Here is a 46,541-nt window from a genome sequence, read left to right as displayed (position 1 = left end):
GCCTGGCGCAGCACGCCCATGATCTGGGCTTCGGTGAAACGGCTCTTCTTCATCGGAATCTCCTCGTTCATCCTGCCGAGAAAATTCTACTTCCGCATCCCCTTAACCATGGGGAGGATTACCCCCTGAAGGTAGATCGCCGCCGGATGTCTCGGCTTATGCAAAAACTGGGATTGATGCCGCAAGGTGCGACAGATGCCGAAAGTGGCCGCCTCGTCTTTCCTGTCAAGGATGTGGAGCAACTGGTAACAGATTACGAAGTCGCCGTCCCGTTGGCGCAAGTCTCGCACTACATCGGCGGCACGCCGAACCAAAGCCTGACCCTTTACAACACCGGCATTCTTCCGACCGTCATCCCGGCTGATGCCCCCGGCGCCGTGCGGGGCGTCATTTTCGCAAAAAGGGTTCTGGACGATTTCCTTGCCACAATCGGTGCCATGCCACTTCTGGATGATGCGCAGCGCAATCAGTCACTTTCGATTGCTGAAGCCTGCCAACGCTATGGCGGGACAACGGATGAACTGATCGCTGCGGTGTTGTCAGGAAAGATTGCAGCTTTCAGGTCGCGCGAGGACTCAAGGTTCTGGTGCCAGAAGTTTTGGCTTTGCGAAAAAGGGTGTCCGGCGAAGGGGGCCATGTGTAGCCCACTTCCATCGCTGAACGTTTCGACTGCCGCACAGGGCCCGCATTCGCGGGCCCTTTTCATATTCTCAGGCACCCGTCAAACCTTTGCCCCGAATAGTGAAAACCTTTGCACCCATGATAAGTTCAGGCATTGATTTTACTGGATAATCTTGCGTCTTGGCAGCAACTATGCCCCGATTTACACTCCGTAGCGCACGTCAGTTGCGCGCGGCGGCCTGTGCCTCTTGGGTGATCGTGGCACCGGCGACCTGCAGGTCGCGGCCCGCGCCGGCAACGGTGCCGCAGGCGCTGAGGGTGACGGCGGCGAGCAGGGCGAGAAGGGCGGGGCGCAGGGACATTGGCTTTTCCTTTCAATGTGTTTGATCGGCAAAGGCTAACGTCTTGCGGGCGCGCAGGTTCCCTCCGGTGCAAAGCGCCGCCGCGAGGGGCGGGGCATCTTTACCAAGTTTTAACCATCTCACTGCCAAGATCGGCGGATGCGTATGCTGGTGCCGTTCCTTCTTTTCCTTGCCGCCTGCGGGGCACAGCCCGCGCCGCAGTTCTTCGGGGCAGAGCGCCATGATGTGCTGCGGGAGGGGCGGCAGTATACGCTCTACCGGAAGGGCGATGCGGTGGAGGTGATCCGCCTTGGCTATGCGCGGCGGGGGGAGCATCAGGCCATCCGCGCCACCATGATCGCCCTGATCCCCGAGGTGACGGGCTGCCGTCTGGTGGAGTCGAGCCTGCGGGGGGACAGCGGCGAAATGCGGGGCCGCCTGCGCTGTTAGGCCGCGCAAAGCATTGATCGGGCGGCAAGTCTGGCCCTATACAGACGGGCACCCAAGCCGAGGATACAAGATGATTGCCGATCCCGCCCTGCTGCTGCGCAGCCTGTTCGACCGTGCGGTTGAAGTGGCCGACCCGATGCGCTCTCTGGCGGGGCACCTGCCGCCGCGCCCCTCGGGCCGCGTGGTGGTGGTGGGCGCGGGCAAGGCGAGCGCCCGCATGGCCGAAGCCGTGGAGGCGGAGTGGGGCCCCTGCGAGGGCTTGGTCCTGACCCGTTACGGCTATGGCCGCCCCTGCCGGGGGATCGAGATTGTGGAGGCCGCCCATCCGGTGCCGGATGCGGCGGGACTGGCGGCCACGGCGCGGATGCTGACCCTGCTCGAAGGGCTGGGCGAGGGGGATTTCGTGCTCGCGCTGATTTCGGGCGGGGCATCGGCGCTGCTGGTGGCCCCGCGCGAGGGGGTGACGCTCGCCGAAAAGCAGGCGGTGAATGCGGCACTTCTGGCCTCGGGCGCGCCGATTGACCGGATGAACACGGTGCGCAAGCACCTGAGCCGCGTCAAGGGCGGCCAACTCGCCGCTGCGGCCCATCCGGCGCAGATGCTGGTGCTGATGATTTCCGACGTGCCGGGGGATGATCCGGCCTTCATCGGTTCCGGCCCCACGGTGGGGGATGCCAGCACCCCGGCGGATGCGCTGGCGGTGCTGGATCAATGGCAGATTCCGGTGCCGGATTCTGTGCTGGCCAGCCTGCGGGCGGGGTCGGGCGTGGTGCCGCCGGACGATGCGCGATTGGCGCGGGTGGCCAACCGGATCTATGCGGCGCCGGTCCAGTCGCTGAACGCCGCCGCAGAGATCGCGCGCGCGGCGGGATGCGAGGTGCAGATGCTGGGCGATGCGCTGGAAGGCGAGGCGCGCGAGGTGGCGGAAGCGCAGGCGCAAAAGGCGCTGCGCATCGGCGCTGGCCTGCGCGCGGGGGATGCGCCGGTGCTGCTGCTGTCGGGCGGGGAGTTGACGGTGACACGGCGCGGAGACGGGATCGGCGGGCCGAATGCCGAATTCTCCCTGGCGCTGGCCCTGGCCTTGCGGGGCGCGTCCGGCATCCATGCGATTGCCTGCGATACCGACGGGGTGGATGGCGCGGCCGAGGTTGCGGGCGCGCTGATCGGGCCTGATATCCTTGCCCGCGCCACGGCGGCGGGGGTAGATGCGGAGGCGGCCCTTGCCCGCAACGACGCGCACAGCTTTTTCGCGGCAGTGAACGGCCAGGTGGTGACGGGGCCGACGCTGACCAATGTCAACGATTTCCGTGCCATCCTGATCCTGCCCCCCGCGTGAGCGGCGGTTCGCGCGGCGCGGCTGATTGACGTACCTCAGATTTTGGCGCTATGCCTGAGAAATGGGCAGGCCAACAGTCACAGATATTGCGCGCGAAGCCGGGGTCAGCCTTGCCACGGTGGACAGGGTATTGAATGCGCGCCCCGGTGTGCGGGCCAAGACCATCGCGGCGGTGACAGAGGCGGTGGCGCGTCTGGGCTATGTGCGCGACATGGCGGCGGCCAATCTGGCGCGCGGGCGCACGACGCGGGTGGCGATTCTGCTTCCCGATACCGAAAGCCAGTTCGTGCAGACCTTGCAGGATGCGCTGGAAGAGGCGGCGGCGCTGGCGACCTCGGCGCGGATGCGGGTCGATCTGCACCGCTATCCGGCGTCGGACATGCATGCGCTGGCCGCGCTGCTGGCCGATCTGGCGGCGGGGGGCATTTCGGGCGTGGCGCTGATGGCGCCGGAAACGCCGGTGCTGCGCGACGCGCTGCGCGCCTTGCAGGCGGCGGGCGTGCCGGTGGTGGCGATGGTGTCGGATCTGCCCAATTCGGCGCCTGCGCATTTCGTCGGCATCGACAGCCACGCGGCGGGGCGCACCGCCGCCATGCTGATGGGGCGGTTTCTGGGGGCAAAAACCCCCCGTGTGATGGTGATTGCGCAATCCATGCTGCTGCGTGACAGCATCGAGCGGCGGCGCGGCTTTGATGCGGTGATGCTGCGCGATTTTCCCGGCATCGAGGTCGGGCAGACGCTGGAAACCCACGGCGCGCCGGAAACGCTGCGGCAGGTGATGCGGCTTTCGCTGGAAAGCAGCGGGCCGGTGGGGGGCATCTACCTTCTGGGCAGCGGGCATCGCGCGTTGGCGCAGGTCCTGTCGGAACTGGGGCTGCTGGGCCGCGTCGTCACCATCGGGCACGAGCTGACTCCCCATACCACCGCCGCCTTGCGGGCGGGGTGGATGGATGCGGTGATTGCGCAAAACGTGGGCCATATCGCACGGAGCACGCTGCGGGTTTTGCAGGCCAAGGCCGACCAGCAACCGATAAACGAATCGCAGGAACGGCTGCGGCTGGAAATCATCTTGCGCGAAAATCTGCCTCCGAGCCCCTGAAACCACCGCTTTACGTTGCGTCAAAGCGGTTTGGGATCGCGCAAAAGCAGCAATGATGTGCGTACCTCAAAAGTGATGGACAGGTCCGATTTCCGGCCCTATCGTCAGGCCAGCAATCACAATGGCGGCCAGAGGAGGGGCGCCCTTGCGCGTTTGCACTCAGGGAGGAAACACCAATGAAGGCAAGACTTTTGACCGCGACCGCGGTCGGCGCTGTGTTGTCCGCAAGCGTCGCCTCGGCCCAATCCAATGAACTGACCTTGTGCTGGGCCGCATGGGACCCGGCCAACGCGCTTGTCGAACTGTCCAAGGATTTCGAGGCGCAGTCCGGCATCAAGATGAAGTTCGAGTTCATCCCGTGGCCCAACTTCGCGGACCGGATGCTGAACGAACTCAACTCGGGCGGGCAGTTGTGCGACCTGCTGATCGGCGACAGCCAATGGATCGGCGGCGGCGCGGAGAACGAGCATTACATCAAGCTGAACGATTTCTTCGCCGCTGAATCGATCAGCATGGATGATTTCGCCCCCGCCACGGTCTACGCCTATTCGACCTGGCCGAAGGGAGAGCCGAACTATTACGCGCTGCCCGCGATGGGGGACGCGAACGGCTGGTTCTACCGCAAGGACTGGTTCGAGCGTGACGACATCAAGGCCGCCTACAAGGAAGCCACCGGCGCCGACCTGCGCGAGCCGCAAAGCCAGAAGGAACTGCTGCAGATCGCGCAATTCTTCCAGGGCCGCGAGATCGACGGGCAGACCGTCTACGGTGCCTCGATCTTCACCGAGCGCGGGTCCGAAGGCATCACGATGGGGGCCACCGGCGCGCTCTATGCCTGGGGCTTCAAGTATGAAAACACCCCCGGCAGCTATGACATGGAAGGCGCGGTGAACTCGCCCCAAGCGGTCGAGGCGCTGGAGTTCTACAAGGAACTCTACAAGACCGCGACGCCGCCCGGCTATGACAACGCCTATATGGAACAGTCGCTGGATGCGTTCAAATCCGGTCAGGTGGCGATGGCGATGAACTGGTTCGCCTTCTTCCCCGGCCTTGCCGCCGATCCGAATGTCGGCGGGGACAAGATCGACTTCTTCGTGAACCCGGGGCAGAACCAGCCCGCATCGACCCTTGGCGGGCAGGGGATTTCGGTGGTCAGCTATTCCGACAACATCGACGGCGCGCTGCAATACATCAAATGGTTCGCCCAGCCCGATGTGCAGAAGAAATGGTGGTCGATGGGCGGCTATTCCTGCCATCTTGCCGTGCTGAACGACCCCGGCTTCAAGGACAGCGCCCCCTTCGCCGCCGATTTCCTTGCCGCGATGGAGAATGTCTACGACTTCTGGCAGGAGCCGGCCTATGCCTCGCTGTTGCTGGCGATGCAGGACCGGCTGCACAATTACGTCGTGGCCGATCAGGGCACCGCGCAAGAGGCGCTTGATGGCCTGATCGCCGACTGGACCGAAGTGTTCGAGGACGAAGGCAAGCTGTAGGCTGCCCTTCGGGTGCGCCGGGGTTCCGGCGCACCCACCCCCCTTGTCCTTGCAGGACCGTTCCCATGACCGTTACGCCGATCGACCGAATGGCCCGTGCCACGCCGCCAAAGCTGGCACGCCGTGTGCGCGGATTGTCTGACCGCGCCATCGCATGGCTGTTCGTGACGCCGACCCTGTTTCTCTTGCTGGCGATCAACATCTTTCCGCTGATCTGGACGGTGCGGCTGTCCTTCACCAATTACGCTGCCAACCGTCCGGCGCGCGAGGTGGAATGGGTGGGCCTGCGCAATTACGAGCGCATCCTGACCAGCGAGGGCATCTGGTCCAACATGCAGACCACGGCGCATTTCCTGATCTGGACCATCACCTTGCAGGTCCTGCTCGGCTTTACGCTGGCCTGGCTCATCAACCGCAAGTTCAAGGGCAATGACCTGCTTACCACGCTGATCGTGCTGCCGATGATGCTGTCTCCGGCGGTGGTGGGCAACTTCTGGACCTTCCTCTACCAGCCGCAGATCGGCCTGTTCAACTATGTGGTGGAACTGGTCACTGGCACGCCTGCCAGCTCGTTTTCCATGCTGGGGCCGGGGGGGCTGGCGAAATGGTCGATCATCATCGTCGACACATGGATGTGGACGCCCTTCGTGATGCTGATCTGCCTCGCCGGTCTGCGCTCGATCCCCGATTACATTTATGAGGCGGCAGAGGTGGACCGCGCCAGCAAATGGCGGCAGTTCTGGACCCTGACGGTGCCGATGGTGCTGCCCTTCCTGATGCTGGCCGTGCTGTTCCGCGGCATCGAGAATTTCAAGATGTTCGACATGGTGGTGCTGCTGACAGGCGGCGGGCCGGGGAACGAGACGCTGCTGGCCTCGATCGACCTCAAGCGCGAGGCGTTTGAAAAGTGGCGCACCGGCTATTCCAGCGCCTATGCGATCATTCTCTTCGTCACCGTCTTCGGCCTTGCGTCGATCTATGTCAAAGCCCTGAACAAGGTGAAGGAAAGATGAGCGCCTATTCCGTCACCGAACCGTCGCGCCTGTCAAAATCGGTCGCCGCCCTGCTGGTGGTGGGCTATGCGGTCATCACCCTGCTGCCGCTGCTGTGGATCCTCTCCACCGGCTTCAAATCCGGGCCCGACAGCATCAGCTATCCGCCCAAGGTGCTGTTCGAGCCCAGCCTCGAAGGCTATGTGAACCTGTTCACCACCCGCACCCGCATCGGGGCCGAGCAATTCGCGGCCCTGCCGCCGCCCGAGACATGGTATGACAAGATCGTGCGGCAAAGCGGCACCGTGATCGCCGGACCCTCGCGCTTTGGCGAGCGCTTCATGAACTCGGTCATCATCGGCTTTGGCTCGACCTTCCTGTCGATCTTCCTCGGCACGCTCGCGGCCTATGCCTTCTCGCGCTTCCGGGTGCCGCTCAAGGATGACCTTCTGTTCTTCATCCTCTCCACCCGCATGATGCCCCCCATCGCCGTGGCGATCCCGATCTACCTGATGTATCGTGAGCTTGGCCTCTCGGACACGCATCTGGGCATGATCCTGCTCTATACGGCGGTGAACATCAGCCTTGCGGTCTGGCTCCTGAAGGGCTTCATCGACGAGATCCCGCGCGAATATGAAGAAGCGGCGCTGATCGACGGTTACACGCGCTTTCAGGCCTTCCGCAAGGTGGTGCTGCCACAGGCGGCGACGGGCATCGCCAGCACCGCGATCTTCTGCCTGATCTTTGCGTGGAACGAATATGCCTTCGCCGTGCTGCTGACCAGCGGCAACGCCCAGACCGCGCCACCCTTCATCCCCACCATCATCGGCGTGGGCGGACAGGACTGGCCCGCCGTCGCAGCCGGCGCCACGCTGTTCCTGCTGCCGGTGATGATCTTCACCATCCTTCTGCGCAAACACCTCTTGCGCGGCATCACCTTCGGCGCGGTGCGCAAATGACCCGAGCTTCCTGCGAAACCTGCCCGTCGGCACCCGTCGCGCCGCTGCGTATTTTGAGACAGAAAATGAGGCATCGGCATGAGTAACTTTTTCAGGGGACTCGCCCGCTTTCGTCGCGCGCCGTGGGAGAACCTTTCCACCGTGCTGATCGGGCTGGGGGTGGTGATGCTGATGCAGCCCTTTTTCCTGTGGGCCTTCAGCTACAGTTTCATCGTGACGCTGGTCGGCACCGTGATGTTCATCATCGTCAGCCATTTCCCGGAGTAGAGCCTTGGCCGAGATCGTGATCCGCAATCTGCGCAAGGAATTCGGGGCCTTCACGGCGGTGGAGGGATCGTCCTTCACCATTCGGGATGGCGAGTTCTTCATGCTGCTGGGGCCGTCGGGCTGCGGCAAGACCACGACGCTGCGCATGATTGCCGGGCTGGAACTGCCCAGCGGCGGCGAGATCCTGATCGACGGCGAGGACGTGTCGCAACTGCCCGCCTCGCGGCGCGACATCGCGATGGTGTTCCAGATGTTCGCGCTTTACCCGCATATGAACGTGCGGCGCAACATCAGCTATCCCCTGGTGAGCCAGGGGGTTGCTCGCGCCGAGGTGCAGGCCAAGGTGGCCGAGGTGGCGCGCATTCTGGGCATCACCGACATTCTGGACAAGCCGGTGGGCGGCCTGTCGGGCGGGGATCGCCAGCGGGTGGCGCTTGCACGCGCCATCGTGCGCCGCCCCAAGGCCTTCATGATGGACGAACCCTTGGGCGCGCTTGATGCCGAGTTTCGCGAGCATATGGCCGAGGAATTGCGCGCCCTGCATGACCGGATGGGGGCGACCACGGTTTATGTCACGCATGACCAGCTGGAGGCGATGCAGATGGGGGACAAGATCGTGGTGATGAATCACGGTGTGGTCGAGCAGTTCGGCACGCCGCAGGATATCTATGACCATCCGGCAACGCTTTTTGTGGCAGATTTCATCGGCAGCCCGTCCATGAACTTCCTGCGCTTTCAGGGGGCGCTGGCGGCGGGAGACAGCGCGGTGCGTCTGGGCGAGGTCAGCATCGCAACGCCCGAGGTGCAGGTGGCGACGGGGCCGCGCGATCTGGTGCTGGGGGTGCGGCCCGAACATGTGACGCTGTCGGACGCCGCCCCCTATCGCGGGCGCATTCTGGCCAGCGAATACCTCGGGACTTCGCAGATCATCACGCTGGATTGTCCGCATGGCACGGTCAAGGCGCGGGTGCCATCAGGGCAGGGGGTGCGCAGCGGCGAGACGGTGGGGCTGTCCTTCCGGTCCGGCACGCTGTCGCTCTTCGATGCGGCGACGGGGCGGGCGCTGCGCACGGCGGCAAATGCGGCGGTGCATCATGGCTGAGGTGGGGCTGCACGGGGTCGGCATGTCTTACGGGGCCACGCAGGCGTTGCAGGATGTGTCGATGACCATTCCGGACGGGGCATTCGTGGTTTTGCTGGGGCCGACCGGCGCGGGCAAGACCACCACCTTGCGCCTGATCGCGGGGCTGGAACGGCCCGAGCACGGGGATATCACCATCGACGGGCAATCGGTGCTGCGCGACACGCCCGCGCAGCGCGATGTGGCGATGGTGTTCCAGCAATATTCGCTCTATCCGCATCTTTCGGTGCGCGACAATCTGGCCTTTCCGCTGCGCAGCCCGATGCTGCGTCTGCCCGAGGCCGAGATTGCGGCGCGGGTGCAGGCAGTGGCCCGGTCACTGCGCATCGAGCATAAGCTGAACAACAAGGCCACGGCGCTTTCGGGCGGCGAGATGCAGCGGGTTTCGATCGGCCGCGCATTGGTGCGCCAGCCGCGGATTTACCTGATGGATGAGCCGCTCAGCAGTCTCGATGCCAAGCTGCGGGCCGATCTGCGGGTGGAGTTGAAGCGCATCCATGCCGATCTGGGCGCGACCTTCCTTTATGTGACGCATGACCAGATCGAGGCGATGACGATGGCCACGCATGTGGGGGTGCTGGATCAGGGGCGGCTGGTGCAGTTCGGCACCCCGCGTGAGATCTACGAGGACCCGGTCAGCACCTATGTGGCCAGCCGGCTGGGCCAGCCGCGCATCACGCTGTTGCCGGCAGGAAGTTTCGGCCCCGGCGCGCCCGCAGCAGCGGCGCAGATGGGGCTGCGCCCCGAGCACATCGTGATCGGCGAGGGGCAATCCGCCACGGTGCGGCGGGTGGAGCGGCTGGGCGACCAGACCCGTCTGCATCTGGCCTTTGGCCCGCACGAGATCGTGACCCTGACAGACCCCCACACGCCGCTTGCGGCGGGGGAGAGCATTGCCATCCGTCCGCAGAACCCGCTGTGGTTCGATGCGCACGGCAACCGGATCTGAGGAGCAGCCCCATGAAACAGTTCATGAATTCCAAAGATAGCCTGATCACCGAGGCGATTGACGGGGCGGTGCGCGCCTCGGGCGGGGCCTTGGCGCGGCTGGACGGCTTTCCGCACATCAAGGTGGTGGTGCGGGCCGATTGGGACCGCTCCAAGGTGGCACTGGTTTCGGGAGGCGGATCGGGCCACGAACCCAGCCATGCCGGCTTTGTCGGGCAGGGGATGCTGGCGGCGGCGGTCTGCGGCGATGTGTTCGCCAGCCCGTCGGTGGATGCGGTGCTGGCAGGCATTCTGGCGGTGACGGGCAAGGCGGGGTGCCTGTTGATCGTCAAGAATTACACGGGCGACCGGCTCAACTTCGGTCTTGCGGCAGAGCGCGCCCGCGCCTTCGGGCTGAAGGTGGAAATGGTGATCGTGGATGATGACATCGCCTTGCCCGATCTGCCGCAGGCGCGCGGGGTGGCTGGCACCTTGTTCGTGCACAAGATTGCCGGCGCGATGGCCGAGGCGGGGGCCGATCTGGCCAGCGTCGCGGCGGCGGCGCAGGCGGTGATCCGCGGGGCGGTGTCGATCGGCATGTCGCTTGACACCTGCACCGTGCCGGGGAATCCGCGCGAGGACCGGATCGGCATCGGGCAGGCCGAACTCGGGCTGGGCATCCACGGCGAGGCCGGGGTGGAGCAGGTGGATTTCACCGGCGCGCGGGCGGCGATGGGCATGGTGGTGGACCGGCTGCTGCCGCATATCGGGTCAAGCGACCATGTCGCCTTGCTCAACAATCTGGGCGGCACCACTCCGCTCGAGATGAGTGTGCTGGCCGAAGAACTGGGCCGCTCGGCGCTGGGCGCGCGGGTGAAGTGGATCATCGGTCCGGCGCCCTTGATGACCTCGCTCGATATGCACGGGTTTTCGGTATCGCTCCTGCCGGTGACGCCAGAGCAGGAACAGGCGCTGGCCGCCCCCGCCGCCCCTGCGGCATGGCCGGGGCTGCGGCGCTTTGGCGAGGTGGGGCTGCGCCCCTTGCCGGACGGGCTGACGCCGATCCGCCCCGAACCTTCGGCGCATCCGGCGCGGGCGGCGCTGATCGCGCGCTGCTGTGCCGCGCTGGTCGCCGCCGAGGATGATCTGAACGCGCTGGATGCCAAATCGGGCGACGGCGACACCGGAACGACGCTGGCGGGTGCGGCGCGGGCGCTGGCCGCAGGGCTCGACCGGATGCCGCTGGCCGATACGACGCAGCTTTTCCGTGCCATCGGCGCAGAGTTGAGCCAGACGATGGGCGGATCGTCGGGCGTTCTGCTGGCGATCTTCTTCACGGCGGCAGGGGATGCGGCGGCGGGGGGGCGCAACTGGGTGGGGGCGCTGGCCGCCGGACTGGAGCGCGTGCAGCAGGTGGGCGGGGCCAGACCGGGCGACCGCACCATGATCGATGCGCTGGCTCCGGCGCTGGCCGCCTTGCCGCAGGGCGTGGCGGCGGCGGCTCTGGCAGCGCGGCAGGGGGCCGACGGCACGGCCGCGATGACGCGGGCCAAGGCGGGCCGGTCCAGCTATCTGTCTGCCGACAAGCTGAGCGGCCATAACGATCCGGGGGCCGAGGCCGTGGCCCGTTTGCTGGAAGATCTGGCCCGCGCGGGCTGAGATTTGCCGCAGGTGGCCTGCAAATCGGCGCATGGCACAGATGGCGTATTGATTGTGCTGGAAAATTCGGTCTCTGTAGGCGGTGTTACAGAACCGAGTGTCCCCATGATCCCCACCATCGCGCTGGAATCGCCGCTTGGCCCAGACCTTTCGCTGCTGATGCAGCGTCACACCGCCGACATGCATGCCGATACCCCGCCCGAAAGCATCCATATGATGGATGCGAGCCAGCTTGCCGGGGCGGGGATCTGGTTTTTCGTGATGCGCGAAGAGGGAGAGCCGATTGGCATGGGGGCCTTCAAGCGCATCGATGACAGCCATGCCGAGATCAAGTCGATGCATGTGCTGGCCGAGATGCGGGGCAGGGGCCTGTCGCGCCGGATGCTGGAACATCTTGTCGATGCCGCCCGTGCCGAAGGGTTCACGCGCCTGTCGCTCGAAACCGGGGTGCAGCCCACCTTTGTGGCGGCGCGCGCGCTTTACGCCAATGCGGGCTTTGTCGAATGTCCACCCTTTGAAGGCTATGTCGAGGACCCCAATTCGGTCTTCATGACCCGCAGCCTGCTCTGATTCCCTTTGCGGCGGGGGCCGGCCCACTGGCATCTTGTCTAATCCGCGCATTTCGCGCACATAGAAGACAACGGTCGCGTAGCTCAGCTGGATAGAGCAGCTGCCTTCTAAGCAGCGGGTCGAGGGTTCGAGTCCTTCCGCGATCGCCATTTCCTTGCGTGTTGCCAAAGAAGCATAAGAGTGCACGAAATGGCACTTTTGAATAGCACACCCCCTTATCCTGCCTGTCCGTTGAGTATCAAGTAATTGAAATTATTATGTATTTTATTCAGGCCCATTCGGGGCGGGATTCAGCCGTTTTTCCCCGGTTTTGGCCCTGAAATGAGGGCGGCCGACGAAAACTGCGGCACTTTGGCGAGGTCAGACCGCAGGAAGACCGCCCCGAAGTCCTTTCCGTTCGGCGCAAACGGTTCGACTCGGGCAGCGTCCAGCATGCTCTAGATCGTGTTTCGGTGCAATCCTGTCTCTGCAATCAACATGGATGGCGTGGCAAAGCGGGCGGTGAAGGCGGCAATGTCGGCCTCGTCCATCCAGTATTGCATCCGCTTGGTGCCGGGGTGGAGGCGCGCTTTCGCCGGGACATGACCCGCATCCATCAGCGCCGCAAAGCTGCGGTTATCCCGCAGTCCTATGGACCGGCCAAAGGCCGCGGCGCTTTGCAACTTGCCGCCCTCTGTCGGGTCCGGCGCTTCTTTGGCTGCAATCAAGGGCGCGAGCTGTTCCAATCGCACCACGATGCCATGGAACCCCGCAACGCCTTGCCTTGCGCCAACATCGAGGGAACCGGCATCAATGGCGTGCACCATCTTTGCAAGGCCGATACCTGTCCGCTTGCGCGCCAAAAGGAGCGTTTCCCAAGACGGGTCGTCGGCCGCAACCCTCGCGGCCCGCGCCAGCAGCTTTGCCACGAGTGCCTCACCATCGGCGATCCGCCAGACGTTCTTGACGGAAGGGATCCGGGTTCGTGGAGCAAGCAGCCCCTCTTCCTCCAACGCGATCAATTCCATCTTGGTGGCGCCCATTGCGTCTTGCATCGCGATGGGGCCGACCAAGGTCGGGATCTCGGCGAGCAGAGCCTTGTTCTGTTCGGCGTCAAAGATCAGCCGCGCGTCTGGCCGTGGGTCATACTGCTGGACCGCGCCGGCTTCGATTAGAAACTGCCGGACCAATTTTTGCCCGATCCCGATCTCTTCAGCAGCGGAACTGACGGAATGCTTGCGCCGCACAAGAACCGGTTCTCCCAGAAGCAGCTCGCCCGGGGCATAGGGCCAGTGGTCCAGAATGCAGTCTCGAAGAATGATCCGGAAGGCCGTGAAACCGGGGTCATCGGTATAGAGCTGGCCAAGGGCGCTGTAGAGTTCGCCAAAGGCAGTTTTTGCCCCTTGCTTTGGTTCGGTTGCCCGCGCGGCCAGCCGATCAAACTCGGACCGGATTGCGGATGCACCCTGCGCCGCAATCTCAAACCCGGCTGCGAGAAACGCCCCCGCACGCTCCTTATCCGGACCTATGTCTACGCCAAGACGGGCCATCCCGAGGTATCGACAGAAGGTGGTGGCAGCAAACAGCCCGTGGTCCTTGAGGGCCGTCGAGTCCGTTCCATCCTCCAGCCGCCGATCCAGCCACAGGTCATAGGGTGACGGCTCCTGCCGAGGGCGGTCGAAGGCACCAGCTTGCAGGTCTAGCATGATCGCCTCCAGATTCGCGCCGATATCATATCGGGCGTCGACCTTGACTGCGGACCAGAGCGTTACCAAAGGGTGGCCATGCCGGATGCAAAGCACAGCATCTCGCATCAGCCAATTCCCCCGCATCACCATGACCGCTGTCGGGGACGTATCGGCTGCTGCAATATCCTCGCGCAGACACATCGGGCAGCCCTGCACATCCGGGTTGCGCAGTGCACGAGACACGAAAACCTCCTCGCGAAAGCGCATCCTCACATTGCCGATCTTCTCCCCGGTCCAGGACATGAGTTCAGCGAGGTCTTCGGGTGAGAGTTTGGTCCGCTCTGCGAACAGACGGAGCGTCACTTCGTTCTGCATCGCGATAAACTTCAGCGATGTGCCGATGTCGTAGGCGAACTGACGGGTGGTTGTCTGCCATGTGGCCGCGCAACGCGACAGGAACGAGAAGACCGTTTCCCGATGGGCCGGACGAGGCATCTTTACGGGCAGCAAATCCGTGGTCTTCATGAGAAACGTCTCAACATTTTTGTCAGTGATACCCGCAGCTTCCGTCTCTGCCTAGATATGAAGGATCCGGCGTAGATGCTCGCTGCCCCCTCGAAAGGGGGGCTTGACCGGTCTGGTCGGTCCAGAATAGCCAAGGAACATGACCGCGCATCTTCATATCCGCCGCATACGGGCTGACTGACCAGTCTCCCACCGGGACCGGGTCCGTTCGCTTGGCCAAAGCCAAGCCTGACCCGTCCCAGCCAGACATGCCGGATATGGAACCTCACCGATGACGCGGATCAAATTCGTCGACGTGCCCCCTTTTCAAGATGCCACCAAAATCGAAGCGCGCCTTATGGCCACCCTGCGCCGCTTGCGTGATCTGCCCAGACAGCCTGCCCGCGCGGAATGGGAGGATGAAGATGACTCCGAGCCGATGGTGAAGGGCACGCCCATCACCTATGACGATACAAAGAAGGTCAAACGCCGGGCGGGTCTGCTGGCAGATCGGCAGGCGGCTTATGCCGGCGTCTCTCATCTGAAAAAGGATGAGCTGGCGCGCATTACGACTGTGTTGCAGGGCGTTGATCTAGCAATGGTGAAAACCGAGCATTGGGCGGATGAGGTTGCGGCCGAACTGCATGCCGACATGCCATGGATGGGCCCCGCCACGGAATATGCCTGGCACGCCCTGCGGCGCGCGGCCCGTCGCGGTGAAGCCATCCGCATGCGGCCAGTGATCCTGAACGGCCCGCCGGGGATCGGAAAGTCGGTCTGGGCACGAAAGCTGGCCAAGTTTCTGTCCGTGCCGACCGCGGACATTGATGCCTCAAAGGGCGGCGCGGGTTTCGCGCTATGCGGTTTGGATCGCGGATGGGGCACGGCTCTCGCCGGGCGGCCGCTGGACCTCATTCTCGGCAGGCGGATTGCAAACCCAGTCATCATCGTGGACGAGCTCTGCAAGGCCAAGCGCGGCACATCAACGAACGGCACAGGGTTTTCCTTTGCCGACGCCCTTTTGTCGCTGATCGAGCCAGCGACCTCGGCCGAATGGGAATGCCCCTACTTCCGCCTGCGGTTCGACATGTCCCACATCGTCTGGGTCATGACCGCAAACGACGTTCATAAAGTGCCGGAGACTGTGCGAAGCCGGTGCCAGCTGATCCAGTTGCCGGATATTACGCCGGTGCAGTTGAGCGCATTTGCAAAGGCGCAAGGCCAGAAGATGGAACTGTCAGATCTCGGGGTGGAGGCGATCCTTGAGGTCCTTGATCGTGCGCCCAAAGTGTTGGGGCGGCGATTGAGTCTGCGGGATGTGATCCGGGCGTTGGAGCGGGGGGAAGGACTGGAGGAGCGGCCGTGGGTGCAGTGATGTTGATGGGGTGCCTGCTGGGCATTCGGAGATCGCGCACGGGCCTCGGTTTGACTTACGAGCGGCAGCGGTTTGGGTGGTGAGTTGTCGCTCGCTACGCCCCTTTAACGACCGCATAGCTCAGAAAGCTTACGAGCCTGCAGCAGCCTCAACATGATTGTTTGGCAGCTTTTTTGCGCGTGTGGTCGAACATATCTGCTGTTGAAGGCACGCCAAGTATCATCGCCTTGATCCGATGATCTACCTTCCCAAGGTGCCGAATTATAACGGCGTGGTAGTCTGCGATCTGATGCGCAACGTAGTCGTCGAGGTGCTCGAAGGGTTGACGTTGATTGCAGAAGGCGAAGGAATTTTGCCATCCATGGATGCGTCTTCCCAAAGAATCTAAAGTGGCTCCATGTGAATGCTTGAAGTTTAGAGATGTTCCCTTGATGAGCGCGTCCTTGATCGCAGCCTTGGAAGCGGAAAGCGTCTCTCGGACGGTTTCCTTCATGTTGTCGATAGATTTCGCACTGGGGACACACCGCTTGGGCTGTAGTGTGCAGCCAAGGAAGTTGATGGATTTGCTGCACTCGCCTTGTGATGCCTTTTCGGGGCCGTCTGCCGGCGTATAGAGACCGAAACCAAAGTCGGTTAGGGTTTTCTCAGCATATGCTTTGGCGGCGTCGATAGATGCAAGGTCTGCGCCGACCATGAGAATGTCATCGATGTATCTCACCGCTGTCACGCCCATGGTGTTCAAGTGTTGGTCCATGTCGAAAAGCAACACATTTCCTGCGAAGGCCGAAAGAGAGGACCCCTGCGCAACGCCAATTCCGCCCTTCGGAAATAGATGCGTGTAGCCAACAAGCTCATTTTCATTTCCCAAGTGAACTTCAAGAGCCTTGGCAAACAGGTCAACGAATGCGTCGTCCTCGGTTTCTCGCCGAATGAAGTCAACCACCTTGTCTGTTGGGATCTTAGTGAAGAAGGCCCGGATGTCGGACTGGAAATAGAATTTCGCCCCGCTGTCGATTGCTGCCATGATTAGCTCTATGGCAGGGCGAACGCCGCCATGAGGGTAGATTAGTCCTCCAACGCCATACTTAGATCGGTTGACGTCATTGATACGACCCAGCCTGTTGTCGCGAATCGTCTCATATCGTGTGTCCGGGTCGCGCAGGTCACGCGCCTGCCTTGGTTGTAGAACCTGTAGGATTGCTCGCTGCACAACACGGTTCTGGATGCTTGATATTGCAATGGGTCGTGGGTCTTTACCTGCTGCAAGGCGCTTACGTTTGTCTTTCAAGACGCCCTCGACAGGATCGAAGGAGAGCTTGCCAGTGCGCAGCTGATCAATAATGCGCTTAAGGTGGCGTTGGTGCACATGCTCGAACTCGGCGGCTTTTCCGCGAATATCGGCGTTCCCCGAGCTTAAAGCGCTCCGCTTCACGTGTCGCCAAGCTGAGAAGATGTTTTGCTCACTTCTGACTTCTTCGAATAATGTTTTCGCCATGTTCTTCGCTCGGGTCCTCCGCTCATACAATCCCGACCGTTGACGAACACCCATCCTCTGCGCACGGCATGGCCGCTACGACAGACACCTCAGCGGCAACAGCCACCTTGGCGAGGTCTCCGTGGCGCACGATCCGCATGGACAGGTCCAGCTTCACGTCGGACGCCATGGCGACCATGGACGCTGCGGCGAGCGCGATCAAAACTCCGCGCGCACCGGTAATCCAGCCCAGGCGAGCCGGTTTTTCGGGGCAAGTTCACACATTTCTCCACCTTCCACCTTAGCAGGTTTTTAGTGACGTCAAGCGCGTTTCGCCCCGGCCGCGCCCGCCGTTTTGAATGCTTATCTGCTGCTTGGAGGCCGTCGGAAGACGGAGCATTCACAGCTTCAAAGCCAACGGTCAGGCCCAGCCCATCCTCTGCGCACGGCATGGCCGCTACGACAGACACCTCAGCGGCAACAGCCACCTTGGCGAGGTCTCCGTGGCGCACGATCCGCATGGACAGGTCCAGCTTCACGTCGGACGCCATGGCGACCATGGACATACCAGATATAGTGGTGACGCAGCGCGATATGGTCAAGAGGGGCGATATTTCTTTCACATCGCTTCAATCAATAAGTTCGACACTGGAGGCTCAAACCCGCCGATTTCTACAATCATGTCGGATGGCCAGTATGGGCTGACATCCACCGGCAGGCCACCCCGATCATCCCGATCCGCAAGAACGGCCGACCTTGGAATGACGGCTGCCCAGCCGCAGTCGCCAGAAACGAAAACCTGCGTGCCACCCGACACTACGGCAGGTCGTTCTGGAAGCGCAGGACCGGATACCATGCCCGAAGCCGGATCGAGGCCAAAATGCGGTGCCTGAAAGCCTTTGGTGAGCGCATCGCCGCAAGGCACCCCGACAGCCAGACCGCCGAAATCCAGATCCGCGTCGCCCTCATCAACCGCTTAAACGCACTCGGCACCGCCAAGATCGTCCGCTTGGCTTGATCCAGACGGGGAAAGAAGCTGTTATGCCTCAGGCAAGCGTTCTGCAACAACGCCAGTTGTATCTGAAATACAAGCCCTTGGCCATCAAGGATAAAGATGCCAGTCTGCCCATATGCGATAAGCTTGGGGGGTAGCCATGGGACTGCATGAGCAGAAAATCGAGGGGGTCCCTCAGTTTGTCAGCTACTTCGTGCCTGTGGTCGAGATTATGCGCGACCTCGGTGGCCAGGCTCGACCGCGCCAAATCTTCGATGAACTGATCAAGCGGCACCAGATCTCTGCAGATTTTCTGGCTCTCGCCAACAAGAACGGTGGATCGAAGTTCGAGAACAGGGTCCATTTCGCCCGATCTTATCTGTTCACGGCAGGTATCATGACCTCGCCCAGCCGTGGTGTTTGGGGGCTGTCTGATCGGGGGTGGAAGGCGGAGCTGTCGCCAGAGTGGGCCGCCGAAATCTTCAAGACAGCCCGGGTCAATTTTGCTGGCGACGAAGACGAACAGGTTGCTCCCAAGGATGACATCGCGCCTGAAGGGGTGAACCACTGGTTTGTCGGCGCATCATGGTCAAATGGGGATCAGACCGATCGGTTTTTGAAAGAGGGCATCTGGGAAAACGGCTACGAGGACAAATTCTCAAAGCTCGTCAGGCAGATGAAGGCCGGCGACCGGATTGCCATCAAAGCGTCGTTCACCCGGAAAAACGAGGTGCCGTTCGAAAACCACGGCCGTGCCGCCAGCGTGATGCGTATCAAAGCCATTGGCACCATCACCGCCAACCGCGGTGATGGGCTGACAGTCGAGGTGGACTGGCAAGAGCTTGATCCACCAAAAGACTGGTATTTCTACACCTACCGCACAACCGTTGCCCGTGCCCGAGTAGAAGATGATGACATGGCAAGGAAGCTGGTAGCGTTTACCTTCGACGGCGCCGAACAGGATTACGGCTATTTCTTGGGCCATTCCTATTGGGCAGAGCGTTTTGCCCCTGAGATCGACCCTTTGAGCGCAAGTGAAGCTGAGGACGCCGCAGAAGACGACAATATCCCTGTGCCGGAAATCCTGCCCTACACGGTGGATGACATCATCAACGAGGGCGGGTTTCTCGGTCGTGATACCCTATCCGGTCTTGTGGATCGCCTGTCATCCAAGAAAAACCTGATCCTGCAGGGGCCGCCGGGAACGGGAAAAACATGGCTGGCCAAGCGATTGGCGAAAGCCTTAATCGGGCGCAAATCGCCCTTGCCGGATCAACTGCGCTCCGTCCAGTTTCACCCGTCACTCTCTTACGAGGATTTTGTGCGGGGCTACCGCCCTTCCAGCACAGGGTTGACGTTGACCGACGGCATTTTCCTGCAAGTGGTTGAGGCCGCGCGCGCCCAGCCCGACTTGCCGCACGTCCTGATCATTGAGGAAATCAACCGGGGCAATCCAGCGCAGGTGTTCGGGGAGATGTTGACGCTCTTGGAGAATACCAAGCGCAGCCGGGCGGATGCGATGGAGCTGGCCTATCGCAAGATCCCGGGCGAGAAAATCCACGTGCCCGATAACCTGCATATCATCGGCACGATGAACATCGCGGATCGGTCCCTCGCACTTGTGGATCTTGCCCTGCGCCGCAGATTTGCCTTCGTAACGCTTGAACCCTTGCTCAATCAGGCTTGGCAGGATTGGTGCCGTGACAGGAATTTCTCAGATGACGTGACGGCCTTGATCCGTGATCGGATGCAGGCGCTGAACGACACCATCGCGGAAGACCGAGCCTTGGACCACAGTTTCGCGTTGGCCATTCCTATGTCACGCCGAGCGATGACGACATCCCAGACCCCAGGGCATGGTTTGCAGAAGTCATCGACACCGAGATCGAACCGCTGCTGCAGGAATACTGGTTTGATGCTCCAGACCGAGCAAGGCAAGCGGCGCAGGCACTTCGTGCAGGCCTGTAATGGCTACAGCGATCCCCTTGCGAAATGTCTGGCTGTTGTTCCTTTACGCGGCCGATCTGGTGCAATTCAAAGGGCGTTTTGACCATCAGGTCGAAGCTGCACGCGACCTTCCTGAGCTGGTTGCGCGGCTCTTGGGGCAAGTCGTTGAAGAGCGCCTTCGCCGAAACCTTTCTCGTGGATACCGCCCGAAAGTAGCTACCCTTTCAAGGGTGCGCGGTCGGATCGACATGCTGGAAACGACGGCGCGTCAATTGATGGACCGCGGCCGCATCGCCTGTCGCTTCGAAGAGCATACGATGGACACGGCGCGAAACAGATTGGTCAGGGCTGCCTTGGAACGGCTCGCCAGCCGGGTTTCGGATGAACTGGTGGCGCATCGGTGCCGGCAACTGGCCGGAGATTTCACGAGACTTGGGGTTGTCGGTGCGCGCCCGTCTTGGGCTGAACTCGCAAACGATCAGATTGGCAGGAACGAGACCGCTGATCGCTTTATGGTGGCGCTGTCCCGGATGGTGTTCGACACGATCATCCCGACAGAAGAGGCTGGCTTTGTTTCTGGTGCTCTGCCTGACAGCACCGAACACCTCGTTCGGCGCCTGTTTGAGCGGGCTATCGGAAACGCCCTGCGCCTTGAGCTGCAACCTCAGGGTTGGAACGTGACACAGGGCAAGCGCCTTGCTTGGCAGATCGAAGCTGCGTCTCCCGGAATTGCGGCTATCCTGCCGGGAATGCAGACCGATATCGACCTTCGACACCCTGCCACGGGGCGACGCATCGTGATCGACACGAAATTTACTGCGATTTTTGCGGCTTCGGCCTACCGAGATCAGATTCTCAAGAGCAATTACATCTACCAGCTTTATGCCTACCTGCGCAGTCAGGAGCGTCTTGATGACCCCGCCAGCCTGACTACGTCGGGCATGTTGCTGCATCCCCAAACGGGCGGATCGATAGATGAGCTGGTGATAATTCAGGGGCATCAGATGCAGTTCAAGACGATCGATCTTTCAAGTGATCCGGTGCAATTTGAGCAAAGCGTTCGAAGATTGATCTAGCGTTTCACTCACCAGTAGCGGCATTTTTGCGACATGCCGTTACTGAGGGTGATTTAGCCGTGTCGCCATCTACTTCGGGCGGCGTCCAATGGACGGCACAAATGAAGTTCGACTAACCGTGGTTTCAAGGGGTTGATGGATGTTGGACGGCTTCATCGGATTGCTAACTGAGCTCAATGGCCGTGTTTCCCTGTTCATCATCCCTGTTGAAAAGGCCGATGAAGGCCTCCCTTGGGTTGAAGTCCTTGCCGCTGGTCTTGCCACCATCGGCTCTGCTGCTGTCGCGCTCCTGATCTTGTGGCTCACTATCCGGGCAGAGCGCAACCAGCGCAACGTTGACGCCATGAAGGCTGATGCCGCCATGGCGCTAGCCACGTTTTCCAAGATTTCGCGTTACGCAAACATCATCTATGCGGTCAAAAATGCGATTGATGAGGGCGTTGCCAACGTCAATGCGATCGGTCTCAGGGTAACGGATCCCTCTCAGATGGTGGGTGCGATCCCAGGAAAATTTGTTGAACCAGAGCGCCTTAAGTCGACTGAGTATTCGTTCCTTTTCACCAAGAAGGACTTTGAGGTGGTTGGGCAAATCGAGGACTTGGAATCCGGTGCCATTCATCTGATTAGCCTTGTTGAAGAATATGGTCGTCGTCATGCCGAGATGCAGAACTGGCTTGACACCACTCCCGGCGTGATACGAAATTTTGAAGGCCTAGCAGCCGCTGACATGGTGCCGGTAGAGCTTAAGGGAAAGCTGGATCATCGGATCGCGCAACTGAATATCATTCTAGCAGCTATTCTTGAGGTCACTGAAAATCATGCGCCGTCGCCCGTCGAAGTAGTCAGAGGGTTCATCGATGCAGCGCGCGATGCATCGTTTAAGGAATACTTCCCAAAGCTCGAATATGGCATGTAACGCGTCAAGCACTCCATGCGACGGGCATCGTTGACCATCTATGCCAAGTTCTGCGAGGACAGTCTGGCTGACAAGCTGGAAGCCCAGGGCAGGCTCTGTTCCGAAGGCGGGTCGGTGAAATATTGTTTTATTTCAAATATTTAAGATATTTTGTATTTGGCAAGCGATGCTGCGATAGTCCTTCAATACCGAGCTTGGTGCGTTTTTTCATTGTCGATAGGTTTTGCGCAAACTTAACGGGTTGACTCAGTTTGCGAAAAAATTTAACACTAAGGCCATAGTCGGAGAGCAGATCATGGCCACCATTGGCGAAGCGCACATCTACCTGGCGGAAGAGTTCGAGGTCCCGGTCGCGGCGGTCAAGAACATCGGCCTGCGCTTGCTTGACCATGGCCTGCGTGACAAGTCTCCCCGGGGTGCAGGTGCTGCACAGATCACCGCAAAGGATCTGACGTATCACGCCATTCCACTGATTTGCGGCATCGGTCCAAAAGAGACACCCCATGTGATGGGGGCGCTCGGTGATCTCGACCTGATTGGCGCAGAGGTCTGGAAAGTCGATCCAGACATTGGTTTCATGCTTGGGCAAGGATCTGTTGATCTTACGGCCAGCCAGCTATTGACCTCGAACGGAGGGGCCTTTGCGGCCATCGAGGTGAACCAGTTGCTTCAGCGGTTGCCGCTTGCCGCCAAGTTTGACGATACGTTCGCGGCCATCCTTGAGAAACTTGCTGGTCCAGATGATCCGCTGCTCGAGTTTTTGGAAGTCGATATCTTTCCCACGCGGCCGGCAGCCGGCATCAGGGCCCGGGTCGCGCCGTCCGAAGGTGGGTCAGGCAGCGTTTTCTATAATGTTTCGTTTTTGGGCCCCAAGGAAAAGCGCAGCAAACGCCGCGACCGCGCCATAAGTCAAATTCCCAAGGAGCTTTTGGTGGATCTCGCAAAGCTGATAGCGCCCCCAAAAGACTGAACCTTCTGCGAATCGTCACATTGCAAACCTGCCAAAACCGCCAGTGCTTTGGCGCTATGATACTCCATGCCTGCTGGCAGCAGAAAGAAAGATGCATGTTTCGTGGACGTCGGCGCCGCCGTGGATTTTGCGAAGAAGTCGTGGCTCAGGGAGGTCCGTCCGTTGCAAACCACGACCGGGGAAGGGGAAACGGCCATAGTGGGAGGTAACGGGCGTTGTGCGAAAATCCAAAGATGTGTTTTTTATCAGTGACTTGGGTAAAACTTTATCCTTGATCGCCGCGCCTTCGCTTGCTACCGCCGACCTCGTTTGCTGACCAAACGGGATTTCACATGAAAGGACAGACTGACGGAATAGAACCAATTTCCTGCCACCCAGTGGCCGCATAGCGCTCTGCGAATGCCGATGGCGCCCCAGAATAGCGGGGCAATTACCAAGCGTCGCGCATTGACAGTGTGGGTTTGCTGTGTGTCCGCAGGGCATGAACAACCCGGGGATATCCCCAAAAGTAAAACACCCGATCCGCGCCAACGGATCAGGTGCTTCAAGGAAGGCAGATAGGAACCTCCCGCAATCATGCCATGGGTAGCAGAGTCTGCGTCTCAAGGCAAGGTTTCCTGTCCTCCTTCTTGATCAGACGACTTGCTCCATCTGCGCCAACAGATCGGGCGAGCGTCCGCCGCAGTGAATGCTCGAGGTCCTTTTGGGCCCTGCTTCCACGCGGCCAGGAGAATGGTCCCGGCCAATGCCGGCCGGGACTTCGGACACCGTGAGGCCACCAGATGCCCAAGCCCAAGAAGCAGTCTGAATATATCATCGACGACATGGTCTTCGACCATGACAGCTGGAACTACGCACCTCCGAAGCTGCCGAAAGCGAGCGCGCTGAAACTTGGGGACATTCATGGCGTTCTGCCTTTTGACGGCGTGCGCAATCCCAGCAGCCGCTCGTCTGTCTCTCACAAGATTTTTCTGCCCTATCGGACCGCTGCTAACGAGTGGAAGCTGAAAGTCGGTATTGCTGAAAGTGAGCCGGAGGCGGGCACTGCTTTGCAGATCCTGATCTCACCGAAAACCTTTGACCTTCACTTTCAGCCCCTGCAGGTCAAATTCAAAGGACCGAATGGAGAAAATCGCACTCACACCTTTGATCTGATGGTGACCTTCCGCAGCGGCTATCGCCGTCTGATCTACGTCCGGAATGGACACAGCCTGTCAAAGACTGCAACGCAGCGGGAACTTGACGCGATCAAGATGGCCCTGCCAAAAAAAGTGGCTAACGACATGATTGTCGTCAATGGCGACGACTTCAGCCGCCAGCGGTGCCGCAACCTCGCATTGATGCATTACTTCATCTTCAATCCCGATGACGAGGCGGATGAACATCTTCTCGACGTCGTTCGCTCCGGTCGGTCCTTCTATTTTATGAAAGACCTGTTTGCGTTGGCTCAGATGCCCCAGAAGCGGATGTTTGCAGCGTGCCATCGCTTGGTGGCCAAGGGATATTTGAAGGCAAACCTCGACAACCTCCTCTGGGAAAATTCGCGGGTTAAGGCGGCAGCATGACTTTCCAACCGCGCTATAATTTGGCTCCCGGCACGATCGTGTCGGTTTCGCGTCGAAATGTCATTGTCACCGGTCAAGATGATCGTGGCTACTACATCCAGGGTGTCGGCGACGATTTCACCTCTTTCCTGGGCTATGGGGAGCTTGTTGCGCAGCTCAATCTGCCGGGCGCAAAGTTGATCGCGCCACGTTTGGATGCCCAGCCCGCTACGACTGTTCGGCTCGATGGCTTCGAGTCTTGCGAGGCGTTGAGCGAAGATGCTCGGAAAATGGCCGATTTCCATGTCGCGTTTTGTCTGGCGATGAAGGCCTATGAGGAGCAGCGGCGCCAAGAGCCCGGCAAAGAGTTGTTTCGCTTGTCCATTCGTGGCGCTGACAAGCCCGAGGCTCGTAAGTTCATTGCAGAGCATACATCGAAAGGCTTGGGCGAGACTGTCTTAACAAAACCGGCGCGCGGCGGATTTAGCAAGCGGTTGTTCCTCTATCAGGGTCGCACCCTGATGGAATACTACAATGTCTTCAAAGGCCTCGATCCAACACAGGATCCACGAGATGCCCTGATCCCCCGGACGCACCTAAAGGGAAACCGGGTAGACAGGGTGTCTATTGATGTCCGCGAAATCATCGATCGCAACACCCCGGAAAACTTTCTGAACTTGACCGACGGCCGCATTGCTGACGTGCACAAAGCGGTCGAAGACGAGATCAAGGGTATCAACGAATTTTGCGGCCGGAACGAGCTTCCGCTGCTGCAGGTTCCATCTCCGGCAACGATTAAGGCCCAGATCGAGGCCAAATTGACGCCGACTGAAATCATGGTCGCAAAGCTTGGCCTGCGGGAAACGAAGCGCAAGCTCGGCAAAGGCAGCACCGATAACCCCCGCGATTTTCTGTCGTAAGGCCCGCCTCGTGCGGGCCTTTTTGCTTGCCGGCCCGGGGTGTGCACGTTTATGCTTCCAAGTGTGCGTGCTTATAAGGTCCTGCGCGGTCGCCCCTAAAATCATACAATGATTTCAACGCCTTAATGGTGAAAAATCGGGTTTTTTTAAGGGGTGTGCACTCTTATGCCTTTTTTACATGCATCCGATGGAACCATGATGGCATGAGTGATGCCGTCGGCGTGGGGGCATCCACCGCATCAGTTTACGGATCGTAGACCCCGTCACTATCCGATTTTTGCGGGTAGCCCCGTCTTCATGTCCTGCCCCTCGCCTGCGACAGCCTGACGGCAATGCGGCGAAGGTTGCGGTTTATGGTTTCCGCTCCCCCCATTTCGGCGCGCCGGCTCAGGCCGGCACCAGCCGCACATCCTCGGGGGCAAAGCCAAGCTGCACGTTGTCGCCCTGCCGGAAGGGCAACGGCTGCGGCGGGGCAATGGCGAAGATCGGGCCGCCATCGCTGCTGAGCGTATACTGCACGGAATTGCCCAGCCAAGCAGCATAGGTCACTTCGGCAGCAAACCGCTGGGGTGCCGGATCGTGCGACAGGCGAACATGGTGCGGCCGCAGAACCAGTTTGGCGGGGCCGATCGCTGCGCTTTGCAGCGGAAGGCGCAGCCGACGGCCCTGCAACACGATTTCGGTCTCGGCGCCCGATTGGGTGACTTCCAAGTCAATCAGGTTCGCGTCTCCGATGAAATCCGCGATGAAGGCGTTTGCCGGCCGGTCGTAAAGGTCATGCGGGGTGCCTTCCTGCGCAACCTCGGCATTCTTCATCACGATGATGCGGTCCGAGACTGCCATCGCCTCTTCCTGGTCATGGGTGACATAGACCGCCGTGAGGCCGAGGCGTTGCTGGATCTGGCGGATCTCCTCGCGCACGTGGCGGCGGAGTTTTGCGTCAAGGTTCGACAGCGGCTCATCCAGAAGCAGCACTTCGGGCTCCAGCACGATCGCGCGGGCCACTGCCACCCGCTGTTGCTGCCCGCCCGACAGTTCCGAGGGCAGCCGCGTGCCAAAGCCCTTCAGACCCACCGTTTCAAGCCCCGCCTCGGCGCGTGCCTTGACTTCGGCCCTCGGCATGCCCTTGACCGACAGGCCGTAGCCTACGTTCTCTGCCACCGTCATGTGCGGAAAGAGGGCGTAGGACTGGAACACCATCGAGACGCGGCGATAGGTGGCCGACAGATGCGTCACATCCTCGCCCCCGATCAGGATGCGCCCCTCGCTGGCGCTTTCCAGCCCTGCGATCAGACGCAGCGTCGTGGTCTTGCCGCAGCCCGACGGCCCCAGCAGGGTGACCAGCGTGCCGGGGGCGATGTCCAGCGACAGGGGCTTGAGCGCCACCACTTCACCGAACTTTTTAGTGACGTTTTGAGAACGGACGGAGCCTTTCATGGGCACCCTTTCTCAGTGGGTTTCGATACGATCGGTGCGGCGCAGTTTGCGGCGACCGATAATCAGTTGCAGGGCAAGGATGGCGGCCAGCATGGTGAAGATCAGCACCGTGGCATAGGCGATGGCGATGCCGAACTCGCCGTTTTCCACCCGGCCGACGATGAAGCTGGTCGCCATGTTGTGGCGCGCCGAAACCAGGAAGATAACGGCGGAAACCGAGGTGATGGCACGCACGAAGGCATAGGTGAGTGCCGCCAGAATGGCTGGCCCCATCAGCGGCAGGATTACCCGACGCAGCGTGGTGGCATAATTGGCGCCAAGGGTGATGCTGCCTTTCGCGCCAATGCCCTGAGGCTGGACCGGTCCCACCGGCAGATGGCGCAGCGGACCGCGCTTTACGAAAACATGATGGCCGGGATCAGCGACGGCGTCGCGATCCTCTCCGATCAGGGCCAGATCGTCGCCCATAACCAGCGACTTGCGCCCTTCCTGCGCATCGATCCCGCCCGTCTGGCGGGACGGCCCCGTCTGGCCGAGGTGATCGCCGAAGCCGGCTGGCAGGCGGGCGAAGCACCCGGCTGCCTGTCGCTGCCGTCCGGTCCCCAAGCCGAGCTGCGCGAAAGTCCTCTGCCGGGGGGCGGCGCGGTCGTGCTTGTCTCGGACGCGACCGAACGGCGGCAGATGGAGGACCGGTTGCGCCAGATCCAGCGGATCGAAGCTTTGGGCAAGGTCTCGGGAGAGGTGGCGCATGACTTCGACAATATCCTGTCGACAATCTCGGGTTGCCTGCACCTGATGGACAGCGCCCCGCCTGACCGGCAGGCCCCCTTGCGCCAGACCATCGCTTCTGCGGTGGACCTTGGAACACCTCTGACCGGGCGGCTGCTGGCCTTTGCGCGGCGCCAGCATCTGGAACCGGACAGCGTGGACCTGCCAACCCTTGTTGATGGCATCGCCGATCTGGTCGGCTTCGCCCTGCGCGACGAGGTGGAGCTGGTGATCGACTGCTGCCCCGGGCAGTTGCCGGTGCTGGTCGATCCGGGCCAGCTGGAAAGCGCGATCCTGAACCTCTGCCTCAACGCCGGCCAGGCCATCGAAGGCGCAGGCCGCATCACCTTGTCGGTCCGCCGCGAACGCGACCTTGCCCGGATCGAGGTTGCCGACACCGGCACCGGCATGACCCCCGAAGTGCTAGCCCATGCGATGGAACCCTTCTTCACCGCCCGCGCCGACGGCACCGGCACGGGGCTTGGTCTTGCCATGGTATATGGGTTCATCCGCCAGTCCGGTGGCGATATCGACATCGTCTCCACCCCTGCGAAGGGAACCATTGTCCGGCTTGTGCTGCCGTTGCAGCAAGCGAAAGCATCAATGCTGCCACGGCTCGGCACCGTTCTGCTGGTCGAGGATGATCCGTCCGACCGGAACACCTCCCTCGCGCTGCTTGCCCCCGCAACGGATCGCTTGCTGGTTGCCGAAGACAGGACATCAGCCCTGCGCCACCTTGCCGAACCGGTCGGCCTGATCGTCACGGACCTGACGCTGCACGGCCAGATAGAAGGCTGGCGTCTGGCAGATGCGGCGCTTACGCGCTGGCCAGATGCAAGGGCCATCGTCGTATCGGGGCACCTGCCAAATGTGCAACCCCTTTCGGCCCGCTTTCCCGGGCGGATCGCAACGCTGGCGAAACCTCTCACCCAAGACCTTCTGTCACGCACGATGGTCGAACTCTTCAAGTCAAGGATCGAGAATGCGACCATTGCCCGCCACGGCCTCTGACACTGGAATGCATCCGTTGCCTGCGGCCCTCCTCTTCGACTGTGACGGAACGCTCGTTCTGACGGCGGACCTGCATTACAAGGCCATCTCTCTGGCTGTTGCACGGCAAGGTCACCAGATGCCGCGCGACTGGTATATGTCCTTTACGGGCCTCGGGCGACGCGACCTTTTCCGGCGCTTCGCTGCCGAGGCTTCGGCCCGCTTCGACATGGACCGCCTTGTCGAGGACAGCGTCGCGCTGACGGTAGATCTGACAGGTCACGTGCGCGAAAACCCGTTGGTCGCCGGGCTTGCGCGCCGCGCATTCGGGCGGCTGCCTATGGCGGTGGTGATCAACAGCGAAGGCAGCATCGCGCGGGCAGTCCTGGCTGAAACGCGGCTCTCCGTCCTGTTCGACTGCATCGTGACGGTAGAGGACGCCCAGCGCCCGAAGCCCGCCCCTGACCTTTATCTGGCCGCCGCTGCGCGTCTGGGCGCGCCACCTTCCGGCTGCCTTGTGCTTGAAGACAGTGATCAAGGCATTGATGCAGCAAGATCAGCCGGCATGATGTGGGCGGACGTCCGGTCGCCGGACTGGCCGGATCGCTGCAACGGGCTTCTTTCGATGCTCGGGGACTGACGCAAGGCCAAGGCATCTTGCGACAGGACGCGAAGGCACTCTTTGTCACAGGGGGCAAGCGCTGCGGTCGCTGGCGTTGCGACCTGCCCGCGCCGTGACGGCATCCGGAAACGACGGGCCAAGCATTATGGAACGTCCGGCAAAAGCGCCGAACGGGGCGCATCATGGTTCTGCCATCACGAAAGCGAGAGTGCCGTAACGCCCGCCCTGCTGCCTGCGAACTGCTTGGAGAAGGGCAAAGGGCCTTTCGCCGAGACAGGGAGATTGAGATGACTGCGAAAACGTCCCGCTTTGTTCTGGGGGCTTCGATGGCCTGCGCCTTGGGTGCGATGGCCAGCACGCCCGTGATGGCTCAGGATATGGAAAAGTGCTTTGGCGTGGCACTGGCCGGGCAGAACGATTGCGCCGCCGGCCCCGGCACCACCTGCGCCGGAACCTCCAAGGTCGATTATCAGGGCAATGCGTGGAAACTGGTTCCGGCTGGCACTTGCCTGACAATGGAACTGCCCGCCGCCGCCGATGGCATGGCGCGCGGTGGATCGCTCGAAGCGCTGACGCGCGACCTGCCGGCGGCCTGATCCCACCCGCGGCGGCGCGCGGAGGCAACAGAGTTTCCGCGCGCCGCCCGTCATTGCAATGGATGTGCCATGCCAACCGCCTGTTTGCCTGATCTGCCCGGTGTCGGCTTCAAGCCCGATCATTTCGCCGCCATCCGCGCCGATGCGGCGGGGATCGGATTTTTCGAGGTTCATGCCGAGAACTACATGGGGGCGGGCGGCCTGCCCCATGCACAGCTTGCCGCACTGCGCGCCGATCATCCCTTGTCGATCCACGGGGTCGGGCTGTCCATCGGCGGGCCGGGGCGGCTTGACGCGGATCATCTTGCGCGCCTGCGCCGTCTGTGCGCGCGGTATCAACCCGAAAGCTTTTCCGAACATCTGGCGTGGTCCAGCCACGGTGCAGAGTTCCTGAACGATCTGCTGCCCTTGCCCTACACAGAGGAAACGCTGCGGCTGGTCTGCGACCATGTCGATCAGGTGCAAGAAGCGCTTGGCCTGCGGATGGCACTGGAAAATCCGGCGACCTACCTGTGCTTTTCACAATCGACGATCCCCGAGACGGCCTTTCTGGCCGAGGTGTCGGCGCGGACCGGCTGCGGGCTTTTGCTCGATGTGAACAATGTGTTCGTCTCTTGCACCAATCACCGGACGGACGCGCGCGCATGGCTGGCGGATTTTCCGCTGGACAGGGTGACAGAGATCCATCTGGGCGGGCATGAGACAGAGCATCTGCCCTCGGGGCCCTTGCTGATCGACAGCCACGGGCGCGCGGTGGCAGATCCGGTCTGGGCCCTGTTCGCCGAGGTGATCGCCAAGGCGGGGCCAAGGCCGACGCTGGTGGAATGGGACAATGACCTGCCCGCCTGGCCCGTCCTTGCCGCCGAGGCCGCGCGGGCGGGGCAGGTTCTGGCGGCGGGCAGGGGGGCTGGCCTTGCCCGCGCATCCTGAATTTGTCGCCGCATTTGAAGCAGCCTTGCGCGGGGGGCCGTTGCCGGCGGGTGTTCTGGCACAGGATGCCGCCGAGGCGGCCCGCCGCTTTGCGGTCTATCGCAACAACGGGGCGGTCAGCCTGTCCGAGGCGCTGGGCTCCCGCTTTCCGGTGATCCGGCAACTGGTGGGCGCTTCGTTCTTTGCCGCGCTGGCGCGGGCCTATCTGGAAACGAGCCGCCCGAGGTCGCCCGTCTTGGCCGAATGGGGCGCGAGCTTTGCCGCCTTTCTGGAACATTTCCCGCCACTTGCAGCCTATCCCTATCTGGGGGATGTCGCCCGCATCGAATATGCGCGGGGGCGCGCCTTTCATGCCGCCGATGCGCCGCCCGTCGATCCGCGCGCGCTTGCCGGCGCTGATCCGGATCGGGTCCGGCTGGGGCTGCATCCTTCGGTGCATCTGCTGGACTGCGCCTATCCGGCGGTGTCGATCTGGATGCGGAACCAGCCCGGAGCGCAGCCCGCGCCGCTGGAGTCTGGCCCCCAGACGGCGCTGATCCTGCGCGATCCGGCCTTTCAGGTTCCGGTGCGCGCGCTTGGCCCCGGCGATGCCGCGTTGCTGCATGCGCTGATGGCGGGCGCGACACTGACCCGTGCGGCAGACATGGCGCAGCAGCGGCAAGCGGGGCATGAGCCGCAGCCGCTCCTTGTATCGCTCATGCAGTCGGGCGCGATCACAGAGGCAAGGGAGTAAGGCCAGATGTTCACAAGGCTTGTTACGGCGTTCTCGGCAATTCCCGATGCCCCCGTCGCGCTGATGCTGCGGGTGTTTCCGGCGCTGGTGTTCTGGCAGTCGGGGCGCACCAAGGTCGAGGGATTTGCGATCAAGGAGTCGACGTGGTTTCTGTTCGAACATGAATATGCCTTGCCGCTGATCCCACCAGAGATCGCGGCGGTCATGGCAAGCGTGGCCGAGCATCTGCTGCCTGTCCTGCTTATCCTCGGCCTTTGCACGCGGCTTTCGGCGCTGGGCCTGCTGGCGATGACGGCGGTCATTCAGGTGTTTGTCTACCCCGGGGCGTGGGTCACGCATGGGCTTTGGGCCGCGCCGCTGCTGGCGGTGCTCGCCCGCGGGCCGGGGCGCTGGTCGCTCGACTTTCTGGCGGGTCTGGAAGGCGGGCCGGATCGCGCGGCAGGTCACGGCGCAAGTCACGGGACGGGGCGTTAAATGAACCTTCCTTTCGTCTACGCGCCTGCGCTCGGGGCCGTCAGCCTTACGGTGCCGGGCGATTGCGCGCCGCGCGCCGCCTCTGCTAGGCTCGCGCATCTGGCCAAGGAGGACCCTGTGCCGCAGGAGGAGCCGTGGGAGGTCTTGCTGGCCCGCGCCAATGAGGGCGATGGTCCTGCCTTTGCGCGCTTTCTGCTGGCCGTCACGCCCACGCTGCGCGCGGTGATCCGGCGCAGGGGGGTGGGCCTGCCGCCCGACCAGCACGAGGATGTCCTGCAAGAGGTGCTGCTGGCCATCCATCTCAAGCGCCAGACATGGCGGCGCGGGTCTCCTGTCAGGCCGTGGCTTTACGCGGTGGCGCGCTACAAGGTCGTCGATGCCTTCCGGCGGCGCGGGGCCTTCGTCACGCTGCCCATAGAGGATTTCGCCGAAGTGCTGCCCGAAGAGGCGGCGGCGGCCCCCTTGTCGGACCGCGATGCAGAGACCATGCTCGGCCTGATCGACGCGCGCTCGGCGCGGCTGGTCCGGGCGGTGGCGCTGGATGGAAAGACCGCGGCCGAAGCGGGCAAGGCGGTGGGCATGACCGCCGGAGCTGCGCGCGTGGCGCTGCACCGGGCCATGCGGCAATTGACCGTGCTTGCCGAAAGGATGATGAAATGAGCGACAGGCAAAGCACCGACGATCTGATCCGCGCGCTGGCTGCCGCGCCCGCGCCCGCGCCGTTCAACCCCGTCGTTCCGGCAGGGGCGATGTTCGGTCTTGCGGCGGGCGGGCTTGCGGCCTTTCTGGTGGTGTTCGGGCTGCGGCCCGACCTTGGCGCGGCGTGGCAGGATCTGGGGGTGCAGGCCAAATCGCTGTTGCCTGCCGTCCTGTGCGCCTTGGCGCTTTGGCTGGTTTTGCGCGCCTCGCGGCCCGGAACGGGGCTGACCCTGTGGCCGCTGGCGCTGCCGCTTGGGGCCGTGCTGGCGATGGCGCTTTTGCGCCTTGCGGGGGCCGAGGGCGCGCTGCGCGCCGAGGTGCTGGGCCAGACCGCGCTGGCCTGCCTGACATCGATCACCGCGCTTTCGCTGGTGCCACTGGTGGCGGGTATCCTTTTGCTGCGCCGCGCCGCGTCCACCCGTCCCGTGCTGACAGGCGCGCTGGCCGGTGTCGCGGTGTCTGCCGGTGTCGCATCTGGCTATGCGCTGCACTGCACCGAGGATTCCCCGCTGTTTTTCGGCACATGGTATGGGCTTGCCATCGGGATGGTCGCTCTTGTCGGCGCATGGCTGGGCCACCGGTTCCTGCGCTGGTAGGCGCGCACGCTGCCGTCCGGCATCAAAAGGGCAGGGGCGATCAAAGATTGTCCGCAGCGATGGGGTCGACCTGCCGGATAACAAACAAGGGGGGCCATCGGGGCCACCCCGATCAGCGCCCTCCGCCCGCGCCCGCAAACCTCTGCGCCGCCGCCAACTGCGGCAAGTGCCGCTGCCTGAAAGGGGGCGGGTGCCTAGCCACGGCGGGCGGCGTCAATCGCGGCGTGGTCGATCTTCTGCATCGTCATCATCGCGGCAAAGGCGCGGGCGGCCTCCTCGCCGCCTTTCGCCATCGCCTCGGTCAGGGTGCGCGGCGTGATCTGCCAGTTGACGCCCCAGCGGTCCGTGCACCAGCCACAATCGCTTTCGCGTCCGCCATTGCCCACGATGGCATTCCAGTAGCGGTCGGTCTCCTCCTGGCTGTCGGTGGCGATCTGGATCGAAAAGGCCGCGCTCTGCGGAAATGCCGGTCCGCCGTTCAACCCGATGCAGGGGATGCCGCACACAGTAAAGCCCACAACCAGCACATCACCGGCGCGCCCGCCGGGAAAATCGCCCGGCGCGCGGTGGATCGCTGTCACCGCACTGTCTGGAAAGGTCGATCTTCACCGATGCGCCCGCGCTCTGTTACCGCAAGGACCTGCTTGAAAAGCATGGCGTCGCGGTTCCGACCACCCGGGAAGAGCTCGCCGTGGCGGCCAAGACCGTGCAAGACGCCGAACGCGCGGCAGGCAACAGCCAGATCTGGGGCTTTGTCTGGCAGGGCAATGCCTATGAGGGTCTGACCTGCAATGCGCTCGAATGGGTCAAATCCTCTGGCGGCAGGCAGATCGTCGAGGCAGACGGCAGCATTTCGATCAACAACGAAAAGGCCGTGGCCGCGCTCGAGACGGCGAAGTCATGGGTCGGCACCATCAGCCCCGAAGGCGTGCTGGCCTATCAGGAGGAAGAGGCGCGCGGTCTGTGGCAAACCGGAAATGCCGTGTTCATGCGCAACTGGCCCTATGCCTACACGCTGGGCAACGGGGACGACTCTGCCGTGAAGGGCCTGTTCGATGTCACCACGCTGCCCACAGGCGGCGGAAATGACAGCTCGGCTGCCACGCTGGGCGGCTGGAACATCGCCGTCTCGAAGTATGGCGATCAGCAAGAGGCGGCGATCAGCCTTGCGCTCTATCTCTCGGGGCCAGAGGCGCAGAAGCAGCGCGCTTTGACGGAGTCGAACCTGCCGACGATTGTCGCGCTTTATGACGATGCCGATATCGCGGCGGCGCAGCCGATCATCCCGCGCTGGAAAGACGTGTTCCTGCAAGCGGTTCCGCGCCCCTCGGCCCCGACACTTGGCGCCTATAACGAGGTTTCGGCCAAGTTCTGGTCGGCGGCGCATGATGTGCTGTCGGGCAACAAAACCGCGACCGTCGCGCTGGAAGACCTCGAAGCCGATCTGTCCGACCTGAAGGGCGACGCCTGGAACTAGGCCCGAGGCTGCGGGGTCCGGCGCAGATCCGGCCCCGCCACCGCTGCCGCCCGTCCGGTCCGCACCTGCCGCGCCATGCGCCAGCGCGGCGCCATCGGGCGCGCCATCACCCGCGATCCGCGCGTCTTTCTGTTCGACGAGCCGCTGTCAAACCTCGATGCGGCGCTGCGTGTCGCGACGCGCCTCGAGATCGCCAAACTGCACCACGACATGAAGGATGTGACGATGATCTACGTCACCCATGATCAGGTCGAGGCGATGACGCTGGCCGACCGCATCTGCGTGCTGCGCGATGGCATGGTCGAGCAGGTGGGCACCCCCGCCGAACTCTATGAGCGTCCCAATTCGCTGTTCGTGGCCGGTTTCATCGGCTCGCCCAAGATGAACTTCCTCGAAGGGGCCTTTGCCGCCAAGCACGGCTGCCATGTCATCGGCATCCGCTCCGAACATCTGGAAATCGTGGCCGAGGGAACCGGCGAATGGACGGGGCAGGTGGTCCATGCCGAAGACCCCGGGTCCGATCATTACCTCTTTGTCGAGATCGGCGCGGCAGAGCCGTTGATCGTGCGGCAACCGGGCAAACTCGGGCTGGCAACGGGCACCCGCCTCTCGCTCCGCCCCATCCCCGCCCATCTGCACCGCTTCGGCAAAGATGGTCGTCCGGTCAACTGACGCAGACCGCACCTCGCTCTGCAAAAAGCCGCAGCGCCGCGCAAGCACCCTGCGCGCCGCTGCCACGTCTGGGTCATCACCGACCCGCTCCACGCAAGACCATGCCTGCATCCCCGACCGATCGTCCTGCGGTCAGACCATCAGGACGTTTGAAACCCGACAGACCGGGCTAAAGTCTGGCCAGGTGAAGCGACCAGTCGGGGTGACCGAAAATCGACCGCGCCCGCATTTTTTTCCACATGCCATACTTGTGGAAATCGAAGTCGAGGCGCGACACCTTGAGTTGCACCATTGACCACAGACACCACTTCACGTCTGCAAGCGCCTTGTGCACCGTGATGCGTGAAACGATTTCGGGTCTCACGCTCCCAAAATAGTCTTCGATCAACTCAAGCTCGCGTTCCGGCTTGAAGAACATCTCGCCAAACCAGATGCCCAGATCGTAGCAACGGTCATTCATCGACGCATATTCATAATCGATGAGCATGATGGACCCGTCATTGCCGATCATGAAATTGCCCGGCATCGGATCGTTGAACGAGGTGACGAGATCGAGGCCCGAGGCATGCATGGCGTCGCGCGCAAGGTCAGTGTTGATGCGCAGCCACTCGGCATCCTTGTACATCGGCGCGCCAAGATCTTTGATCTGCGCCAGATGTTCGTCGATCATGTCGAAGATTGTCTTGGTCAGATCCAGCGGCGGCAACCCGTGCATGATGCGATAGGCGCCCATTGCCGCCTTGCACATGTCCAGATCGCGGAAATCACTGTGATTGGAGGGGCGTCTGTCCTTAAGGAAATCATTGATCTCGATTCCGCGCCCCGCCAGATCGTCATGCACCTTCGGCCCCAGACCCGCCGCCGCCGCCTTGCGCGAGGCGTCCAGCGCTGTTGCGCGGTCTATGAACATCTCGGTTCCCGCACCGGGAACCTTGACGAACCAGTCGCCGGGGCCGGCCGTGTCGCGCACCCGCCAGTTTTCGTTGGAGATCCCGCCCGAGACCATGCCGTAAACCATACTCTGGCCGCCCTTGAACAACGGCGCTTCACGGATCGCGGCTTCGATGGTTTCCTCCATCGCATTCTGGGCGCTGCCCAAGGGTTTCATGGTCATGCTGCCCCCTTTGCTGTCAGGCGAACCCGTTCCTCGAACAAGGGGTGCTGCAAGGCCATCGTCAGGCGCAGCAACCGCCATTCGCCGTATTTGATCCACTCCACCGCTCTGCGTTCGGATTTATGCGCCATCAGGCCAGACCAAAGCGCGTGCAGCATGTCGCCCACATGCGACCACAGGCGCGCGCGTGCAAAGGCCACCTCGTCGAAATGCCCGACATAGGCTTCGAAGGCAGGGCGCATTTCGATTTCATGGTCAGTGCGCTCTGCGAGCAGACAGCCCAGATCATAGAGCGGGTCGTTCATGCCCGCGCGATCAAAATCCACCAGCATGACCTGACCCTCAGGGCCGATCATCAGGTTGGACGATGATCCGTCATTGCGGCAAGGCCGAAGTTCTGCGCTGTCCGACAGGCCCTTTGCCATCCAGACAAGGCTGCGCAGCCAGCCGATATTGTCAGGCAGCGCCAGCCCGTCGGCCCTGTAGGTGGCGATAAGGTGATCGATTTCGGCGAAGGGATCGAACCTGTGGTCGAGGACAGGTCCCGCATGCAGTTTTTTCAGGGCCTTGACGGCAGAGGTCATGACCGCATCGCTTTGCAGATCATTCTGCCGCGCGGTGATCCACCCCTGGCCCAGGCGGTCCATCGCAATTGCGGCAAGGCCCTCGTCTGACCAGAAAACCTTTGGTCCGACTCCGGCAGAAGATGCGTCGCGCGCGGCCTGAAAAGCGGCCCCAAGGTTGAAGGTGCCACGCATTTCGGGGTGCATGCGTTTGATGAATGCATCCGCGGTGAGCACGGAGCGGCTTTCCAGCGCCTTGTAGCTTGGCGAGGCGAGGGCAGCCGGTCCGTCTGCGACGACGTCGGCCATCGCAAACCCTGCGGCGGTGACGGCTTCGGCCATCATGGCATCTGTCACAAGTCCTGTCATTTTGCCTCCGCTGCTGTGTCAAGGCACCCGCCAGCCTGATCGATCCGGCGGATCATATCCAGCACCACCCCCGCCCCCGCTTTCAGGTCTTCGGGCGATGTGTATTCGTCATTGCGGTGTATCACACCGTTGACCGACGGCACGGCGAGCACAAGGCTGGGCAGAACCGCGTTCAGCGCAACCGCGTCATGGCCCGCAATCGTATCCAGTCGCATCCGTGGCAGGGCGAACCGGTCAGCGGCTTGCTCGGCCAATGCGACCAGCCGGGCGTCAAACTTTCCGGCGGGGCGGATATCGGTGCCCACCACCTCGGCAGTCACAAAGGCGCGCCGCGCAAGTTCGGGCAGGGCGGCGCGCAAAGCTGCCTCAGCCGCGCTCAGCGTGGCCGGTTCAGGCGCGCGCAACTCGGCAAACAGCACCGCCTTGCCCGGCACCACATTCGGCGAATTGGGCGTGACATCGACCCTCGCAACCGAGGTGTAGAGCGTGTCCTTTGACTGATCCGCAAGCTCGCGCACCTTGGCAATGATATAGGCGGCCCCCAGAAGCGCATCCTGCCGGTCTTCCATCGGGGTCGGGCCGGTGTGGTTTTGCTTGCCCTCGACCTCGATGCGCAACTTAATCGCGCCCCAATGGCGGACGAAGGGCGCAATCTTTGCCCCGCTGCGTTCCATGTGGCTGTCGCCTTCGATATGCACCTCGATATAGCAATCGGGGCGCGGCGCGTCATCGCCGCCCATGTATCCGGTGCGGATCAGTTCCGCCTCGACAGACACGCCATCGCGGTCTTTACGCGAGAGGGCAAATTCGCGGTCCAAGGCGCCGGTAAAGACCGACGAGCCCAGAAGCGAGGGTTGAAACCGTGCGCCTTCCTCGTTCATCCAATCCGCCACCACGTAGTTGCAGCGCGGTGTTATGCGGTTTCGGGCGCAATGGGCGCGCCAGCTTTCGATGGCGACGAGCCCGGCGATCACTCCGTATGCCCCGTCAAACCGCCCGCCCTTCGGTTGGCTGTCCAGATGTGATCCGACCATAACCAGCGGCGCGTCATCCCCCGCCAGATCAAGCCGCCCGAACAGATTGCCGACGGAATCGGTCAGCACGCTATAACCGCGCTGCCGGAACTCTGCGCAAAGCCAGTCGCGCGCGGCCTTGTGCGCATCAGTCAGCGCCGGTCTGTCCACGCCGCCGTCACCGGTGCTGCCGAATTCGGACACCTTCTCCATAAGCCGGTCAAACAAGGGCGCGTCGATTTGCGCAAGGGTCGTGGTATCAGGCATCGGCAGGGGCTTTCGCGGTTGAGGCGGCGTTCACCAGAAAACAGGCGGCCAAGGCCTGGTCGGCCCGGCTGACCAGCGCCGGATTTTCGCGCTGGCAGCGGTCGAAGGCATGCGGGCAGCGGCCGGCAAAGGCGCACCCCGGCGGCAGGTCGATGGGCGAGGGCGGCTCGCCTTCCAAAAGGCAGTCCTCGGGGCGATAGCGCCGCTCCTCCAGCGTGGGGGCCGCCGACAGCAGCGCGCGGGTATAGGGATGGCCCGGATCAAAGAACATCCGCTCGTTCGGGGCCACCTCGACCGTCTCGCCCAGATACATCACGGCAATGCGCGAACACACCTGCCGCACCATCGTCAGGTCATGCGAGATGAAGATATAGGTGAATCCGTGCTGCGCCTGCAGGCGGCCGAACAGGTCCAACAGCTTGCCCTGTTCGGTCTGGTCCAGCGCCGACAGGGTTTCATCCATGATCAGAAGGCGCGGCTCCAGCACCATGGCCCGCGCCACCTGCAACCGCTGGCGCTGTCCTGCGGACAATCCGGTTGGCAACTGGTCGTAAAGCCTGTCTCCAAGCCCCACCTCGTTCAATGCGGCACGCGCGCGGTCATGGCGTTCCTTTTTGGTGCCGATGCCATGAATCTTCAGCGGTTCCTCGACAATGTCGCCGATGGACGACTGCGGCGGCAGCGATCCGAACGGATCTTGCAGCACAAGCTGAAACCGTCTGCGCAACTGGCGCAGGCGCGCAGGGCTGGCGGTGCCCACATCCTCGCCTTCAAAGATGATCGACCCGGCATCGGGACGTTCCAGCCCCGTCAGCAAGCGCATAAGCGAGGATTTGCCGCAGCCAGACTCGCCCACGATGCCGAAATTATCGCCGGGAAAGACGTCGAATTCGACATTGCGCACCGCCTGCACCACGGCTTTGCCAGCCTTGCCGCGCGTTTCATAGAATTTCGCGACGCCGCGCACAGACATGAGCGCCTGCCGGTTGCGATCTTGGCGCTCGTCGCGCCCGTCCTTGCCGTTGGCCCACAGCGTCGGCAGTTCGGCGATCAGCGCGCGGGTGTAACCGTGCTGCGGCTGTGAAACCAGATCGGCAGAGGTCTGGCGTTCCACCACTTCGCCCGCGTGCAGCACCATCACCTCATCGCCCGCATCGCAGGCGACAGGCAGAGACGAGCAGATGAACAGGATCGCAGTCGAGAACTTCTCGTTCAACTCGCGCATCAGTTTCAGGATCTGCGCCGCCACCGTCACATCCAGAGGCTGGGTGATGTTGTCGGCGATCAGCAGGGCAGGGTCCGAGATCAGCGCGTCCACGATCATCGCCCGCTGCATCATCCCGCCCGAATACTGGAACGGGTATTCGTGAAAACGGCTCGCCGCCGAGGGAATCTTGACCGCCTCCAGCAGACGGATGGCCTTGTCCTGCGCATCCTTGGCGGAAATGTCGGGCCGCACCGCGCGCAGCTTTTCCACCAGTTGCGCGCCAACCGTCATCGTCGGGTCCAGTGCGCCTGCGGGGTTGCCGCCGATATAGGCGATCTCGCGCCCGGCAAGCCTGCTGGCATAGGCCCTGTCCCGGATCAGATCACGCCCTTTGAACAGGATTTCTCCGCCCGTGATTTTCAACTGCGGGGCCATCCAGCCAACCAGCGCCCGCGCCAGCACCGTCTTGCCCGAGCCGCTTTCGCCGATCACTGACAAGATCTGACGGGGTTTCAGATCAAAGCTGATGTCGTCCAGGATGGTCCGGCGGACGCCTTCACTCTGCGCGACCACCGTCAGGTTGCGCACCGACAACAGGGCCGCGCCCGGGGATGATGGATCTGTGCTCATCTCATGCACCTGCGTAAATGCTGTTGCGCGCCCGTTCCAGCGAAGACCCCATCAGGTTGATGGATGTCAGGGTCAGAACAAGGAAAACCCCCGGCATCGTGGCAATCCACCACGCGTTCAAAAGGTATTTGCGCCCGTCTGCGATGATATTGCCAAAGGTCGGGGTGGGCGGCTGCACGCCCAGCCCCAGAAAGCCGAGCACGGATTCAAAGATCATCATCCGCGCGATATCAAGCACCGCCACAAAGGCAATCGGCGGCAGAACCAGCGGCAGGATCAGCGTGAACATGATCCGCCAGTCGGTTGCGCCCAGCACCATGGCACCGCGCACGAATTCCTTCTTGCGCTCCGACATCACGCTCGACCGCATGACCCGCGCATAGATCGGCCAGCCCGACAGCCCCAGCACCAGAATGATCGCCGGGATCGTGGGGCGCGACACGCCCAGAATGGTGATGGCCAGAATGATCATCGGAATGGCCAGTTGCGCATCGGTCAGTCGCATCAGAACCGTGTCGACCTTGCCACCGAAATAGCCCGAGAACAGGCCCATCATCGCCCCGACCGCCACCATCAGCACGGTCGTCGAGACGCCGATCAGCAAGGAATAGCGCAGGCCGACCAAAGACCGCGAAAGCATGTCGCGCCCCAGCTGGTCGGTGCCAAGCGGGCGGGCCCATGACCATCCTTCGCCCATGAACACGGGTGGCAGCAGCTTGGACGAGATCGCCATTTTCGTGGGATCGATCCCCGAAAACATCGGATAGAAAATCGCTGCAACCACCAGAGCCGAAAAGACGGCCAGCCCGATCTTGAACTCGGTGGCGGCATAGGCCTGCGACCAGATCCGCGCGGCAATCTTGCGGTCCTTGCGGGGCGCCGGCAGGTCAGATGTCATCTCCTGTATGCTCATCAGTATTCCAATCTTGGGTCGATTGCCGTTGCGCACAGATCAACGATGATGTTGATCAGCACAAAGGCTGCGGCGGTGACGATGGCGATGCCCTGGATCAGGGGAAAATCACGCTGCATGACTGCGTTGATCGTCAGCAGCCCGAGGCCCGGATAGTCGAAGATGAACTCGATCACCAAGACGCCGCCCAGCAGCATGGAGAACTGCACGCCCAGCAGGTTCAGCAGCGGCACCGACGAATTGCGCAAGGCATGACGAAAGATGATCTGGTTGCGCGTCAGCCCGCGCACCGCCGCAATGTCGATGAAATTCTCGCGCATCACCCCGGCCACCGAAACGGTCAGCGTGCGGATGATGAAGGGCGCAATCTCGATGGCCAGCACGATTGCGGGCAGGATGGTATAGGCAAATCCGCCGTAGCCGATGGCCGGAAGCAGCTTGAGCTTTACCGAAAGCAGCAGGGCCAGCACGATCCCGAGCCAGAAATTCGGCAGGCTGACAAAGACCGACGACAGGTAGAGCGCCAGCTTGTCGGGAAACCGCCCCGGCCTCAGCCCGCCCCAGACCCCGATCGGCACCGCGATGATCAGGGCAAACAGCATCGAAAGCAGCGCGAGTTGCACCGTCATCGGTGCGGTCTGCGCGATCAGATCCCAGACCTCGGCCCGCTCGCTGCGCGTGCTGTCGTCGAAACTGGCGCCTCCCACCGCCGCGCCGCTCGCAGGGCGCACGAAGCTCTGGCCAAGGTCACCTTGCACGATGCCCCAGACATAGCGACCGAATTGCTGGTAAATCGGGTCGCGCAGGCCCATCTCTTCGGCAATTTGTTCGATCAGCGCCTCCGGTGCCATGCCGCCTGCCATCAGGCGCACAGGATCGCCCGGCACCACGCGGAGCAGGGTAAAGATGACAGCCGAGACAAGGAACACGATCAGCGCCCCCTGAAGCAACCGTCTGGCAAGGAATCTGGCGATGAACATGGGGTTCTCCGGTCAGCCTGTCGAAGAAGAGCCGGCCCCCGCAAGGCGAGGGGGGCCGGCAACTGGCCTTAGCCGCGCATCGCGCTGGCGGCGTCCATCGTGCCGTCCGGGTAGATGAACAGGTCTTTGACGTCGGCACGAACCCCGTGCATCAACACAGAGGTGAACAGGCTGTAGGCCGGAACCTTTTCTGCCAGCATCGGCATCAGGTTGGTCTGCAGGCTGGTCCGGCGCGCCTCGATCGAGGGTGCATCGCGTTCTTCATCCAGCGCCGCGTCGATCTCGGGGTCCTCGATCCCGCAAATCCGCTTCGACGTCGAATGGAAATGCGTGCGCAGCACCAGATCAGGCTCGGGCGAGGCGCTGGTCCAGCCGCAGTCGATCATGTGGCCCGGTCCGCCACCGGGGCGATCATACAGCCGCTCGTTCCATGCCGCGACTTCCATCACGTTCAGGGTGACGGGGAAGCCCTGTTCCTGCAACATCGCGGTGATTACCTCGCCATATTCCTTGGTTTTGGGATAGAACCCGGTCGAGGTGATGTATTCCAGTTGCGGCAGACCCTGACCGCCCGGATACCCCGCCTCTGCCAGCAAGCGCTGGCATTCTTCGGGGTCGTATTCCGGGTAGTTTTCCAGATCGATGTAGCCAAACTTGATCGGCGAGACAAAGTTCGAGGATGGCTCGCCTGCGGTGCCCATGACCTCCATGATGACACTGCGGTCAATGGCATGACACACGGCCTTGCGCACCAGAGGATTGTCGAACGGTGGTTTCGAGCAGCGGAACCACAGATACTTGTTTTCCACCGAAACCGCGCGGTTCAGCACAATTCCCGCTTCGCTCTCCAGCGTGGTGACCTGCTCCGGCTCCAACCGTTCGATCACATCCGCCTGCCCGCTCAGCAAGGACAGCATCCGTGTGGTCGAGTCGCCGACAAAGCTGAAATTGACGCCCGGCACTTTGGGCGCGCCACGGAAATAGCCCTCGAATGCGGTCATCACCGTATCATTTCCGGCCTGTTCCTTGAACCGGAACGGTCCGGTTCCGTTCAGCCGCTGCGACAGCGGGCCATTCGGGCCTCCTGCAATATCCTTGGCCGACATGATCGGCAGATAGGATGCGAGGAAGACAAACATCCCTGCGCCGTATCCGCCCTTGGTCGTGTCCACGATCACTGTGTAATCGTCAGGCGTCGTCACCTCGAACGTGTCTGCAAATCCCGGATAAACCTGCCGCGCCCGCTCGGGCTGTGCGCCATATTCGAAGGTTGCCTTCACATCCTTGGCCGAGAACGGCTCGCCATCATGGAAGGTGACGCCTTCCCGCAGCTTGATCTCCAGCTTGAACGGCTCCAGCTGGGTGATCGACGTGGCCAGCTCGTAAACCACCTCGTCCGGGTTGTCGGGCATCATCGGCGATCTTGTCAGGAAGCCCATGATGAAGCCTTCGATGTTGAACTGCGACAGCGTGGTATGCGCCATCGGGTCCCAGTTCCCGGTGATGTTCTCCGCCGACAGGATGGTCAGCGGCCGCGCTTCTTGCGCAAAGGCAGAACTGAAAAAGAAGTCAGGATTCAGGCGCATCGCGGCCATGGTTGCGCCAGCGCTCATGCCGTAGCGGAGGAATTTTCTTCGGTCCATTGTCACACTCTCCTGATGGGGCCCGCAGCGGGCTGTTTGTTCACGGTAGAGACGCGGTCTTCATGCCGCTTCAGTCACGTGCAGCCGCTCAAGCTCCTTGAGCATCTGCGCGTGCAATTCGGGGGTTGCAGAGGCAAGGACATCCCCGCGGGAGTCGATACCAAGGTCATGCCCGTGCCAGTCAGAGATGACGCCTCCCGCGCCACGGATGATCTGGACGACAGGCAGGTAGTCATAGGGTTGCAGCCCGGTTTCCAGCACCAGATCGCAGTAGCCCGAAGCCAAGAGCGCGTAGTTGTAGCAGTCCCCCCCGAAGCGCAGCAGCCTGACCCTGTCACGCAGCATGTCCAGCACCGGCTGGGCGCTCCCTGAAAACAGCATGGGGTCGGTGGTATAGGCGTAGGATTCCGCCAAATCCTTGCAGCCGCTCGTCCTGACCGGCACCCTGTTCAGGGTTGTGGGCTTGCCCTTGATGCCGCACCAACGCTCGCCCATTGCGGGCATGTCGATCTGCCCAAGCTGCGGCTCCCCGTTCTTGAGCAGGGCGATAAGCCCCCCGAACATCGGATGCCCGGTGACAAAACTCTTGGTGCCGTCGATGGGGTCGACCACCCAGATGAATTCCCTGTCGAGATTCAGGTCGCCATGTTCTTCCCCGAGGATTCCATGATCGGGGTAGACCTGTTCGATCCGGTCGCGCAGGAACCGTTCGATGGTCCGGTCGGCGACGGTGACAGGGCTGTCATCGCTTTTGTGCTCCACTTCGATCGACTTCCGGAAGTGGGCGCGTGCAATCTCTCCTGCACCGTCCGCGGCGCGATTCGCGAAATCCAGAGCAAGTTGCAAGTTCAGCATAAGGACCTCTCTGGTGGGGGGCGAGGATTGCATCGCAGGGAGCGCGTGTGTTCAGGCTGACGCGCGATTACACACAAATCCACACAAAAATGGCCTAAAGACACGATAATCCATAAATTGCCAAAAAAATAGGCAAGATCAGGGCGCATTTTTGCGCGCGCATTCTTGCAAACGGACTCAAATCCACATTCGGGGTGGAATTTGTGGATTTTTACCGCTAGCAGTCGTCTCCGGAATCAGGGGAGCGCGCAGGATGTGGTCGCACGAGCGGCATTCGAAAATTCTCGATCGTCTCTCCCGGGATGGCAAGGTAACCACCAATGAACTCGCGGCCCTGCTGGAGGTCTCGAGCGAGACAATACGGCGGGACTTTCTGGATCTCGAAGAGCAGGGCAATCTGAAGCGCGTCCACGGCGGTGCGGTGCTTTCGGATCGGAAAATTCTGCCCGAGCCTGCATTTGCGGATCGTCTCAAGACACATGCGGGCGCCAAGATGGCGATCGGCCGGCTTGCGGCGGGGCTGATACCGGCAGGCTCGACCCTCTTCATAGACGCGGGCACCACAACCCTCGCCTTTGCCCAAGAGATTTTGCACCACCGCGATCTGCGGCTGATCACCAACTCCATAGAGATTGCGCAGATGGTGGCCCCGCATCCAAATCTGGAAGTGCTGCTGCTTGGGGGCAAGCCACATGCAGAAGTGCCGGCGACCTATGGCGAATTGACGCTTTCGGAAGTTGACCGCTTTTTGGCAGATTTTGCCGTGATTTCGCCGGTTGCCTATCATTCGACGCGTGGCGCCACGAACTACGCGCTGCATGAGGCGGAGGTGGCGCGGAAAATGATCGTCTGCTCAAAGCGTTGCGTGATGCTTTGCCATGCAGAGAAGATCGGCAAGGAAAGTCGCGTGGCCATATGCAGGCCGGAAGAGATCGATCATCTTATCACCGATGATGCCACCGATCCCGAGACCTCGTTGCCCCGGGGCGAGGTCCATTTCGCTCCGTTTCAATGTCTGGACTGATTCTGAAAGCAGCGCCCTGACCCTGTTGTCCCTGCGGCCGCGCGCATATCGGCATCAGGCACAGGCCGGCGCGGCTCTGTTTCCGGGGCTACCCGCTTGGCAGCGTTGTGATTTCGCCCGAAAAGCGGGCGGGCAGCGCAGATATTACATAAATTGCGACGAAACGGGACAAATGGCCGCGCGGCCTGCCGATCGGGGCTTGCCGAAGATTTGGGCAGTGACATTCATGGAGCCATCGGGTAGCGATATGCCAGTTTTTGAATGGTGTCCCAGGCCAAGGGGGTTCCATGTTTGCCAAGACCTTTTTTTCGAGTGTGATTGATTTCATCGGCTTGCGTGCCGCTGTTTTGCCAGGCGCCCATCTGGCGTCGTTCGTTTCGCCGGGTTTGGCGCTTGTGCAGCCCAGGCGTGGCAAAGGGCAGGGCGGGTATGCTGTGCGGCAGGCCATCGCTGCGCAACCCCATCGCCCCGGCGTTTTGCCGCAGGTGAAGGGGCAGGGCCGCGATATGGCCGGCGCTGGCGGTAACGACAGGCCGGGCTTCTTGCCCGCGAGGGATCGGCGGCGCACCGGTTCTTTCTGACTTGCGACAGGCGTCACGGATATTTTGAGCATTTGTTTGGACATTGACATGAAGAATTCGCAAACGGCTGCGACTGAAGCATTTCTGGATGGTGACGGTCTTTATCGGGGAGGGGCTGGTGCGTCTGGGGGTCGGGGGTCCGGGCG

Annotated in this window: 44 protein-coding genes, 1 tRNA gene and 2 pseudogenes; 32 read left to right on the top strand and 15 right to left on the bottom strand. The window is 62.1% G+C overall.

What is annotated here, in order from left to right:
• Positions 1 to 779 (top strand): hypothetical protein (locus tag G3572_RS21020; RefSeq protein ID WP_164615554.1); only part of this gene is annotated, 779 nt, incomplete at its 5' end.
• Between the two features lie 63 nt (positions 780 to 842).
• On the opposite strand, the gene G3572_RS21015 is transcribed toward G3572_RS21020, so the two are convergent.
• Positions 843 to 983 carry an entericidin EcnA/B family protein gene (locus G3572_RS21015; RefSeq protein WP_164615552.1) on the bottom strand — a complete coding sequence of 47 codons (141 nt, stop codon included), beginning with the start codon at positions 981 to 983 and terminating at the stop codon, positions 843 to 845.
• 138 nt (positions 984 to 1,121) lie between these two features.
• Here G3572_RS21015 and G3572_RS21010 point away from each other — a divergent pair, with 138 nt between their 5' ends.
• The 12 genes from G3572_RS21010 (at position 1,122) to G3572_RS20955 (ending at position 12,004) form a co-directional block, all read left to right on the top strand.
• Positions 1,122 to 1,412 (top strand): hypothetical protein, encoded by a 291-nt coding sequence (locus G3572_RS21010; RefSeq protein WP_164615550.1) that lies wholly within the window; start codon positions 1,122 to 1,124, stop codon positions 1,410 to 1,412.
• Positions 1,413 to 1,482: 70 nt separating this feature from the next.
• Positions 1,483 to 2,748 carry a glycerate kinase type-2 family protein gene (locus G3572_RS21005; RefSeq protein ID WP_164615548.1) on the top strand — a complete coding sequence of 422 codons (1,266 nt, stop codon included), beginning with the start codon at positions 1,483 to 1,485 and terminating at the stop codon, positions 2,746 to 2,748.
• Positions 2,749 to 2,809: 61 nt separating this feature from the next.
• On the top strand, positions 2,810 to 3,847 hold the full coding sequence (locus G3572_RS21000) for a LacI family DNA-binding transcriptional regulator (RefSeq protein WP_164615547.1): 1,038 nt from the start codon (positions 2,810 to 2,812) through the stop codon (positions 3,845 to 3,847).
• Between the two features lie 176 nt (positions 3,848 to 4,023).
• Entirely contained in the window at positions 4,024 to 5,340 is a 1,317-nt protein-coding gene (locus G3572_RS20995) for an ABC transporter substrate-binding protein (RefSeq protein ID WP_164615545.1), read from the top strand.
• A gap of 65 nt (positions 5,341 to 5,405) precedes the next feature.
• The gene (locus G3572_RS20990) at positions 5,406 to 6,353 is read left to right on the top strand and encodes a carbohydrate ABC transporter permease (protein WP_164615543.1); all 948 of its coding nucleotides are present in this window, start codon (positions 5,406 to 5,408) and stop codon (positions 6,351 to 6,353) included.
• Positions 6,350 to 7,291 (top strand): carbohydrate ABC transporter permease, encoded by a 942-nt coding sequence (locus tag G3572_RS20985; protein WP_164615541.1) that lies wholly within the window; start codon positions 6,350 to 6,352, stop codon positions 7,289 to 7,291. The genes G3572_RS20990 and G3572_RS20985 overlap by 4 nt, the downstream gene beginning before the upstream one ends.
• Positions 7,292 to 7,369: 78 nt before the next feature.
• Entirely contained in the window at positions 7,370 to 7,558 is a 189-nt protein-coding gene (locus G3572_RS20980; RefSeq protein ID WP_164615539.1) for a hypothetical protein, read from the top strand.
• Positions 7,559 to 7,562: 4 nt separating this feature from the next.
• A complete protein-coding gene (locus G3572_RS20975) occupies positions 7,563 to 8,660 on the top strand; it encodes an ABC transporter ATP-binding protein (protein ID WP_164615537.1) in 1,098 nt (365 codons plus the stop codon).
• The gene (locus G3572_RS20970; protein ID WP_164615535.1) at positions 8,653 to 9,648 is read left to right on the top strand and encodes an ABC transporter ATP-binding protein; all 996 of its coding nucleotides are present in this window, start codon (positions 8,653 to 8,655) and stop codon (positions 9,646 to 9,648) included. The genes G3572_RS20975 and G3572_RS20970 overlap by 8 nt, the downstream gene beginning before the upstream one ends.
• Positions 9,649 to 9,659: 11 nt before the next feature.
• Entirely contained in the window at positions 9,660 to 11,285 is a 1,626-nt protein-coding gene (locus G3572_RS20965) for a dihydroxyacetone kinase subunit DhaK (RefSeq protein ID WP_164615533.1), read from the top strand.
• A 105-nt stretch (positions 11,286 to 11,390) separates the two neighbouring features.
• On the top strand, positions 11,391 to 11,855 hold the full coding sequence (locus tag G3572_RS20960) for a GNAT family N-acetyltransferase (RefSeq protein WP_164615531.1): 465 nt from the start codon (positions 11,391 to 11,393) through the stop codon (positions 11,853 to 11,855).
• Positions 11,856 to 11,927: 72 nt separating this feature from the next.
• Positions 11,928 to 12,004 (top strand) — tRNA-Arg (locus G3572_RS20955).
• Positions 12,005 to 12,292: 288 nt separating this feature from the next.
• Here G3572_RS20955 and G3572_RS20950 read toward each other — a convergent pair.
• On the bottom strand, positions 12,293 to 14,047 hold the full coding sequence (locus tag G3572_RS20950) for a TniQ family protein (protein WP_164615529.1): 1,755 nt from the start codon (positions 14,045 to 14,047) through the stop codon (positions 12,293 to 12,295).
• 271 nt (positions 14,048 to 14,318) lie between these two features.
• Between G3572_RS20950 and G3572_RS20945 the strand changes: the two genes are divergently transcribed.
• Positions 14,319 to 15,401 carry an AAA family ATPase gene (locus G3572_RS20945; protein WP_164615527.1) on the top strand — a complete coding sequence of 361 codons (1,083 nt, stop codon included), beginning with the start codon at positions 14,319 to 14,321 and terminating at the stop codon, positions 15,399 to 15,401.
• A 148-nt stretch (positions 15,402 to 15,549) separates the two neighbouring features.
• Here G3572_RS20945 and G3572_RS20940 read toward each other — a convergent pair whose 3' ends face one another.
• Positions 15,550 to 16,896, bottom strand: a complete 1,347-nt coding sequence (locus G3572_RS20940) for a reverse transcriptase domain-containing protein (protein WP_164615525.1) — start codon at positions 16,894 to 16,896, stop codon at positions 15,550 to 15,552.
• A gap of 679 nt (positions 16,897 to 17,575) precedes the next feature.
• Here G3572_RS20940 and G3572_RS20935 point away from each other — a divergent pair.
• The 7 genes and pseudogenes from G3572_RS20935 to G3572_RS20905 form a co-directional block, all read left to right on the top strand.
• A pseudogene (locus G3572_RS20935) lies at positions 17,576 to 17,893 on the top strand (transposase); the annotation flags it as partial.
• Positions 17,894 to 18,029: 136 nt separating this feature from the next.
• Entirely contained in the window at positions 18,030 to 19,919 is a 1,890-nt protein-coding gene (locus tag G3572_RS20930; RefSeq protein ID WP_205518847.1) for an AAA family ATPase, read from the top strand.
• Positions 19,873 to 20,892, top strand: a complete 1,020-nt coding sequence (locus G3572_RS20925) for a 5-methylcytosine restriction system specificity protein McrC (protein WP_205518846.1) — start codon at positions 19,873 to 19,875, stop codon at positions 20,890 to 20,892. Before G3572_RS20930 ends, G3572_RS20925 begins: the two co-directional genes overlap by 47 nt.
• A gap of 139 nt (positions 20,893 to 21,031) precedes the next feature.
• Entirely contained in the window at positions 21,032 to 21,808 is a 777-nt protein-coding gene (locus G3572_RS20920) for a hypothetical protein (protein WP_164615521.1), read from the top strand.
• Positions 21,809 to 22,103: 295 nt separating this feature from the next.
• The gene (locus G3572_RS20915; RefSeq protein WP_164615519.1) at positions 22,104 to 22,778 is read left to right on the top strand and encodes a hypothetical protein; all 675 of its coding nucleotides are present in this window, start codon (positions 22,104 to 22,106) and stop codon (positions 22,776 to 22,778) included.
• 782 nt (positions 22,779 to 23,560) lie between these two features.
• The gene (locus G3572_RS20910; RefSeq protein ID WP_205518845.1) at positions 23,561 to 24,343 is read left to right on the top strand and encodes a hypothetical protein; all 783 of its coding nucleotides are present in this window, start codon (positions 23,561 to 23,563) and stop codon (positions 24,341 to 24,343) included.
• Positions 24,340 to 25,242, top strand: a complete 903-nt coding sequence (locus tag G3572_RS20905; protein WP_164615517.1) for a hypothetical protein — start codon at positions 24,340 to 24,342, stop codon at positions 25,240 to 25,242. Before G3572_RS20910 ends, G3572_RS20905 begins: the two co-directional genes overlap by 4 nt.
• Before the next feature lie 387 nt (positions 25,243 to 25,629).
• On the opposite strand, the gene G3572_RS20900 is transcribed toward G3572_RS20905, so the two are convergent.
• Positions 25,630 to 26,679, bottom strand: coding sequence for an ABC transporter ATP-binding protein (locus G3572_RS20900; protein WP_164615515.1), 1,050 nt, complete (start codon positions 26,677 to 26,679; stop codon positions 25,630 to 25,632).
• Between the two features lie 12 nt (positions 26,680 to 26,691).
• On the bottom strand, positions 26,692 to 27,147 hold the full coding sequence (locus G3572_RS20895) for an ABC transporter permease subunit (protein ID WP_275897809.1): 456 nt from the start codon (positions 27,145 to 27,147) through the stop codon (positions 26,692 to 26,694).
• Here G3572_RS20895 and G3572_RS20890 point away from each other — a divergent pair.
• From G3572_RS20890 to G3572_RS20855, 8 genes are all read left to right on the top strand, one after another.
• A complete protein-coding gene (locus G3572_RS20890) occupies positions 27,088 to 28,458 on the top strand; it encodes an ATP-binding protein (protein ID WP_205518844.1) in 1,371 nt (456 codons plus the stop codon). The genes G3572_RS20895 and G3572_RS20890 overlap by 60 nt on opposite strands.
• Entirely contained in the window at positions 28,430 to 29,077 is a 648-nt protein-coding gene (locus G3572_RS20885) for an HAD family hydrolase (protein ID WP_164615511.1), read from the top strand. The genes G3572_RS20890 and G3572_RS20885 overlap by 29 nt, the downstream gene beginning before the upstream one ends.
• 269 nt (positions 29,078 to 29,346) lie before the next feature.
• Positions 29,347 to 29,655, top strand: a complete 309-nt coding sequence (locus tag G3572_RS20880) for a BufA1 family periplasmic bufferin-type metallophore (RefSeq protein ID WP_164615509.1) — start codon at positions 29,347 to 29,349, stop codon at positions 29,653 to 29,655.
• A gap of 69 nt (positions 29,656 to 29,724) precedes the next feature.
• A complete protein-coding gene (bufB, locus tag G3572_RS20875; protein ID WP_164615507.1) occupies positions 29,725 to 30,585 on the top strand; it encodes an MNIO family bufferin maturase in 861 nt (286 codons plus the stop codon).
• Positions 30,569 to 31,318, top strand: a complete 750-nt coding sequence (locus tag G3572_RS20870) for an HvfC/BufC N-terminal domain-containing protein (RefSeq protein WP_164615505.1) — start codon at positions 30,569 to 30,571, stop codon at positions 31,316 to 31,318. The genes bufB and G3572_RS20870 overlap by 17 nt, the downstream gene beginning before the upstream one ends.
• A 6-nt stretch (positions 31,319 to 31,324) precedes the next feature.
• Complete coding sequence (locus G3572_RS20865) at positions 31,325 to 31,792, top strand: DoxX family protein (RefSeq protein ID WP_164615503.1); 468 nt, start codon at positions 31,325 to 31,327, stop codon at positions 31,790 to 31,792.
• Entirely contained in the window at positions 31,793 to 32,452 is a 660-nt protein-coding gene (locus G3572_RS20860; protein ID WP_164615501.1) for a sigma-70 family RNA polymerase sigma factor, read from the top strand. It begins immediately after the preceding gene.
• Entirely contained in the window at positions 32,449 to 33,087 is a 639-nt protein-coding gene (locus tag G3572_RS20855; protein WP_164615499.1) for an NrsF family protein, read from the top strand. The genes G3572_RS20860 and G3572_RS20855 overlap by 4 nt, the downstream gene beginning before the upstream one ends.
• 194 nt (positions 33,088 to 33,281) lie before the next feature.
• On the opposite strand, the pseudogene G3572_RS20850 reads toward G3572_RS20855, so the two are convergent.
• Positions 33,282 to 33,686 (bottom strand): annotated as a pseudogene (locus G3572_RS20850) (VOC family protein); the annotation flags it as partial.
• Between G3572_RS20850 and G3572_RS20845 the strand changes: the two are divergent.
• Both G3572_RS20845 and G3572_RS20840 read left to right on the top strand, forming a co-directional pair.
• A complete protein-coding gene (locus G3572_RS20845) occupies positions 33,662 to 34,564 on the top strand; it encodes an ABC transporter substrate-binding protein (protein WP_164615556.1) in 903 nt (300 codons plus the stop codon). The pseudogene G3572_RS20850 and the gene G3572_RS20845 sit on opposite strands and share 25 nt — an antisense overlap.
• Before the next feature lie 75 nt (positions 34,565 to 34,639).
• On the top strand, positions 34,640 to 35,236 hold the full coding sequence (locus G3572_RS20840) for an ABC transporter ATP-binding protein (RefSeq protein ID WP_354004082.1): 597 nt from the start codon (positions 34,640 to 34,642) through the stop codon (positions 35,234 to 35,236).
• Between the two features lie 169 nt (positions 35,237 to 35,405).
• On the opposite strand, the gene G3572_RS20835 is transcribed toward G3572_RS20840, so the two are convergent.
• The 8 genes from G3572_RS20835 to G3572_RS20800 all read right to left on the bottom strand — a co-directional run bounded on the left by G3572_RS20835 (position 35,406) and on the right by G3572_RS20800 (position 44,790).
• A complete protein-coding gene (locus G3572_RS20835) occupies positions 35,406 to 36,350 on the bottom strand; it encodes a choline/ethanolamine kinase family protein (RefSeq protein ID WP_164615495.1) in 945 nt (314 codons plus the stop codon).
• A complete protein-coding gene (locus tag G3572_RS20830; protein ID WP_164615493.1) occupies positions 36,347 to 37,282 on the bottom strand; it encodes a phosphotransferase in 936 nt (311 codons plus the stop codon). Before G3572_RS20830 ends, G3572_RS20835 begins: the two co-directional genes overlap by 4 nt.
• Positions 37,279 to 38,562: a Zn-dependent hydrolase gene (locus G3572_RS20825; RefSeq protein WP_164615491.1), complete on the bottom strand. Its 1,284-nt coding sequence runs from the start codon at positions 38,560 to 38,562 to the stop codon at positions 37,279 to 37,281. Before G3572_RS20825 ends, G3572_RS20830 begins: the two co-directional genes overlap by 4 nt.
• Positions 38,555 to 40,399 (bottom strand): ABC transporter ATP-binding protein, encoded by a 1,845-nt coding sequence (locus tag G3572_RS20820; protein WP_164615489.1) that lies wholly within the window; start codon positions 40,397 to 40,399, stop codon positions 38,555 to 38,557. The genes G3572_RS20825 and G3572_RS20820 overlap by 8 nt, the downstream gene beginning before the upstream one ends.
• Position 40,400: 1 nt before the next feature.
• Positions 40,401 to 41,312 carry an ABC transporter permease gene (locus tag G3572_RS20815; RefSeq protein ID WP_240335674.1) on the bottom strand — a complete coding sequence of 304 codons (912 nt, stop codon included), beginning with the start codon at positions 41,310 to 41,312 and terminating at the stop codon, positions 40,401 to 40,403.
• On the bottom strand, positions 41,312 to 42,292 hold the full coding sequence (locus tag G3572_RS20810) for an ABC transporter permease (RefSeq protein WP_164615485.1): 981 nt from the start codon (positions 42,290 to 42,292) through the stop codon (positions 41,312 to 41,314). The genes G3572_RS20815 and G3572_RS20810 overlap by 1 nt, the downstream gene beginning before the upstream one ends.
• A 68-nt stretch (positions 42,293 to 42,360) precedes the next feature.
• Positions 42,361 to 43,935 (bottom strand): ABC transporter substrate-binding protein, encoded by a 1,575-nt coding sequence (locus G3572_RS20805; RefSeq protein ID WP_164615483.1) that lies wholly within the window; start codon positions 43,933 to 43,935, stop codon positions 42,361 to 42,363.
• 60 nt (positions 43,936 to 43,995) lie between these two features.
• Positions 43,996 to 44,790 (bottom strand): inositol monophosphatase family protein, encoded by a 795-nt coding sequence (locus G3572_RS20800; RefSeq protein ID WP_164615481.1) that lies wholly within the window; start codon positions 44,788 to 44,790, stop codon positions 43,996 to 43,998.
• Positions 44,791 to 45,043: 253 nt separating this feature from the next.
• On the opposite strand from G3572_RS20800, the gene G3572_RS20795 reads away from it, so the two are divergent.
• Positions 45,044 to 45,814 carry a DeoR/GlpR family DNA-binding transcription regulator gene (locus tag G3572_RS20795; protein WP_164615479.1) on the top strand — a complete coding sequence of 257 codons (771 nt, stop codon included), beginning with the start codon at positions 45,044 to 45,046 and terminating at the stop codon, positions 45,812 to 45,814.
• 224 nt (positions 45,815 to 46,038) lie between these two features.
• Here G3572_RS20795 and G3572_RS21950 read toward each other — a convergent pair.
• The coding region (locus tag G3572_RS21950) for a hypothetical protein (protein ID WP_205518843.1) at positions 46,039 to 46,541 on the bottom strand (503 nt) is incomplete at its 5' end.

The sequence above is a fragment of the Pseudotabrizicola algicola genome (assembly GCF_010915705.1).
GTDB classification, from domain to species: domain Bacteria; phylum Pseudomonadota; class Alphaproteobacteria; order Rhodobacterales; family Rhodobacteraceae; genus Pseudotabrizicola; species Pseudotabrizicola algicola.
This window is presented reverse-complemented; position numbering and strand designations above follow the sequence as displayed.

Coding starts and splice junctions, on each gene's coding strand:
- G3572_RS20835 (WP_164615495.1), bottom strand. CDS start 36,350: ATGACCATGAAACCCTTGGGCAGCGCCCAGAATGCGATGGAGGAAACC.
- G3572_RS20830 (WP_164615493.1), bottom strand. CDS start 37,282: ATGACAGGACTTGTGACAGATGCCATGATGGCCGAAGCCGTCACCGCC.
- G3572_RS20910 (WP_205518845.1), top strand. CDS start 23,561: ATGCCCAAGCCCAAGAAGCAGTCTGAATATATCATCGACGACATGGTC.
- G3572_RS20825 (WP_164615491.1), bottom strand. CDS start 38,562: ATGCCTGATACCACGACCCTTGCGCAAATCGACGCGCCCTTGTTTGAC.
- G3572_RS20945 (WP_164615527.1), top strand. CDS start 14,319: ATGACGCGGATCAAATTCGTCGACGTGCCCCCTTTTCAAGATGCCACC.
- G3572_RS21010 (WP_164615550.1), top strand. CDS start 1,122: ATGCGTATGCTGGTGCCGTTCCTTCTTTTCCTTGCCGCCTGCGGGGCA.
- G3572_RS20880 (WP_164615509.1), top strand. CDS start 29,347: ATGACTGCGAAAACGTCCCGCTTTGTTCTGGGGGCTTCGATGGCCTGC.
- G3572_RS20990 (WP_164615543.1), top strand. CDS start 5,406: ATGACCGTTACGCCGATCGACCGAATGGCCCGTGCCACGCCGCCAAAG.
- G3572_RS20950 (WP_164615529.1), bottom strand. CDS start 14,047: ATGAAGACCACGGATTTGCTGCCCGTAAAGATGCCTCGTCCGGCCCAT.
- G3572_RS20855 (WP_164615499.1), top strand. CDS start 32,449: ATGAGCGACAGGCAAAGCACCGACGATCTGATCCGCGCGCTGGCTGCC.
- bufB (WP_164615507.1), top strand. CDS start 29,725: ATGCCAACCGCCTGTTTGCCTGATCTGCCCGGTGTCGGCTTCAAGCCC.
- G3572_RS20900 (WP_164615515.1), bottom strand. CDS start 26,679: ATGAAAGGCTCCGTCCGTTCTCAAAACGTCACTAAAAAGTTCGGTGAA.
- G3572_RS20800 (WP_164615481.1), bottom strand. CDS start 44,790: ATGCTGAACTTGCAACTTGCTCTGGATTTCGCGAATCGCGCCGCGGAC.
- G3572_RS20915 (WP_164615519.1), top strand. CDS start 22,104: ATGGCCACCATTGGCGAAGCGCACATCTACCTGGCGGAAGAGTTCGAG.
- G3572_RS20940 (WP_164615525.1), bottom strand. CDS start 16,896: ATGGCGAAAACATTATTCGAAGAAGTCAGAAGTGAGCAAAACATCTTC.
- G3572_RS20970 (WP_164615535.1), top strand. CDS start 8,653: ATGGCTGAGGTGGGGCTGCACGGGGTCGGCATGTCTTACGGGGCCACG.
- G3572_RS20965 (WP_164615533.1), top strand. CDS start 9,660: ATGAAACAGTTCATGAATTCCAAAGATAGCCTGATCACCGAGGCGATT.
- G3572_RS20885 (WP_164615511.1), top strand. CDS start 28,430: ATGCGACCATTGCCCGCCACGGCCTCTGACACTGGAATGCATCCGTTG.
- G3572_RS20865 (WP_164615503.1), top strand. CDS start 31,325: ATGTTCACAAGGCTTGTTACGGCGTTCTCGGCAATTCCCGATGCCCCC.
- G3572_RS20890 (WP_205518844.1), top strand. CDS start 27,088: ATGGCCGGGATCAGCGACGGCGTCGCGATCCTCTCCGATCAGGGCCAG.
- G3572_RS20815 (WP_240335674.1), bottom strand. CDS start 41,312: ATGAGCATACAGGAGATGACATCTGACCTGCCGGCGCCCCGCAAGGAC.
- G3572_RS20840 (WP_354004082.1), top strand. CDS start 34,640: ATGCGCCAGCGCGGCGCCATCGGGCGCGCCATCACCCGCGATCCGCGC.
- G3572_RS20905 (WP_164615517.1), top strand. CDS start 24,340: ATGACTTTCCAACCGCGCTATAATTTGGCTCCCGGCACGATCGTGTCG.
- G3572_RS21015 (WP_164615552.1), bottom strand. CDS start 983: ATGTCCCTGCGCCCCGCCCTTCTCGCCCTGCTCGCCGCCGTCACCCTC.
- G3572_RS20985 (WP_164615541.1), top strand. CDS start 6,350: ATGAGCGCCTATTCCGTCACCGAACCGTCGCGCCTGTCAAAATCGGTC.
- G3572_RS21005 (WP_164615548.1), top strand. CDS start 1,483: ATGATTGCCGATCCCGCCCTGCTGCTGCGCAGCCTGTTCGACCGTGCG.
- G3572_RS20805 (WP_164615483.1), bottom strand. CDS start 43,935: ATGGACCGAAGAAAATTCCTCCGCTACGGCATGAGCGCTGGCGCAACC.
- G3572_RS21000 (WP_164615547.1), top strand. CDS start 2,810: ATGGGCAGGCCAACAGTCACAGATATTGCGCGCGAAGCCGGGGTCAGC.
- G3572_RS20810 (WP_164615485.1), bottom strand. CDS start 42,292: ATGTTCATCGCCAGATTCCTTGCCAGACGGTTGCTTCAGGGGGCGCTG.
- G3572_RS20930 (WP_205518847.1), top strand. CDS start 18,030: ATGGGACTGCATGAGCAGAAAATCGAGGGGGTCCCTCAGTTTGTCAGC.
- G3572_RS20795 (WP_164615479.1), top strand. CDS start 45,044: ATGTGGTCGCACGAGCGGCATTCGAAAATTCTCGATCGTCTCTCCCGG.
- G3572_RS20995 (WP_164615545.1), top strand. CDS start 4,024: ATGAAGGCAAGACTTTTGACCGCGACCGCGGTCGGCGCTGTGTTGTCC.
- G3572_RS20820 (WP_164615489.1), bottom strand. CDS start 40,399: ATGAGCACAGATCCATCATCCCCGGGCGCGGCCCTGTTGTCGGTGCGC.
- G3572_RS20920 (WP_164615521.1), top strand. CDS start 21,032: ATGTTGGACGGCTTCATCGGATTGCTAACTGAGCTCAATGGCCGTGTT.
- G3572_RS20980 (WP_164615539.1), top strand. CDS start 7,370: ATGAGTAACTTTTTCAGGGGACTCGCCCGCTTTCGTCGCGCGCCGTGG.
- G3572_RS20860 (WP_164615501.1), top strand. CDS start 31,793: ATGAACCTTCCTTTCGTCTACGCGCCTGCGCTCGGGGCCGTCAGCCTT.
- G3572_RS20895 (WP_275897809.1), bottom strand. CDS start 27,147: ATGGGCGACGATCTGGCCCTGATCGGAGAGGATCGCGACGCCGTCGCT.
- G3572_RS20960 (WP_164615531.1), top strand. CDS start 11,391: ATGATCCCCACCATCGCGCTGGAATCGCCGCTTGGCCCAGACCTTTCG.